The sequence below is a fragment of the Acinetobacter sp. 1000160 genome (genome assembly GCF_000588715.1).
GTDB classification, from domain to species: domain Bacteria; phylum Pseudomonadota; class Gammaproteobacteria; order Pseudomonadales; family Moraxellaceae; genus Acinetobacter; species Acinetobacter courvalinii.
The window spans coordinates 115,343-172,634 of record NZ_JFWP02000005.1 but is presented as its reverse complement, the minus strand read 5'-3'; the positions used below and the strand labels follow the sequence as shown (position 1 = coordinate 172,634).

At 45.2% G+C, this 57,292-nt stretch carries 61 protein-coding genes, 3 tRNA genes and 1 riboswitch (2 of these 65 cut by a window edge); of the genes, 28 read left to right on the top strand and 36 right to left on the bottom strand.

From position 1 onward, the window contains the following. The 5 genes from asd to truA all read left to right on the top strand — a co-directional run. Positions 1–239: the end of an aspartate-semialdehyde dehydrogenase gene (asd, locus tag J699_RS06440; protein ID WP_005226618.1), read on the top strand. It extends 880 nt beyond the left edge of the window; only the last 239 of its 1,119 coding nucleotides appear in the window; the start codon falls outside the window, past its left edge; the stop codon is at positions 237–239. A 141-nt stretch (positions 240–380) separates the two neighbouring features. After that, the gene (locus J699_RS06445) at positions 381–1,856 is read left to right on the top strand and encodes a FimV domain-containing protein (protein WP_032870718.1); all 1,476 of its coding nucleotides are present in this window, start codon (positions 381–383) and stop codon (positions 1,854–1,856) included. 61 nt (positions 1,857–1,917) lie between these two features. After that, on the top strand, positions 1,918–3,159 hold the full coding sequence (locus J699_RS06450; RefSeq protein WP_032870716.1) for a FimV domain-containing protein: 1,242 nt from the start codon (positions 1,918–1,920) through the stop codon (positions 3,157–3,159). A 44-nt stretch (positions 3,160–3,203) separates the two neighbouring features. After that, complete coding sequence (locus J699_RS06455) at positions 3,204–4,172, top strand: asparaginase domain-containing protein (RefSeq protein WP_171070885.1); 969 nt, start codon at positions 3,204–3,206, stop codon at positions 4,170–4,172. A 15-nt stretch (positions 4,173–4,187) separates the two neighbouring features. Further along, a complete protein-coding gene (gene truA / locus J699_RS06460; protein WP_032870710.1) occupies positions 4,188–4,985 on the top strand; it encodes a tRNA pseudouridine(38-40) synthase TruA in 798 nt (265 codons plus the stop codon). A gap of 67 nt (positions 4,986–5,052) precedes the next feature. On the opposite strand, the gene J699_RS06465 is transcribed toward truA, so the two are convergent. After that, complete coding sequence (locus J699_RS06465; RefSeq protein WP_005226611.1) at positions 5,053–6,060, bottom strand: AraC family transcriptional regulator; 1,008 nt, start codon at positions 6,058–6,060, stop codon at positions 5,053–5,055. A gap of 230 nt (positions 6,061–6,290) precedes the next feature. On the opposite strand from J699_RS06465, the gene infA reads away from it, so the two are divergent. Further along, on the top strand, positions 6,291–6,512 hold the full coding sequence (gene infA, locus J699_RS06470) for a translation initiation factor IF-1 (RefSeq protein WP_001284370.1): 222 nt from the start codon (positions 6,291–6,293) through the stop codon (positions 6,510–6,512). Positions 6,513–6,575: 63 nt separating this feature from the next. Here infA and J699_RS06475 read toward each other — a convergent pair whose 3' ends face one another. After that, positions 6,576–6,947: a lysozyme inhibitor LprI family protein gene (locus J699_RS06475; RefSeq protein ID WP_032870787.1), complete on the bottom strand. Its 372-nt coding sequence runs from the start codon at positions 6,945–6,947 to the stop codon at positions 6,576–6,578. Positions 6,948–7,098: 151 nt separating this feature from the next. Here J699_RS06475 and J699_RS06480 point away from each other — a divergent pair, with 151 nt between their 5' ends. Beyond that, a complete protein-coding gene (locus J699_RS06480; RefSeq protein WP_032870708.1) occupies positions 7,099–7,509 on the top strand; it encodes a hypothetical protein in 411 nt (136 codons plus the stop codon). A 52-nt stretch (positions 7,510–7,561) separates the two neighbouring features. Here J699_RS06480 and leuB read toward each other — a convergent pair whose 3' ends face one another. The 4 genes from leuB to leuC form a co-directional block, all read right to left on the bottom strand. Beyond that, complete coding sequence (leuB, locus tag J699_RS06485) at positions 7,562–8,641, bottom strand: 3-isopropylmalate dehydrogenase (RefSeq protein WP_005280680.1); 1,080 nt, start codon at positions 8,639–8,641, stop codon at positions 7,562–7,564. Between the two features lie 46 nt (positions 8,642–8,687). Further along, positions 8,688–9,266, bottom strand: coding sequence for a hypothetical protein (locus J699_RS06490; RefSeq protein WP_005226601.1), 579 nt, complete (start codon positions 9,264–9,266; stop codon positions 8,688–8,690). 135 nt (positions 9,267–9,401) lie between these two features. Continuing rightward, positions 9,402–10,052, bottom strand: a complete 651-nt coding sequence (leuD, locus tag J699_RS06495) for a 3-isopropylmalate dehydratase small subunit (protein WP_032870706.1) — start codon at positions 10,050–10,052, stop codon at positions 9,402–9,404. Positions 10,053–10,064: 12 nt separating this feature from the next. After that, positions 10,065–11,483, bottom strand: a complete 1,419-nt coding sequence (gene leuC / locus J699_RS06500; RefSeq protein WP_009514128.1) for a 3-isopropylmalate dehydratase large subunit — start codon at positions 11,481–11,483, stop codon at positions 10,065–10,067. Between the two features lie 344 nt (positions 11,484–11,827). Between leuC and J699_RS06505 the strand changes: the two genes are divergently transcribed. Both J699_RS06505 and J699_RS06510 read left to right on the top strand, forming a co-directional pair. Beyond that, positions 11,828–12,034, top strand: a complete 207-nt coding sequence (locus J699_RS06505; protein WP_005226599.1) for a DUF2061 domain-containing protein — start codon at positions 11,828–11,830, stop codon at positions 12,032–12,034. Between the two features lie 54 nt (positions 12,035–12,088). Continuing rightward, positions 12,089–12,952 carry a LysR family transcriptional regulator gene (locus tag J699_RS06510; protein ID WP_005226598.1) on the top strand — a complete coding sequence of 288 codons (864 nt, stop codon included), beginning with the start codon at positions 12,089–12,091 and terminating at the stop codon, positions 12,950–12,952. A 100-nt stretch (positions 12,953–13,052) separates the two neighbouring features. On the opposite strand, the gene J699_RS06515 is transcribed toward J699_RS06510, so the two are convergent. Then, a complete protein-coding gene (locus J699_RS06515) occupies positions 13,053–13,703 on the bottom strand; it encodes an HAD family hydrolase (protein WP_032870702.1) in 651 nt (216 codons plus the stop codon). Between the two features lie 183 nt (positions 13,704–13,886). Between J699_RS06515 and J699_RS06520 the strand changes: the two genes are divergently transcribed. Together J699_RS06520 and ptsP are read left to right on the top strand one after the other, a co-directional pair. Continuing rightward, positions 13,887–14,363 (top strand): RNA pyrophosphohydrolase, encoded by a 477-nt coding sequence (locus tag J699_RS06520; RefSeq protein ID WP_004656060.1) that lies wholly within the window; start codon positions 13,887–13,889, stop codon positions 14,361–14,363. Between the two features lie 93 nt (positions 14,364–14,456). Then, entirely contained in the window at positions 14,457–16,751 is a 2,295-nt protein-coding gene (gene ptsP / locus J699_RS06525; protein ID WP_005226596.1) for a phosphoenolpyruvate--protein phosphotransferase, read from the top strand. Positions 16,752–16,824: 73 nt separating this feature from the next. Here the strand turns inward: ptsP and J699_RS06530 are convergent, their stop codons facing one another. Together J699_RS06530 and J699_RS19940 are read right to left on the bottom strand one after the other, a co-directional pair. After that, complete coding sequence (locus J699_RS06530; RefSeq protein ID WP_416202140.1) at positions 16,825–17,214, bottom strand: hypothetical protein; 390 nt, start codon at positions 17,212–17,214, stop codon at positions 16,825–16,827. Next, a complete protein-coding gene (locus J699_RS19940) occupies positions 17,198–17,308 on the bottom strand; it encodes a hypothetical protein (protein WP_416202139.1) in 111 nt (36 codons plus the stop codon). Before J699_RS19940 ends, J699_RS06530 begins: the two co-directional genes overlap by 17 nt. A gap of 566 nt (positions 17,309–17,874) precedes the next feature. Here J699_RS19940 and J699_RS06535 point away from each other — a divergent pair. From J699_RS06535 to J699_RS06545, 3 genes are all read left to right on the top strand, one after another. Continuing rightward, positions 17,875–19,395 (top strand): catalase, encoded by a 1,521-nt coding sequence (locus J699_RS06535; RefSeq protein WP_005280689.1) that lies wholly within the window; start codon positions 17,875–17,877, stop codon positions 19,393–19,395. Positions 19,396–19,488: 93 nt separating this feature from the next. Further along, the gene (locus J699_RS06540; RefSeq protein WP_032870695.1) at positions 19,489–19,929 is read left to right on the top strand and encodes a thiol-disulfide oxidoreductase DCC family protein; all 441 of its coding nucleotides are present in this window, start codon (positions 19,489–19,491) and stop codon (positions 19,927–19,929) included. Beyond that, complete coding sequence (locus J699_RS06545) at positions 19,926–20,372, top strand: DoxX-like family protein (protein WP_032870692.1); 447 nt, start codon at positions 19,926–19,928, stop codon at positions 20,370–20,372. The genes J699_RS06540 and J699_RS06545 overlap by 4 nt, the downstream gene beginning before the upstream one ends. Here the strand turns inward: J699_RS06545 and J699_RS06550 are convergent. From J699_RS06550 to J699_RS06570, 5 genes are all read right to left on the bottom strand, one after another. After that, positions 20,326–21,378 (bottom strand): MBL fold metallo-hydrolase, encoded by a 1,053-nt coding sequence (locus J699_RS06550; protein WP_005226589.1) that lies wholly within the window; start codon positions 21,376–21,378, stop codon positions 20,326–20,328. The genes J699_RS06545 and J699_RS06550 overlap by 47 nt on opposite strands. A 352-nt stretch (positions 21,379–21,730) precedes the next feature. Further along, positions 21,731–22,339: a glutathione S-transferase family protein gene (locus tag J699_RS06555; protein WP_032870690.1), complete on the bottom strand. Its 609-nt coding sequence runs from the start codon at positions 22,337–22,339 to the stop codon at positions 21,731–21,733. Between the two features lie 52 nt (positions 22,340–22,391). Continuing rightward, complete coding sequence (locus J699_RS06560; protein WP_005226584.1) at positions 22,392–23,087, bottom strand: helix-turn-helix transcriptional regulator; 696 nt, start codon at positions 23,085–23,087, stop codon at positions 22,392–22,394. Between the two features lie 73 nt (positions 23,088–23,160). Then, on the bottom strand, positions 23,161–23,835 hold the full coding sequence (locus tag J699_RS06565; protein WP_032870688.1) for an HAD-IA family hydrolase: 675 nt from the start codon (positions 23,833–23,835) through the stop codon (positions 23,161–23,163). After that, a complete protein-coding gene (locus J699_RS06570) occupies positions 23,832–24,764 on the bottom strand; it encodes an RluA family pseudouridine synthase (RefSeq protein WP_032870686.1) in 933 nt (310 codons plus the stop codon). Before J699_RS06570 ends, J699_RS06565 begins: the two co-directional genes overlap by 4 nt. Before the next feature lie 790 nt (positions 24,765–25,554). On the opposite strand from J699_RS06570, the gene J699_RS06575 reads away from it, so the two are divergent. The 5 genes from J699_RS06575 to J699_RS06595 all read left to right on the top strand — a co-directional run bounded on the left by J699_RS06575 (position 25,555) and on the right by J699_RS06595 (position 31,590). Continuing rightward, positions 25,555–28,917 carry an Rne/Rng family ribonuclease gene (locus tag J699_RS06575; RefSeq protein WP_032882860.1) on the top strand — a complete coding sequence of 1,121 codons (3,363 nt, stop codon included), beginning with the start codon at positions 25,555–25,557 and terminating at the stop codon, positions 28,915–28,917. Between the two features lie 190 nt (positions 28,918–29,107). Continuing rightward, positions 29,108–30,949, top strand: a complete 1,842-nt coding sequence (locus tag J699_RS06580) for a long-chain-acyl-CoA synthetase (RefSeq protein ID WP_032870682.1) — start codon at positions 29,108–29,110, stop codon at positions 30,947–30,949. 173 nt (positions 30,950–31,122) lie between these two features. Next, positions 31,123–31,198: transfer RNA gene (locus J699_RS06585), tRNA-Lys, on the top strand. 120 nt (positions 31,199–31,318) lie between these two features. Continuing rightward, positions 31,319–31,394 (top strand) — tRNA-Lys (locus J699_RS06590). A gap of 120 nt (positions 31,395–31,514) precedes the next feature. Continuing rightward, positions 31,515–31,590 (top strand) — tRNA-Lys (locus J699_RS06595). A 125-nt stretch (positions 31,591–31,715) separates the two neighbouring features. Here J699_RS06595 and hemW read toward each other — a convergent pair. Next, positions 31,716–32,870, bottom strand: a complete 1,155-nt coding sequence (hemW, locus tag J699_RS06600; RefSeq protein ID WP_032870680.1) for a radical SAM family heme chaperone HemW — start codon at positions 32,868–32,870, stop codon at positions 31,716–31,718. Between the two features lie 114 nt (positions 32,871–32,984). On the opposite strand from hemW, the gene J699_RS06605 reads away from it, so the two are divergent. The 4 genes from J699_RS06605 (at position 32,985) to J699_RS06620 (ending at position 36,832) form a co-directional block, all read left to right on the top strand. Next, on the top strand, positions 32,985–33,446 hold the full coding sequence (locus J699_RS06605; RefSeq protein WP_032875299.1) for a DMT family transporter: 462 nt from the start codon (positions 32,985–32,987) through the stop codon (positions 33,444–33,446). Positions 33,447–33,476: 30 nt separating this feature from the next. Next, positions 33,477–34,838, top strand: a complete 1,362-nt coding sequence (locus J699_RS06610) for an MATE family efflux transporter (RefSeq protein ID WP_005226576.1) — start codon at positions 33,477–33,479, stop codon at positions 34,836–34,838. 300 nt (positions 34,839–35,138) lie between these two features. Beyond that, positions 35,139–36,431 (top strand): ABC1 kinase family protein, encoded by a 1,293-nt coding sequence (locus J699_RS06615; RefSeq protein WP_032882859.1) that lies wholly within the window; start codon positions 35,139–35,141, stop codon positions 36,429–36,431. A 146-nt stretch (positions 36,432–36,577) separates the two neighbouring features. Then, positions 36,578–36,832, top strand: coding sequence for a type B 50S ribosomal protein L31 (locus tag J699_RS06620; protein ID WP_005226565.1), 255 nt, complete (start codon positions 36,578–36,580; stop codon positions 36,830–36,832). A gap of 97 nt (positions 36,833–36,929) precedes the next feature. Here J699_RS06620 and J699_RS06625 read toward each other — a convergent pair whose 3' ends face one another. The 3 genes from J699_RS06625 to J699_RS06635 all read right to left on the bottom strand — a co-directional run bounded on the left by J699_RS06625 (position 36,930) and on the right by J699_RS06635 (position 38,794). Further along, the gene (locus J699_RS06625; protein WP_032870675.1) at positions 36,930–37,259 is read right to left on the bottom strand and encodes a DUF190 domain-containing protein; all 330 of its coding nucleotides are present in this window, start codon (positions 37,257–37,259) and stop codon (positions 36,930–36,932) included. Between the two features lie 16 nt (positions 37,260–37,275). Further along, a complete protein-coding gene (crcB, locus tag J699_RS06630; protein ID WP_009514114.1) occupies positions 37,276–37,656 on the bottom strand; it encodes a fluoride efflux transporter CrcB in 381 nt (126 codons plus the stop codon). A gap of 133 nt (positions 37,657–37,789) precedes the next feature. After that, positions 37,790–37,856, bottom strand: a riboswitch (Fluoride riboswitch). A gap of 80 nt (positions 37,857–37,936) precedes the next feature. After that, on the bottom strand, positions 37,937–38,794 hold the full coding sequence (locus tag J699_RS06635) for a DUF2071 domain-containing protein (RefSeq protein WP_032870673.1): 858 nt from the start codon (positions 38,792–38,794) through the stop codon (positions 37,937–37,939). A gap of 138 nt (positions 38,795–38,932) precedes the next feature. On the opposite strand from J699_RS06635, the gene J699_RS06640 reads away from it, so the two are divergent. After that, entirely contained in the window at positions 38,933–39,265 is a 333-nt protein-coding gene (locus tag J699_RS06640; RefSeq protein WP_005226559.1) for a HopJ type III effector protein, read from the top strand. A gap of 68 nt (positions 39,266–39,333) precedes the next feature. Here J699_RS06640 and J699_RS06645 read toward each other — a convergent pair whose 3' ends face one another. Continuing rightward, positions 39,334–40,074, bottom strand: coding sequence for an SDR family NAD(P)-dependent oxidoreductase (locus tag J699_RS06645; protein ID WP_032870671.1), 741 nt, complete (start codon positions 40,072–40,074; stop codon positions 39,334–39,336). 205 nt (positions 40,075–40,279) lie between these two features. Here J699_RS06645 and J699_RS06650 point away from each other — a divergent pair, with 205 nt between their 5' ends. Beyond that, positions 40,280–40,909, top strand: a complete 630-nt coding sequence (locus J699_RS06650; protein ID WP_032870669.1) for a TetR/AcrR family transcriptional regulator — start codon at positions 40,280–40,282, stop codon at positions 40,907–40,909. A 53-nt stretch (positions 40,910–40,962) separates the two neighbouring features. On the opposite strand, the gene J699_RS06655 is transcribed toward J699_RS06650, so the two are convergent. The 5 genes from J699_RS06655 to J699_RS06675 all read right to left on the bottom strand — a co-directional run bounded on the left by J699_RS06655 (position 40,963) and on the right by J699_RS06675 (position 44,691). Beyond that, on the bottom strand, positions 40,963–41,601 hold the full coding sequence (locus J699_RS06655; RefSeq protein WP_032870666.1) for a flavin reductase family protein: 639 nt from the start codon (positions 41,599–41,601) through the stop codon (positions 40,963–40,965). 18 nt (positions 41,602–41,619) lie between these two features. After that, a complete protein-coding gene (locus J699_RS06660; protein WP_005226545.1) occupies positions 41,620–42,030 on the bottom strand; it encodes a GFA family protein in 411 nt (136 codons plus the stop codon). 118 nt (positions 42,031–42,148) lie between these two features. Next, complete coding sequence (locus J699_RS06665) at positions 42,149–42,808, bottom strand: hypothetical protein (RefSeq protein WP_032870664.1); 660 nt, start codon at positions 42,806–42,808, stop codon at positions 42,149–42,151. A gap of 55 nt (positions 42,809–42,863) precedes the next feature. Beyond that, on the bottom strand, positions 42,864–44,054 hold the full coding sequence (locus J699_RS06670) for a TIGR03862 family flavoprotein (protein WP_032870663.1): 1,191 nt from the start codon (positions 44,052–44,054) through the stop codon (positions 42,864–42,866). Further along, a complete protein-coding gene (locus tag J699_RS06675) occupies positions 44,047–44,691 on the bottom strand; it encodes an SAM-dependent methyltransferase (protein ID WP_032870662.1) in 645 nt (214 codons plus the stop codon). Before J699_RS06675 ends, J699_RS06670 begins: the two co-directional genes overlap by 8 nt. Positions 44,692–45,047: 356 nt before the next feature. Here J699_RS06675 and J699_RS06680 point away from each other — a divergent pair, with 356 nt between their 5' ends. Next, the gene (locus tag J699_RS06680) at positions 45,048–45,239 is read left to right on the top strand and encodes a DNA gyrase inhibitor YacG (protein WP_032870660.1); all 192 of its coding nucleotides are present in this window, start codon (positions 45,048–45,050) and stop codon (positions 45,237–45,239) included. A gap of 18 nt (positions 45,240–45,257) precedes the next feature. Here J699_RS06680 and J699_RS06685 read toward each other — a convergent pair whose 3' ends face one another. From J699_RS06685 to J699_RS06730, 11 genes are all read right to left on the bottom strand, one after another. Further along, positions 45,258–46,319 carry a dipeptidase gene (locus tag J699_RS06685; RefSeq protein ID WP_032870658.1) on the bottom strand — a complete coding sequence of 354 codons (1,062 nt, stop codon included), beginning with the start codon at positions 46,317–46,319 and terminating at the stop codon, positions 45,258–45,260. Then, on the bottom strand, positions 46,316–47,479 hold the full coding sequence (gene pqqE, locus J699_RS06690; RefSeq protein WP_032870656.1) for a pyrroloquinoline quinone biosynthesis protein PqqE: 1,164 nt from the start codon (positions 47,477–47,479) through the stop codon (positions 46,316–46,318). The genes J699_RS06685 and pqqE overlap by 4 nt, the downstream gene beginning before the upstream one ends. After that, on the bottom strand, positions 47,476–47,760 hold the full coding sequence (gene pqqD, locus J699_RS06695) for a pyrroloquinoline quinone biosynthesis peptide chaperone PqqD (protein WP_032870654.1): 285 nt from the start codon (positions 47,758–47,760) through the stop codon (positions 47,476–47,478). Before pqqD ends, pqqE begins: the two co-directional genes overlap by 4 nt. Then, entirely contained in the window at positions 47,753–48,511 is a 759-nt protein-coding gene (gene pqqC, locus J699_RS06700) for a pyrroloquinoline-quinone synthase PqqC (protein WP_104021903.1), read from the bottom strand. Before pqqC ends, pqqD begins: the two co-directional genes overlap by 8 nt. Before the next feature lie 8 nt (positions 48,512–48,519). After that, on the bottom strand, positions 48,520–49,431 hold the full coding sequence (pqqB, locus tag J699_RS06705; protein ID WP_032870648.1) for a pyrroloquinoline quinone biosynthesis protein PqqB: 912 nt from the start codon (positions 49,429–49,431) through the stop codon (positions 48,520–48,522). A gap of 73 nt (positions 49,432–49,504) precedes the next feature. Beyond that, positions 49,505–49,579: a pyrroloquinoline quinone precursor peptide PqqA gene (gene pqqA, locus J699_RS19205; RefSeq protein WP_009514286.1), complete on the bottom strand. Its 75-nt coding sequence runs from the start codon at positions 49,577–49,579 to the stop codon at positions 49,505–49,507. Between the two features lie 259 nt (positions 49,580–49,838). Further along, entirely contained in the window at positions 49,839–50,483 is a 645-nt protein-coding gene (locus tag J699_RS06710) for an MBL fold metallo-hydrolase (protein ID WP_032870645.1), read from the bottom strand. 29 nt (positions 50,484–50,512) lie between these two features. Then, positions 50,513–51,529, bottom strand: coding sequence for a ferrochelatase (gene hemH / locus J699_RS06715; protein ID WP_009514320.1), 1,017 nt, complete (start codon positions 51,527–51,529; stop codon positions 50,513–50,515). Between the two features lie 70 nt (positions 51,530–51,599). Continuing rightward, positions 51,600–52,628, bottom strand: a complete 1,029-nt coding sequence (locus tag J699_RS06720; protein ID WP_005226528.1) for a DUF4062 domain-containing protein — start codon at positions 52,626–52,628, stop codon at positions 51,600–51,602. A gap of 94 nt (positions 52,629–52,722) precedes the next feature. After that, entirely contained in the window at positions 52,723–53,610 is an 888-nt protein-coding gene (gene murI / locus J699_RS06725; RefSeq protein ID WP_032870642.1) for a glutamate racemase, read from the bottom strand. A gap of 44 nt (positions 53,611–53,654) precedes the next feature. Beyond that, positions 53,655–54,278, bottom strand: coding sequence for a DUF1285 domain-containing protein (locus J699_RS06730; protein ID WP_032870639.1), 624 nt, complete (start codon positions 54,276–54,278; stop codon positions 53,655–53,657). A 187-nt stretch (positions 54,279–54,465) separates the two neighbouring features. Between J699_RS06730 and J699_RS06735 the strand changes: the two genes are divergently transcribed. Further along, positions 54,466–56,178: an electron transfer flavoprotein-ubiquinone oxidoreductase gene (locus J699_RS06735; RefSeq protein ID WP_032870636.1), complete on the top strand. Its 1,713-nt coding sequence runs from the start codon at positions 54,466–54,468 to the stop codon at positions 56,176–56,178. A 74-nt stretch (positions 56,179–56,252) separates the two neighbouring features. Here the strand turns inward: J699_RS06735 and tusA are convergent, their stop codons facing one another. Next, a complete protein-coding gene (gene tusA / locus J699_RS06740) occupies positions 56,253–56,510 on the bottom strand; it encodes a sulfurtransferase TusA (RefSeq protein WP_005226520.1) in 258 nt (85 codons plus the stop codon). 175 nt (positions 56,511–56,685) lie between these two features. Here tusA and J699_RS06745 point away from each other — a divergent pair, with 175 nt between their 5' ends. After that, a protein-coding gene (locus J699_RS06745) for an HlyC/CorC family transporter (protein WP_004774169.1) crosses the window boundary here: on the top strand, positions 56,686–57,292 show its 5' portion. The gene runs 233 nt beyond the window's last position; 607 of the gene's 840 nt are visible here — the first part of the coding sequence; it begins with the start codon at positions 56,686–56,688; its stop codon lies off the right edge, out of view.

The window sequence follows — 57,292 nt, the reverse complement described above, 5'->3', positions numbered from 1 at the left end:
TGATTCGCAACTCGAGCCAATGGGCAAAAGTGGTTCCGAATACTCGTGAAGCGTCCATGACTGATCTTACCCCAGTTGCAGTCACAGGGACTTTAACTGTGCCAGTCGGCCGTTTACGCAAGCTGAATATGGGTAAAGAATATCTCGGTGCATTCACGGTTGGTGACCAGTTACTCTGGGGCGCTGCAGAGCCATTGCGTCGTATGCTTCGTATCCTGGTTGAATACAAGAACGCTTAAGCAAAAATCCCGAAAAATCAAAAGCCGATCACATTTGATCGGCTTTTTTATGCTGATGAAAAATGAAGAATTTACAATTCATTTACATCACGGTAATGTATACTTTTTTCTGACCATCACATCACTTTTTCATGGATCGAGATGACTGTTTATAACAAATTAAAAATTGCCATTTTAACCATAATTTCTTCGCAACATCTTTATGCCATTACACTTGATCCATTGCAAATCCAGTCTGCGCCAGGTGAGTTACTGTATGCGGAAATGAGTTTTCATCAGGCCGATCTCAACTCGAAATTTGATGTCAGTCTGGCGACACCAGAAGACTTATTGATGATTGGCGCAGCGCATCAGCCGCCTTCAAATCTGAACTTTTTTACACGCCGCAATAATCAGGGCGAAGGTGTCATTGTCATCACCTCTTCCCGCCCAATGACCGATGCTGAACTGAACATTATTATCAAGATACAGGAAGGTGGCGCTTCTCATTTAAAACATATACGCCAGTCCATGCGTCAGGCAGCCAAAGCACCACAGCTCAGCGCAAAAAGTAATAATGAAAAATCACTGACACCCAAATTTATCGTCAGTGAAAAAGATATAGCCTTAAACCTGCCTGAAAGTACCCGTTTCAATGTTGCAGACAGTACGGCAAAACCCGTGGCTAAACAGGAAACCCTGTTAAATGCACCCTTTGCCTTACCGCCTGCATTAAAAAAACAATCTTCTTCTGAACTGGACAATGCAGCCGTCATATCAGTTGCCACGCCTGTCAATGCAGATCCCTCTGTAGCAGCACCACTTCAGCAAACAGCATCGAATATAGAGTCCAAAGCAGAGAAATTAGAAAAAGCAGCCGAAGTGACTACTCTTAAACAGGACAAGGTTCAAACAGCCCAAAGCTCTCCAGTCGCAACATCAACTGTTCAGCCGGAAAATGAGTTCAAAAATACGGCATTAAAGTCGGTTGAAGATGCAGAGAAAACCAAGGCCCAGTATCAGGCCAAAGAACGTTCCACACCGGTCAAGCAAAAAGCACCTGTGCAGAATACGCCAATGCCATCTACGGAGACTGCACAACAACATGTGGTACAACGCAATGAATCGCTATGGAGCATTGCACAACGTATTGCCGGGCAGACCCAACAGCCTGTTGCTCAGGTGATGCATCAAATCAAGGCGCAGAATGAACATGCCTTTATTGGCGGCAATGCAAACCGGCTTAGACAAGGCTCACATTTGAATTTTAATGTCAGTGCCACTGCCACTCAGCTGCCTAAAAATATCAATCAGATTGCAGCCCAAACGCAGCGCCCTGCCGCGGCTAAAGCCAAATATCGCTTACAGCAGGCAGAAATGTCCTTAGTTGCTGAAAGTCATCAAGATTCAAGTACGGGAAGTGCCAAAAAAGACACATTACAACAAAAAACCAGTGCAGACTTGTCATTAAAAGTTATGACAGCACGAGAAAAAACCGTTACATTACAAAGAAACGTTACCCAGTTAGAACTGGCACTGCATCAAAAGGAACAACGTATTCAGCTGTTAAATGCCCGGCTTGCCGAATTACAGGATCAGTTGAAAGCGCAGCAGGAAACTAAAAAGCCAACACGCTAGGTAACGAGAAGATTCTCATAAATTTGCATAAAAGCGGCGCTATCTTTAAGGGGTAAAGATCATGTCAAATATCATCATTGTACTACTGGTCATTGTGCTGGTGGTCGCGATCTTTTTAAAAAAACGTGAAAGTAATCAGGCCAATGCTGCACCAAAGAAAGGTACAGCCAAAACACCGAAAAAAGCTGCCACCAAAACCGCTTCACGTACAACACTCGTTCGGGAAGAACAGGAACTTGCCCCTCAAGTTAGCACTGCAATTTCTGAAAGCCTGCGCCAACAGCTTGAAAGAAATATTCAAAGTGGTAATTTTCAAGCTGCTGAGGCACAAATCAATCAGTCTTTGAAACAAGATAACTCTCAACATGAGCTGTATCTGTTTTTGCTGGAGATTCATCTCAAACAGAAAGATGATTTTGCAATTGATCAACTGATCAAACATCTGCATGCACTAAAACTTGAAGATATTGTGCAAGCCGCTGAAATCAAACATCGCGAATATCTACAAAATAAACAGCCCGATTCAATCGAATTTAACTCAACCAGTTTTCATCAGACACCGACAGCAGTTGAACCCGTCGCTCAAAATAATAGCGCAGATTTTGATGCTTTGGTGCAAACACCGGCTGCCCAGTCTTTTGATGATTTACAATCTGAATATAACGCGCCTGCAGAAGAAGCCAAAGCTGTAGAACCAGCGCCTGAAGTACAGCCCCTAGATTTCAACTTTTCGTTTGAACAAAAGCAAACGGTTGAACCTACCCCTGCACCTGTTGAAACACCTGAAGCAAAACAGCAGCAGCCGCTTGAGTTTTCTTTTGACCTGGATTCCACCCCAGCGCAGACTGAACAAGCCAAAGTTGAAGACACTAAACCTGAATTAGACTTTAACTTTGCGGATTTAGAAGTTGTTCCCAATCAGCCTGAAGCTAAACCGCAAAGTACAGAAACAGCACCAAGCCTTGATTTCAGTTTTGAACCGTCTCAGGAGCAAGTTGAAGAAAAAGCCCCGATTGAAAAGACTGAATTTTCATTTGACGCTGTAGCACCCGCACCTGTTGTCGAGCCTAAAGTTGAATTTACGCCAGCACCGGCTCAAGCTTCAGCAAGTCATGATCCATTGATGCAATCCTTCCCGGATTTGCAACAACTGGATGAAGTACAGTTAAATCTGGAACTGGCTGAACAGTATATTGAACTGGGCGCTTACCAATCTGCCCGTGAACTGTTAAAAAACACGTCAACATTGAATGCAGAGCAACAACAACGTTCAGAAATTTTACTGAATAAAATAGCTTCCTGAATTTGATCAGTCTAATATAAGCAGTCTCTAAGACTGCTTTTTTTATGATGAAAAAAATCGCTTTAATCTATATGGGTGGGACTTTTGGCTGTATTGGCGAACCGTTAATGCCAATGCCGGAACAGGACTTTTTACCGCTACTCGGCAAGGTGATCCCACCGCATTTACAGGTCGAATGCTTCGCTGCACCTAGTATTAAAGATAGCAGCGCCTGCACAGCATCCGACTGGCTGCAACTGGTCCAACAAATCCAGCAACTCCAACTGAATAGCTTCCAGCATTTCGTGATTATTCACGGAACCGATACGCTCAGTTATGCGGCAGCCACACTGGCACGCTTCTTAGGCTATTCTTGCCATGCCATTATTACCGGCAGTCAATATCCATTACTGAATATTGAAGGCAATGATACCCGTGAATTTACCGATGCAATCGGTAACTTATACCTGGCCCTAGAGCAGGTATTGAGTTTACCAAGCGGTGTTTATCTGGCCTTTCATCAACAAGTCTTCCATGCCCAAACCACGCTAAAAGCCCATACCACCGAGCTGGATGCTTTTGTCGGGATCAAGGCAGAGCAAAGTTGCCAGACCACCGCCGATGCTTTTGTGATCCACAATCAACATATCGAAAAAGCAGCGCAACTGAACATACTCAACCTGATGTTACAGCCGATCGCCAAAGAACAACTGGTCACGCAGTTAAAAAATCTTGCGCTTGCGCCACCCAACTTTCTGGTTTTACAAGGTTTCGGAACAGGCAATATTGCCGTCAATGATGAAATCCTTGGGTTATTCGAAACACTTTATCAGCAGCAATGTCTGCCGATTATTAGTACACAGGTCACCTTCGGGCAGCTGGATCAGCGTTATGCCGTCAGTTCATGGATTCAATCTGCCAAAGTTTTGGTCAATGATTGCCATAGCCATGCCGATTTATATGCAAAAGCCCTGCAAATGTATTTAAAATACCCGACCCACGAACAATGGTTCGAACACTGGCAGCAACACTAATATCGAGGTGAGAACATGCAACGTTATGCAATAGGTATTGAATTTTGCGGTACTCAATACCGTGGTTGGCAAACCCAACAAGCTGGCGTTGTCACTGTGCAGGAAACCATTGAAAAAGTGCTGAGTCGTATTGCCAATCAACCGATCGTGTTGCATGGCGCGGGCCGTACCGATGCCGGTGTGCATGCAACCAATATGGTGGCGCATTTTGATACCGAAGCGATCCGTCCGGAACAAGGCTGGATTCGTGGGGCCAACAGTCAACTACCCAAAGATATTTCGATTCAGTGGATTAAATGCATGGATGAAAATTTCCATGCGCGTTTTAAGGCGGTGGCACGTCGTTATCGTTATGTGGTGTATAACGCCCCGACTCGCCCGGCGTTGCTGTACAAGCAAGTTACGCATCTCTATCAAACGCTTGATGTCCAGAAAATGATTACGGCTGCATCCAAGTTTGAAGGCACCCATAATTTCGAAACCTTCCGTGCGGCAGCCTGTCAGTCAAATCAACCGGTACGTCACGTCAAGCATTGCCGCCTGTTTGAGCATGGCCGTTATCTGGTACTCGACATTCAGGCAGATGGTTTTTTACATCATATGGTACGCAACATCATGGGCTGCCTGCTTGAAATCGGTCAAGGCATGTATGACATCAACCATATCGATACCATGTTTGCTGCAGAAGATCGTACTGCTGCCGGAATTACCGCTCCTTCCGATGGTCTTTATTTTATTCAGGCCTATTATCCAGATGAGTTTGAATTACCGAACATGCCTTTAGGCCCGCAGTGGCTCAATTTACCTGATTGATACCAAATCCATGAACCAATAAAAAAGCCTGATCGATTTTGACCAGGCTTTTTTTATCTGAACAAGATTAACGCTGTTTACGCTTACGATATTCAACAGGTGTTTCATTGGTCCAGCGCTTAAACGCCCGATAAAACGTACTAGGCTCAGAAAAACCGGTTAAATATACAATACGTTCCACACTTTCACTGGTATTTGCCAAAAGTTTTTTAGCCAGACGACAGCGATAGTCTGAAAGAATTTGCTGGAAGCTGGTATTGGCTTCACTCAATTGCGTTCTTAAGCGACGCGGTGTGATATTCAATTGTGCAGCAACCGTTTCCAGTGTCGTTTCACCACTTTCCAAGGTTGAGCCAATGGCACGGCGCACTTCACCGACCAGATCGTATCGCGCCAGTTCCTGTAATTTTTCAATCGCCAGTTGCTCATGCAATTGCAATAATTCTGGCTCAGCTTGCCACAATGGATAGTCCAATACTGCAGCATCAAAATAAAGACGTGTTTCTTTTTGTCCTAAGCTGACTGGGCAACCATAGACCCTGAAATATTCATCATCAGCAGCACCTTCACTGAAATTAAAATCAATGTAGATTGGCTCAAACTGCCCTTCGGTAATAAATTTAAAGAAACGTAAAATGCCGGACATGGCACATTCGGAAAAATGGCGATTGACCAAATTATCTGGCCAGAACTGTTCGCCATTGGTCAAATAGCAGCGGCCATCTTCAATAATCAGCTTGGCATCAAAGGCATCACTAATCAGACGCTGGTAGGCTAAAGCGCGCTTTAATCCTTCGCCAAAAGTTTCACTACTGATAAAAAGGTGTTCAATCACCTGACCACGGTACAAAGGCAAATGCTCACCAAGGTGCAATCCGATATCCGGATCCTTGCTCACGTCCTGTGCCGCAATCCAGAAGGCATTTTGTGCACTTAGGGGCGTTCTCGCATTGGTATCAACCTGATTTAGCGCCACGCCGGCTTTTGTTAAAATCTCTTCGGTTGGTAATCCTGCTTTACGAATTGCCTGATAACCAAAGCGCAATACAACTGATGCATCTGTTAGCTGACCCACGCAGTGCCCTTCCCTGTAGATACGTTATTATGACAATGAACAACAATTTTAGATTAACGTTGATTGACCAAACTGACAACAATATTCTGCTTATTTTGTTAAAAAAAATCCTAAATTGTCCGACAGTTTCTTTCGGTTAATATGTGACAGCCTTACCGCGACTTGATCTTGTAAATTTTAAATAAATTGACTATAATTTGCGCCTTCCCAATTTGATCATCAGGTAGGCTATGGCCAATAAAGAGGAACTCATTGAGTTCGAAGGCGTTGTCACCGAAACGCTTCCTAATACGATGTTCCGTGTACGTTTAGAAAACGGTCACGAAGTTATTGCTCACATTTCTGGTAAAATGCGTAAACACTATATTCGTATTTTGACAGGTGACAGTGTAAAAGTTGAAATGACACCTTATGATTTAACCAAGGGTCGTATCACTTATCGTGCACGCTAAGTCAGATTAGTGAATGCAAAAAAGCCACATTTGATGTGGCTTTTTTTATATCCGGGGATTTGTTTACTCACTCAAACGCGTGGTCTTACATGCGCCCGCTTCACATTCACGCAGGCGCTCTTGTAGCCAGTTGTTGCGCTCTTGGGTCATGCTTAAACGACATTGAATATTCGCCGCGCTCTGCAGGTCCTCACTACACTCGACATCGCGATAACGGATCCATGCCAGCTGGGATTTCTTCAAAATTTTTTGTTGGGTTTCATTCAGGTATTTGCGTAATAGCTGATAGTTTTTATTTAAGTCCGTATCTGCACTCAGATAGACTTTATTGGTACAGAAAACATCATCATAACCATCACGTGTTTTATCACAATTATCCGCATAACTTAGTGTCGCCATCACACTACCTATCAATCCGAATATCAACCTGTGCATGAAACTTTCCACATCTTTTAACTTTCGGGCCCATCTAAGCATATTTTGACGCTGTTTAATATTACCCAAAAGTAGACAAGTTTGTACATTTTTGTCTTTATCCACGCTATGATGAGCACAGAAAGGATGCCGAATCATTCAGGAAAATAACATGGCAAATTATAAACTCTATCTGACCGCTTTCATGCTGGGCTTATCAGGATGTGCAACCTCAGGATGGCAATCCGTGCAACTGCAAGACTATTTACAGCCCTATGTGGGCCAATCCGCCGACCAGATCCAGCAGAACCTGAACTTGCGAAGTTTAGGCTTCCAGACCTTAAAACAACCCCAACGAAGCAAAGAAAGTTTGGTTTTTACTGTACTTCGTCCGATTAATATTCCCGTTCCGATTGCACAGGCTTATGGAGATCCGAGCTCACCGACCAGTGGCTCAGTACGATTAGGATCGATCTCAACCAGTCAGCAATCTTATGACGTGAATTTCTATTGTCATATTATTTTCGAGCTGGATCCGCAGCAAATCGCCCGTGCTATCCGTTATGAAGGTAAGGCCTGCTAATTTCCACCATAAAAAAACGCAGCCATTGCTGCGTTTTTACTTGCAATACCACTTAGTTCAGCGCTGAAACAACCGCTGCACCCATCGCATCCGTACCCACTTTGGTCATGCCTTCAGACATAATATCAGCGGTACGTAAACCTTGATCCAGCACCTGACCGACCGCATCTTCAATCGCTTTTGCAGCGGCTTCTTCACGGAAGGTATAACGCAACATCATCGCAACGGACAGTACCGTCGCCAATGGATTGGCAATGTTCTGTCCTGCGATATCAGGTGCAGAGCCATGGCACGGTTCATACATGCCTTTGCCATTTTCATCTAGAGAAGCCGAAGGCAACATGCCGATTGATCCCGTCAACATCGCTGCTTCGTCAGACAAAATATCACCGAATAGGTTACCGGTGACGATGACATCAAATTGCTTTGGTGCACGCACCAGCTGCATCGCGGCATTATCCACATACATGTGCGATAACTGGATATTTGAATAGTGGGCTTGCTGTAAATCAGTCACCGTTTGCTTCCACAACTCAGTCACTTCAAGTACGTTGGCTTTATCGACCGAACATACTTTGCCGCCGCGTAATCCTGCCAGTTCGAAAGCAACCTTAGCAATACGCTTGATTTCGCTTTCTGAGTAAACGTCAGTGTTATAACCCTGTTTCTCACCATTTTCCAGTTCACGAATACCACGCGGCTGACCAAAATAAATCCCGCCAGTTAATTCACGAACGATGAGAATATCCAGACCCGCTACAATTTCTGGCTTCAAACTCGAAGCATCGGCCAATTGCGGATATAGAATGGCTGGACGTAGGTTGGCGAATAAATTTAATTCACTACGGATTTTCAATAAACCACGTTCAGGACGGATTGCGCGCTCGATCGTGTCCCATTTAGGTCCACCCACCGCCCCCAGTAGAATGGCATCGGCTTGTTTTGCCTGTTCACTGGTCACAGCCGGATACGGCTCGCCATGTGCATCAATGGCTGAGCCGCCCAGTAAACCATGTTCCCATGTCAAACCTAGATTAAATTTATCATTGACCTTGGTTAAAACCTGTTCTGCTGCAGCTACGATTTCAGGACCAATGCCATCACCCGCTAAAATTAAAATATGTTTAGACATCTACTTTTCCAGTTTTCATATAAGCAGTGTTGCCACTGCGAGCCGATTAAACCTTTTTCTCAACAAACTCGCCCAGACCTGTACTCACGTCAAAAGGACGACAGAAACGGCGAATGGTATGTTGCTCTTGCTGTAAATCTACACATAGCGGATCAGGTACAGAAACGTTGAGTAAACTGCCCGATGAGCGATGTGTTCTGTCTCGATACATTTTAAAGGTATAGCGCACATGCGGTTTGAACGCATGAATGACATGGAAAGTTTCTGCGCGATCTGGAGAAATAGGATAGAAACGAATAACCACTTCATATTGCTTGGCAGGTACACTTAAATACACCTGCTGTTTTCGGCTGAATACCGAACCATGCAATCGTACAATCCCCCGTCCCATCGCCTGCTGGCTGATCCGGTGAGTCTTTGCATCGATCACGGCAATATCTCCGATTCGTTCAAACTCACAATTCTCAACGCCCGAACAATATAAAGTTGTGTTGTCCGCCTTACTTTCCAGCATGTTCTGTGCAATACGAACCTGATCGACCACGTTCGGTGCATTTTGACACGCGGTTAAGGTCGTACCAACACATAGACACAGTAAAATACTGCGAGCGAGTCTTCTTCTCATTATTCAAGCCCAGTCCTCATGCCTTGTTAACATGGAAGCAAAAAATTAGTCGCTAGCATGTTAACAAGAGTTCAATGTCTGCGCTATGGCTATGTTAAAAATGTCCAAGACGAAGTGTAATTTCATCCACTCAACTTAAGCCTGAATGTCCTGAAACACCCAAGGACGCGCCTGTTTGGCTTTCGCTTCATAGGCACGAATATCCTCTGCAACCTGTAAGGTTAAGCCGATATCATCCAGACCATTCAATAAACAATGTTTACGGAATGGATCAACTTCAAATTTAAATGCCTGACTTGATGGCGTACGAACTTCCTGTGCATCCAAATCAATGGTTAACTGATAACCTTCGGTTTCAGCACATTCCTTAAATAACTGATCCACAATCTGTTCAGACAAGATTACAGGCAACATGCCATTTTTAAAGCAGTTATTAAAGAAAATATCGGCAAAGCTTGGCGCAATCACGGTACGGAAGCCATATTCACTCAAAGCCCACGGCGCATGCTCACGACTTGAGCCACAACCGAAATTGGTCCGTGCCAATAAGATGCTCGAACCTTGATAACGCGGCTTGTTTAACACGAAATCAGGATTTTTTGGACGCTTGCTAATGTCCTGTCCCAAATAGCCTTCATCCAGATAGCGCAATTCATCAAATAAATTGTCACCAAAACCTGTCCGTTTGATTGATTTCAAAAACTGTTTTGGAATAATCAAGTCGGTATCGACATTGGCACGATCTAAAGGTGCAACAATACCTTGCTCTACAGTATATTTTTTCATGATTCTGCTCCCTTAGAATGAACGAACATCAACAAAATGGCCTGCAATTGCTGCCGCAGCCGCCATCGCCGGACTGACCAAATGGGTACGTCCACCATTGCCTTGACGGCCTTCAAAGTTACGGTTTGAAGTCGAGGCACAATGCTCACCCGGTTGCAATTTATCAGCATTCATCGCCAAGCACATTGAACAACCTGGTTCACGCCATTCAAAGCCCGCTTCCAAGAAAATCTGATCCAACCCTTCCTGTTCCGCCTGCTGTTTCACCAAGCCAGAACCCGGAACGATCATGGCCTGCTTGATACTCGCCGCCACTTTACGACCTTTTACCACGTCGGCAGCAGCACGGATATCTTCAATCCGCGAATTGGTACACGAACCGATAAAGACGCGATCCAACTGGATATCAGCCAAGGCTTGTCCAGCGGTTAAACCCATATATTGATAAGCACGGGTCCAGTCATTGCGTTGCACCTCATCTTTAGCTTGCTCTAAAGTCGGCACGGCTTGTGTCACCGGGATCACCATCTCCGGTGAGGTGCCCCAAGACACTTGCGGTTCAATCTCGGCACCGTTCAATACCACTACCGCATCAAATACAGCATCTTCGTCTGAATGCAAAGTATTCCAGTACTCAACCGCCTGATCCCACTGTTCGCCTGTTGGGGCATAGTTACGGTCTTTGACATAGGCAATGGTTTTGTCATCAACAGCCACCATGCCTACACGTGCACCCGCTTCAATCGCCATATTACATACCGTCATGCGGCCTTCGATTGACATGTCACGGAATACCTGACCACCAAACTCGATGGCATAACCTGTACCGCCTGCAGTACCAATCTTGCCGATAATCGCCAAGACCACATCTTTAGAGGTCACCCCCTTGCCCAATACGCCATCGACACGTACCAACATGTTTTTTGATTTCTTCTGTACCAAGCATTGTGTTGCCAAGACATGTTCAACTTCTGAAGTCCCGATACCATGTGCCAAGCAACCAAAGGCACCATGCGTTGCGGTATGCGAGTCACCACACACGACGGTCATACCCGGTAAAGTCAAACCCTGCTCTGGGCCAACCACGTGGGCGATGCCTTGGCGAATGTCATTAATACCGAATTCAACGATATTAAATGTTTTACAGTTATCGTCTAACGTCTGAACCTGGATACGCGAGGTATCATCCTCAATGCCGGCAATCCCCTGTTCACGCTCTTTTTTAGAAGTCGGTACGTTATGGTCAGGGGTTGCGACGTTGGCACTTAAACGCCACGGCTGGCGTCCGGCAAGTTGTAAGCCTTCAAATGCCTGAGGACTGGTGACTTCATGCAATAAATGACGATCAATATAAATCAGGCTAGAACCATCATCACGTTGTTTTACTAAATGGTCATCCCACAATTTGTCGTACAAAGTTTTGCCTGCCATGTCGTCGCTCTCCATCGTGCTTGCCATCGGACTGGGTATTTTTTATCTTGAATTGATTATAGCAACTGCTTCACATAAATCTAATTTATCATTTTTATAAATTAAAAAACTTTTTGGAATGATAAATTTCTGCCAAGTTCAAGATTGTGCTTGTTCAATGAAAAGCATGCCAAATCAATCTGATCCGGTCTTATCTTAACGTTAATACTGGTTTTTTTGATCAAATTTAAGTGAATCTTCATTCTATTTATAAAAACAATCGTCATAAATTGAAATTTCTTTTTTACATTTTAAATGATAATGATTATTATTTAATTAAATAGAGATTTATTCGGGTGACGACAATGGCCAATATCCAACAATTTGTACTCAACAATCGGCGGACTTTGAAAAAAACCTTGAGTTATTACATTATGCATATTAGTGTGGCGATGATGGTTGCCTATGTCATTACAGGGAATCTGATGATGGCAGCAACGTTGAGTTTAATCGAACCGACCGTACAAGCCTTCGCTTTTTTCTTTCATGAGAAAGTCTGGAATTATTTCTAATTCAAAAAAATTGCACATAAAACCAATTTAAAATCTCCCTCTGGATAGGCGTGTATGAACCTCGCAGCTTTTGAAGCATTTGTAAAAGTGATGGAAACCGGTTCCATTTCTATTGCAGCAGAACAATTATTTATTACCCAGCCTGCAGTCACCAAACGGATTCATAGTCTTGAAGACTACTTTGGCGTCAAGCTCTTTGAATCCGCAGGCCGGGGCATTCAACCGACCCATGCGGCACACTCACTTTTGCCCAAAGTTCAAAGCTGGCTGAATAATCTGGGAGAGATTCACCATACCTTGAGCCATGAGCAGGCGCAGGTACAAGGTCGTCTCAAGATTGGCACCAGTCACCATATCGGTTTACATCATCTGGCCGAGCCACTTAAAAACTTTGTGCAGCATTTTCCCCAAGTCACTCTCGATGTGCATTTTGTCGATTCTGAACAGGCGCATGAACAGGTGCTGGCAGGTGAACTGGAACTGGCCTTTTTAACCCTACCTCCAGTTGGGGATGATCGACTCAACTATGTCACCATCTGGAATGATCCGTTGGTATTTGTGGCCGCCCCCTTCCATCCCTTGGCACAGCAAACCCAGCTCAAGCTCGAAGACCTGATTGCTTACCCGAGCTTATTACCAGCCGCACAAACCTATACCAGCCAGATTACCTTGGCAGAATTTGAAAAGAATAATCTCAAGCCCAAAATCACCATGAGCAACAATCCGTTAGAGTCCATCCGCATGTTGGTTTCAATCGGTTTAGGCTGGTCCGTTTTGCCCAAGACACTGGTCAATCAGGATTTAAAACAACTGGATTTACAGCTAGATATGCAACGTCAGTTGGGTATGGTCTGGCATCCAGCCCGTATCCAGTCTAAGGCGGCTGAGGAGCTGATTCGGATGATGCAGGTAGGATAAGTAATCCATCCTTTGCTGTAGAAACATTCGTAATATAAAAAAACCTCCACAGCTAGGAGGTTTTTTTATTGTCTGCAAAACAGACACAGATAAGGAGGTTTTAGATTGACCAGTCCTGAATGTCCCAAGCCTGCGCTTGCGCCAGTTTTTCTAAACGCTCATCTGGATTGACTGCAATCGCATGGGTCGCGTATTCCAGCAAGAAACGGTCATTGATCGAATCTGAATAAGCCCAAGACTCATCCACCGTACGTCCAGCCAGCCATTGATCCAGACGGGCCAGCTTGCCTTGTTGATAACATGGGATTCCAGTGACCTTGCCTGTGTATTTACCATCAACAACTTCAGCACTGGTGGCAATAATTTCGGTAATACCAAATTCCCGGAAAATCGGCGCGGTAATAAAATCACTGGTCGCGGTAATCCCCACAATGGCATGGCCTAGATCCTGATGCTTTTTAATCGCCTCAAATCCTTTTGGACGCATCTGTGGACGAATGATTTTTTGCATAAACAACTGATGTAATTCAGTTAAATAATTATTGTCATGTTGGGTAAGAAATTCAAACACAAATTCATTATAGGCAATCGGATCCAGTTGCCCGGCTTTATAGTCTTCATAAAACTTGTCATTCATTTGACGATGATGGACTGGATCAACCAACGCTTCACTGACCAGAAATTCACCCCAGGAATGGTCAGAATCGGTATTTAATAGGGTATGATCTAAATCAAACAAAGCCAATTTCATATAAATGCTCATTTAAATGCAAATTAAAGAAAAAAAACGTAAATCTATTTCCGTAAGTCACTAAAAATTCGTTAAGATCATAGCAATTTAAACATTTTACTTTGACCTTTTTCGAGTTGGACATGGAAGATAGTCTGTCCCCGAGATCAAAGTCAACGATATAGATAAAATTTAGGTAGCCAAATGATCGACTCAGAAGGTTTCCGACCCAACGTCGGGATCATTTTGGCAAACGATGATGGACAGGTTTTATGGGCAAAACGCATTGGTCACAATGCTTGGCAATTTCCACAAGGAGGGATCCAATTTGGTGAAACCCCTGAACAGGCACTTTTTCGTGAACTGAGAGAAGAAGTCGGTTTATTGCCCGAACACGTCCAGATTATAGCGCAAACAAAAGGTTGGCTGCGTTATCGTTTGCCACATCGGTACATTCGGTCAGATTCAGATCCGGTATGTATTGGACAAAAGCAAAAATGGTTTTTACTGAAGTTAACGGCCTCGCCTCATCATATTCAGTTAAACCTGTCAGACCCACCCGAGTTCGATGAATGGCAATGGGTGAGTTACTGGTACCCATTGGGTCAAGTGGTCAACTTCAAACGTGATGTTTACCGTAAAGCCATGATGGAATTATGTTTACAACTACCTCAGCGTTAATTGTCATAAAATCATCATTTTAAGCAATGATTTTTGACAAGAGAGCTGTTATAACTAGGCCTATAACGATTCAATAAACTGGAGTAAACATCCATGTCAAACATGCAGCTCGACACCCTTAGACGCATTGTGCAAGAAATCAATGCGTCCGTCAGTTTGCATGATTCTTTGGACATTATGGTCAATCATGTGGCCGAAGCCATGCATGTGGATGTCTGCTCGATTTATTTGCTGGATGAACGCAATCGTCGCTATGTGCTGATGGCATCCAAAGGCCTCAAACCAGAAGCCGTCGGCAATGTTTCCCTGAATATTGGTGAAGGTCTGGTTGGTCTGGTCGGGCAACGCGAAGAGATCGTGAACCTCGATAATGCGCCAAAGCATGACCGTTTCGCCTATTTACCAGAAACTGGCGAAGAACTGTTTAACTCATTCCTTGGCGTTCCGGTGATGTATCGCCGTAAGGTAATGGGCGTACTGGTGGTTCAGAATAAGGAATCCCAGGACTTTAGCGAAGCTGCCGAATCCTTTTTAGTAACGCTATGTGCACAGCTTTCTGGTGTGATCGCCCATGCCCATGCGGTCGGCAATATTGATGTATTCCGCAAGCCAAGCACTGGTTCAACCTATAAGACCTTTCAGGGCGTTTCAGGGGCCGGTGGTATTGCACTAGGTCGTGCCATCGTGCTCTACCCGCCTGCCGATCTGGCTGCCATTCCAGATCGTGAAGCAGAAGATATCAGCGAAGAACTGGATTTGCTGGATCAGGCCATTGCCTCGGTGCGTCAAGAAATCCAGTCTTTAGATGAAAAAATGCAAGACTCCCTCATGTCCGAAGAACGCGCGTTATTTAGTGTGTTCTTACGCATGCTGGATGAAAATGCCTTACCCAATGAAATAAAAGACCATATTCGTGCTGGAAGCTGGGCCCAGGGCGCAGTACGTAAAGTCATTGATAAGCATGTGGCGCTATTTGCGCAAATGGAAGATGACTACCTGCGTGAACGGGTTTCCGATCTCAAAGATCTGGGCCGTCGCATTCTTGCCTGCTTGCAGGAAGCGGATTCCAGCCATCGTGAACTCAGTCCTGACAGCATCCTGATTGGTGAAGAAATCAGTACCGCCGCGTTGGTAGAATTACCAGTAGATAATATTGCGGCGATTGTCACTTCTGAAGGCGCTGCCAATTCGCATATGGTGATTGTGGCACGTGCCTTGGGCATTCCAACTGTAGTCGGTGTAACCGAGTTACCAATCACCACACTGGATGACATTGAAATGATTGTCGACGCCTATCAAGGTCGCGTCTTTGTCAATCCACCGCGTCGTTTACGCCAACGTTATAAAGAAGTCCAAAAAGAAGAAGAACAGATCGCCAAAGATCTAAAGCAATATGAAACCAAAGATGCGATCACGCCTGATGGCATCTCTATCCCGTTATTCGTCAATACCGGTTTAATGATTGATGTGGTGCGTGGCGTTCAGCGCGGTGCCAAAGGTGTAGGCTTATACCGTAGCGAGATTCCCTTCATGCTACGTGAGCGCTTCCCCGGCGAAGAAGAACAACGTGCCATCTATCGTCAGCAGCTCAGCCACTTTGCCAATAAACCGGTGATTATGCGTACCCTGGATATTGGTGCGGATAAAGACTTGCCGTATTTCAGTATTGAAGAAGAAAACTCGGCGCTGGGCTGGCGTGGACTGCGTTTTACACTGGATCATCCTGAGATTTTCTCTGCGCAAATCCGTGCCATGCTCAAAGCCAGTATTGGCCTGAATAACCTGCATATCCTGCTGCCGATGGTGACCAGTGTCAGTGAAGTGGAAGAGGTGCTGTATCTGCTTGAGCGTGACTGGGTAGCGGTACAGGAAGAAGAACAGGTCAAGATCACCAAGCCGAAAATCGGGATCATGGTCGAAGTTCCAAGCGTGTTACTGCAAATTGATGAGTTTGCCGAACTGGTCGATTTCTTCTCGGTGGGTTCGAATGATTTGACCCAGTACTTACTGGCGGTGGATCGTAATAATCCACATGTTGCCAACGTCTATTCACACTTCCACCCATCGATACTACGTGCCTTGAAACGTCTGGCTGAAGACTGCCATACCCACCAAAAGCCGGTCAGTGTCTGTGGTGAAATGGCGGGTGATCCATTGTCTGCGATTTTATTGATGGCTATGGGCTTCAACACGCTCTCGATGAGTTCCAGCAATATTTTGCGTGTCCGCAAAGCCATTTGCCATGTGCCGATGAGTGATGCCAAAAAACTGCTGGAAGATGTGCTGAAAATGAACAATCCGCTGGTGATTAAAAGCTGGCTGGAACACTATTTCAGAACCCATGGTCTTGCCGATATGGTGAAATCGAATCGTCTGGTCAGTGTGTAAACAGTGCATACACTGCCTATAAAAAAGAGCGACCTTCTGGCAAGCGTCGCTCTTTTTTTATGGATAAGTCAGCTTATTTTAAATAAACCTGTTGCTTTCCTTGCCCCAGACTCACCTTCGGAAATTGACGGTCATAATCAATCGCAATCGCATCTTTACCCGTTAAATTCTTGCTGTCTGATTGCCAGGTCACATAATAGCTCACTTCGGCATCATCACGGACCTGTGGCTGAATACGCTGACGATGGTCTGCTGGAATGATAAATTCAACCCGGAAAGGGACTTGAGAGACTTGCACTGTCTTTTTCTCAATCAATGTCGCAGGCACATCGGCCATACGACTTTCCACAGCATATAAGCTGATTGTGCCCTGTTGCGGCTGCACCGCATGGTTGCCTGCTCCCACAAACTCAACAGTCAAGGGTATGGCTTGATTGGCTTTAAGTTCAGTATCCTGCGGCATGGCCGTACAACCTGTCAGTACAGTTAAAGATAAACCAAGACCAGTGACTATTTTTTTCATTGTTTTTTATCTCATCAAGAAAGAACTCAAACATAGCATGCCCTGCATTAAAATCATGTTCACTTACATATTTTCAACCCAATCGCCTGATTCAGTTCTCTCAATCCGAAAATTCGCTTAAGCATGAGCACGCAAGTCTTGATGAGTATGCAGTTTTTTTGCAGCTCAATGCTATATTACATAACTGCAACAGGCCATTGCTCCAATTCCTGTCTCAACTATCGCCATTTTTCATTTCTTGTTTCGAGGCCGTGCATTCATTGAAATACCAACAATAAATTATAATAAAACTTATATTTTTCATAAGCTTTCTTGTTTTTTTAACAATTTTTATATCTACAAACACTCAGCTCAAGCTTAAGCTATAAACAGCTTCAATCGAATAAAGCATTTATGACATCAACTTTAATCCATTGGAAAAAAAGCTTTCATCAACCTAGAGTAAAAATACAAAGGCTGAACTGATTCATTGCAAATCTTACTTAGGCATCTGAAATTTTGATACCCAATTTGTATATGTCCCAGCGAAGCATTCATATCTTTGAACGGTCAAATGATTGAGATGACCTCACTTACAGGTCCTCTTGATGGAGATAGAACATGAGCCAAGACGAAAAAAAATGTCCTTATAGCCACCTCACCACTGATTTTGGTGCGCCAGTTGTCGATAACCAGAACAGTATGACCGCGGGTGCGCGAGGACCATTATTAGCCCAGGACTTATGGCTAAACGAAAAACTTGCCAACTTTGTCCGTGAAGTGATTCCTGAGCGCCGCATGCATGCCAAAGGTTCTGGTGCATTTGGTACTTTCACCGTTACCCATGATATTACCCAATATACCCGCGCTAAAATCTTTAGCGAAATCGGCAAAAAAACTGAAATGTTTGCCCGTTTTACCACCGTTGCCGGTGAACGTGGTGCAGCAGATGCAGAACGTGACATTCGTGGTTTTGCCCTGAAATTCTATACCGAAGAAGGTAACTGGGATATGGTCGGGAATAACACCCCGGTCTTCTTCTTGCGTGATCCACGTAAATTCCCGGATTTAAACAAAGCAGTCAAACGTGACCCGAAAACTAACCTGCGTAGTGCCACCAATAACTGGGATTTCTGGACGTTATTGCCAGAAGCATTACACCAGGTCACCATCGTCATGTCAGACCGCGGTATCCCTTCAAGCTACCGTCATATGCATGGTTTTAGTAGCCATACTTATAGCTTCATTAATGCCGCCAATGAGCGTTTCTGGGTGAAATTCCACTTCAGAACCCAACAAGGTATTCAAAATCTGACGGATGCAGAAGCAGGCGAGCTGGTGGGTCAGGATCGTGAAAGCCATCAACGTGATTTATTCGATGCCATTGAACGTAAAGACTATCCAAAATGGACCCTTTTTGTTCAGGTTATGCCAGAACAAGATGCTGAAAAAGTCCCATATCATCCGTTTGATTTAACCAAAGTATGGCCACACGGCGATTATCCGTTAATTGAAGTGGGTGAGTTTGAACTGAACCGTAATCCTGAAAACTTCTTCCTTGATGTAGAGCAATCTGCTTTTGCACCAAGCAATCTGGTGCCAGGCATCAGTGCTTCACCCGACCGTATGTTGCAGGCACGTTTATTCAACTATGCCGATGCACAACGCTACCGTTTAGGTGTGAACTACCAGCAAATTCCAGTCAATGCGGCACGCTGCCCTGTACATAGTAATCACCGCGACGGTCAAGGCCGTATCGATGCCAACTATGGGGGTTTACCGCACTACGAGCCAAACAGCTTCGGTCAGTGGCAAGAGCAAGCTCAGTATAAAGAGCCACCATTGAAAATTAATGGTGATGCCGATTTCTGGGATTACCGTGAAGATGACAATGATTACTTCAGTCAGCCACGTGCCTTGTTCGAACTGATGACACCAGAGCAACAAGATGCATTATTTGGCAATACAGCACGTGCCATGGGCGATGCTTTGGACTTTATCAAGTATCGTCATATCCGTAATTGCTACGCTTGCCACCCGGCCTACGGTGAAGGGGTTGCGAAAGCATTGGGCATGACCGTTGCTGATGCACAAGCTGCACGTGAAACTGATCCGGCGCGTCATTTACCAAGCTTTCTCTAAGCCAGCAAATACTTAATAAAAAAGCCATCTTCGGATGGCTTTTTTAATGCCTTTGAGGGACAATTTATTCAACACTGGATAAGAAGAATAAATATGTTAAAACCTTTACAACACCTGATTCAAAACCATAACATCATCCTGTTCGATGCGGTATGTGTACTCTGTTCAGCCTGGGCAGATTTTATGATCAAACATGATCGACGCTGTCAATTCAAACTGGTGTCGGTACAATCCAGTCTTGGTCAGCAATTGTTAAAGTATTACCACTTCCCGACCGATCATTTTGAAACCATGCTATTGCTGGAAAAAGGTCAATGTTATACAGAATCGACGGCCTTTTTGCGTATTATTCAGCGACTGGATTTTCCTTATAGCAGCTTAAAATATGCCCGCCTTGTTCCTAAAACCCTCCGTGATTTTGCTTATCGGCGCATTGCATTAAATCGCTATGATCTGTTTGGTAAAACTGAACAATGTTATGTGGTGACTGCGGATATTCAGCAACATTTCCTTCAGGATGATGTCTTGAGATGAAGCAGCGTCACCCGACCATCCACAGGATTTTAAAATTTTGTCAGTCGATGATTGCCTTGCTTTGGATCTATCAAGGCCTAATTCCTAAACTGATTTTTCAGTCACCGACTGAACAAGCCATTTGGCAACAATTACCGATAGCTCATTTCTATATAGGATGGCTGGTCATGCTATCCGGAATCAGTGAAGTCATTTTTGGTGTTCTGTTTCTGTTCATCAAACATCCCTGTTTACACTGGCTCAGTATCGTGAGTTTGACCGGGTTATTTATTTTTATTCTATTCATTGACCCGAATCAGCTTTACCAAGCGTTTAATCCTGTGGTCATGAATATTGCGCTAGCCAGTCTTTCCCTGATTGCAATCTGGTGTCTGAATGCCGATGCTGATGCTGATGCTAAGCCCTTAAAAAGTGCCCTTCGCGAATGCAATAGAAAGGATTGACCAGTTTCGAAGAAGATTTCATGGCATGCTGCAATTCATGTTCAGGCGAATCGCGCTCTTCATCTGTCAACTGGAAGGTACGGTAATGAATCGCCAGTGAGCGATGCGCATGCAAGTCTAAATGTGCCTGAAAGGCATCTTGTGGATTCATATGCACATAACGCATCAACATCCGCGGTTCATAAGCCCCGATCGGTAATAAGGCAATTCTGGCATCGCCATAGCGCTCATGGATTTGCTTGAAATGCCCTGAATAACCGGTATCCCCTGCAAAAAAACAGTGACCAGTCTTGGCAAGCACAGAAAAACCGCCCCACAAGGCACGATTCTGATCGCGCACGCCTCGTCCGGAAGTATGTTGTGCAGGCGTATAGGCAATCTTTAACTCATCATGAAACGGAATTTCCTGCCACCAATCCATTTCAATCACATGCAGATGTTTCGGCAGATAATAGCCATTGCCTAAACCGGTATAAATCGGCATTTCAAATTTCTGATGTAACCAATCCAGCGTCGCCAGATCCATATGGTCATAATGATTATGACTGAGCAAGACCCCGTGAATGGTCGGAAGATGTTCCAGTGCAATACCTGCTGGACAGACACGGCGTGGTCCATTGCCCTGTTTCGGGCTGGCATATTCAGACCAGACCGGATCGGTGAGGAAATTATAAGGGCCGATTTGAATTAAAATTGTGGCGTGTCCCACAAACCAGATTTGCCAGTCATTTAAGTCGGCATGTGGTCGGTTTTGGGGCAATTCCAGCATTTGGTTGCGTAAATTGGACTCATGAACACGATCAACATTCCAGGTATAGGACTGACGGGTCGCCAGCCACTTTAATAGCCCTTTACGATCAAACGGGGTTAACGGTTTCTGCAAATTATAGAACCGGTCTATGCCGCAATGATCAGAAGCCTCATGTGGAAACGGCGGTTTCACCCAAGTATGACTCAAGCAAGATTGTGTCGGCAATTGATAGGTTAATGTCGGCTTATCTTTCATGTACTTCTTCTGTGGTGGAATCTAATCGCATGAGGTCCATTATGTTATATCCCTGAGATTACGGCGTGTTTTCAATGTTATCGCGTTTTAAATCATCATGATTTTTTGACTAGAGCGAGCACATTTCATTACAGCATAATCGGACCTTGATCCTAACATAAGGTATTCAGTTATGCTGATTTTCTAGAGCTGAGTCAACACAATTTTACTGAACTAATAAGGCTCAGTGACAATTGTAGTGAAAGGTTAAACCAGACGTTTTTGCAACACGTTTTTCTGTCTTGGATTGAAGATTCATCGGGATGACAAAATAAAAAAGCCGAACAAGTCGGCTTTTTATAGTGATGAAATCTTAAACATTGCTAAAAAAGGCAGCAAACTTTTGATAGCTCGAACGCTGCTTAATATTGTCCAGATAGCGTTCAATCGCAGGATGAGACTCAACTTCTCCCATCTTGAGCTGCCAGAACAGCATGGCAGCAACGGTCACATCCGCAGCAGTGAACTGTTTGCCACATAAATACGGATCGGCTTCACTCAGGCCCTGCACAAAGGCATTGTAGGCATCCTGATAGTCTCCATATCCGACAGATCCTTTCTGGTCTGGCTTGACCTCCACACCTAGCATTTTATTGGTTGAAGCCGCTTCCCAAGGCCCTGAAACAAAGAACAGCCAGCGATAATAAAGACCGCGTTTCGGATCATTGAGTGCAGGCGCCAGACCTTTGTCTGCGAACTTATCGGCCAGATAGGCACAGATCGCATCCAGCTCATAGACCACAATATCATCGTCCACCAGCACAGGGACCTTACCGAAGGGATTGATTTTTAAATATTCAGGCGCTTTCATTTCAGTTTCAAAGGCTACTTCGATGCGCTCACATTGCACGCCCAGTTCAATCAGCAACCAGTCCACTACAACGCCACGTGAGAAATTATTGGTATAAAGTTTAAGTGCCATGTTGATATGTCCTTAGTGAGTTATTCTTATTTCAATGTAATTGTTTGGATTGTCAGTTTCTGTCAGTAGTCGAACATACCTCTTGCCTCCACCATTGTTGAAATAGTTGCTGCTTGAATTGCGGATAAAGCTCCTGACTCAGGCTGAGCTGCCGGATACGGTCAATCCGGAAGTGCCGAAAACTCTGTCGCAACTCGCACCATGCGGCCAGTACAATCCGATCATTAAAATAACCTAAAGCAAAAGGCCACACGGTACGGGAACTGATACGCTGCTGCTCATCAGCATAATCCACCACAATTTTGACTTGCTGGCGGATGGCCAGACGTACCTGCTCCACCAGTTGTGCATCTACAGGAAGCCAGGCATTGATAGAGCGTAAAGTAGTGTGTTGAAGTAAATGTCGGCAATGTTCAGGCAATACCGCATTGAGCTTGGCCAGAACCGATGTGGAAGCTGATTTTAAAGCCAGATCAGGAATTTCACTCAACCAGTTTAAGGCCAGAAAGATGGCCTCGATCTCGGTTTCATTCAAGCTCATTGGGGGTAACAGGAAATCTTCTTTGAGCTGAAACCCCAGCCCTGCTGCCGCATCAATACTCACACCTTGGGCGCGTAATGTCTCAATGTCCCGATAGACACTACGCTGACTAATCTGCAGTCGCTCCGCCAATACCTGTGCAGTGACCGGATAGCGATATTCTCGGAGTAGTTGTAATAGATTGAGCAAACGGATCGAGCGGCTCATATAGTTCCTATTGTTATTATGGATGACGGGAAAGCGAACTCTCCCCTCATTTTGTCATTTGATCTTCAGTGGATTAACTTTCGGTTACATCAGCAACCTTGAGCAAGCTTTGTAAATAATGATGCAAGTCCTGCACACGATGGGCAATGGTTAATGGCTGATATTGCTGTAACGTTTCAATACTGTGCACCCCATAACTGACCCCGATACGCGGCATATTCAGATTTTGCGCCATTTCCAGATCGTAACTGGTATCCCCAACCATAATCGCACGTTCAGCTGCCACATCCATCTCGGCCAGAATTTCCTGCAACATCAGTGGATCTGGCTTGGACTTGGTTTCACTCGCGGCACGGGTAATATCGAACAGTGCATGACTATTGGTTTGCGCCAATACACGATCCAGCCCCTTACGGCTTTTACCGGTTGCGACCGCAAGCTTGAGACCTTGCTGCTTTAAATCCATCAATAGCTCAGCGACCCCATTAAACCAGACATCGCCTTTCGAGTTTGCCACATAATGATCGGCATAACATTGCAAAAGATCCTGATGCAAATGCGGGACTTGCGGAAACAGGATCTGCATCACTTCAGGCAAACCCAGACCAATAATGCTTTTCGCGGCTTCATCCGTCAGTGGCTGTTCGAATTGCTGCGCTGCATATTGCAAACTCGCCACAATTTGGCCCACCGAGTCGAACAGGGTACCATCCCAATCGAAAATGACGAGTTCAATCTTCTGCTTCATTTCTGCTTTCTCAATTCGTCAATCACCTGCTGCATATCTTCAGGCATCGGAGCTTCAATCACTGGATAATTCGGAATTTCCAGACGCATGGCATGCAGGCACAAACGGCGTGCTGCCGGACCGTTATACACCGTATTGTGTCCGTATTTATCGTCGCCCACCAAAGGATGACCAATACTTAAACCATGTACCCGGATTTGATGGGTACGACCTGATAATGGTGATGCATAAACCAGAGTGGCTGTTTTAAAGCGCTCAACCACTTTCCAGTCGGTCTTACTTGGCTTACCTTCAGAAGTCACACGGACACGACGCTCGCCATTGGCCAGTTCATAACGCAATAAAGGCGCATCAATCATTTGGCGATCCAGACTGACCTGACCTTTAACAATAGCGGCATAGGTTTTCTGGATCTTATGTTCGCGTAGCAGGTCCTGTAGCAATTTTAAGGTACTGCGCTTTTTACTGACCATCACCAGACCGGAGGTATCACGGTCAATCCGGTGAATCAGTTCCAGATATTTTTTGCCTGTCGCCGCACGTAATGCTTCAATCAGGCCATAGGCCACACCACTGCCGCCATGCACGGCAATTCCCGAAGGCTTATTGATTACCAGCAAGCCTTCATCTTCATACACCACTCGGCTCAACAGGCTTTGCGCGACGGTATCGCTGACAGGTGCAGCCGTTTCATCCTTCTGTTCATAACGGATTGGTGCGACACGAATCTGGTCGCCAATGTTCAAACGTGTTTCTGCTTTTATTCTTTTTTTGTTTACGCGTACTTGTCCTTCACGAATCAAACGGTAGATGCGACTTTTTGGAACACCTTTTAATCGGGTAAATAAAAAATTATCTATTCGCTGCCCGTCTTGATGCTCATCCACGTCAAACCAAGTAACACTTTGCCATTGTTGTGTAGAATTCATACGCTCGATTAATCCAAGATTTGCTAAATATGATTAAAAAATGATCATTTAGCTAAGTTATTTCACAAGAAACCTAAACTTAGCCCATAGGCAGATGCTGCAAGGTTTGGTATATTCAGCGCACGGATACCACCGTAAGTGAGCATCAAATCAGAAATTTTATTTAGATAAAATTTTAAATCGATGAGATATTCACCAATAACTCGGATAGGTCCTAAAGAATTATGCCGACGCCGAAGGCTTATTATATCGGCAAAATGGCAAACTGTTGCGTTTAATTGTGCATCAGCACATACAGTTTGTTCAGAAAAAATATGTCGCCAGCAATTTGCTGGTTATTAAACGTAAACTGATCCACATCAGACAATTTGCTCCCTGATGTCGCATTCAGGCTAAAGCGTTGATGCATTGGAACTGCCAAGCAGAGATACGATGATCATTCCGTATCAAGACTTCCAGATGGATCGACTTCAATGCTTAATGACAGTGAAAGTCACCATCCAATGCACCGCTCACCCGCCAGTGAAGCGTACAGGAAACTTTGATTATGTCGGATCTAGTGATATTTCACAGATGTCAGACATGCCATGAAATATCAACGGATTCAAGATTGAAGCAGTATTGCTAACATCGAAATAACCGGATCAAAGCCTCCAGCTGGATACTTACAGCCAGTGGTTTCAGAGCTTCCTACACAACGTTGCTTCTGAGTCTTGATCGTGCCAATGAGATGTTTGCTCAAAAATATTGGGCTTATTGTTTGTGTGCATCACTATTAGGTGTCACACCCATGAAACGTATGTTGATTAATGCAACCCACGCCGAAGAAGTTCGCGTTGCACTTATCACTGGTAATCGTCTTTACGATTTCGACTTAGAGAATCGTACTCGCGAACAAAAAAAATCAAATATTTATAAAGGTCATGTCACTCGCGTTGAGCCCTCTTTAGAGGCGGTTTTCGTTGAGTACGGCGCACAGCGTCAAGGCTTTTTATCTATGCGGGAAATTGCAAACTCGTATTTCAAAGCTGATCCTCGTCAAACTTCAAACATTCGTGAACTGATCACTGAAGGCACTGAATTACTGGTTCAGGTTGAAAAAGAAGAGCGTGGCAACAAAGGTGCTGCCCTATCGACTTTCATTTCGCTTGCAGGCCGTTATTTAGTGCTTATGCCGAACAACCCGAAAGGTGGCGGTATCAGCCGTCAGATTTCAGGTTCTGTCCGTGAAGAACTAAAAGAAATTTTAGCCTCTTTAAATGTGCCGCGTGGCATGAGCGTGATCGTTCGTACTGCCGGAATTGGCCGTACCCAGGAAGAGCTGCAACTTGACTTGCAACACTTACTTGACCTGTGGGCACAAATCCAGGGTTCGGCAAGTTCAGGTCCATCACCAATGCTGGTTCATCAGGAAGCAGGCGTGGTAACACGTGCCATTCGTGATTATTTACGTGATGATGTTGCTGAAATCCTGATTGATAGTGAGCAAGCCTATAACGAAGCCTATAACTTCGTAAAAGCAGTGATGCCACGTCAGCTCGACAAATTAAAAACCTACACCATGAATGAGCCTTTATTTGCTCACTTCGGAATTGAAAGCCAGATCCAGACTGCCTATGAGCGTGAAGTCAAACTTCCTTCTGGCGGTTCAATCGTGATTGATCAGACCGAAGCTTTGGTATCGATTGATATTAACTCGGCGAAATCAACCCGCGGTCATGATGTTGAAGAAACAGCACTCAACACCAACCTTGAAGCAGCCGAAGAAATCGCACGTCAACTGCGTTTACGCGATATCGGTGGTTTAGTGGTCATCGATTTCATCGACATGACCAAAGACCGTAACCAGCGTATGGTCGAAGCCAAATTACGTGAAGCAACGCAAAGCGATCGCGCACGTATCCAGTTCGGTCAACTGTCTCGTTTTGGCCTGATGGAAATGAGCCGTCAACGTTTACGCCCTTCTTTAGAAGAAGCGACAGGTTACGTGTGCCCACGCTGTCATGGTACCGGTATGGTGCGTGACTTACGTTCATTGTCACTTTCGATCATGCGTAAGGTTGAAGAAATTGCATTACGCGAACGTCAAGGTGAAGTTCAAGTTGAAGTGCCTGTTGAAATCGCAGCATTCTTATTGAATGAAAAGCGTCACAGCCTGGTATATTTGGAACAAACCTCAAATGTTCGTGTAACGGTATTACCGCATCCGCACTTGGAAACACCACATTATCAAATCCAGTTCAATCCGGATGGTTTTGCACCGTCTAGTTATGAACGTACTGAAGCGACCCGTTCAAGTGAAAAAGAACTCGGTTACGAGTCTTCTGACTGGCATCTGGAAGATGCAGAGCATCACCATGCGCCTGCACAAAATCAAGCAGCTGCGCCACAGAAGAAAGCTGCTCAGCAACAGGCTGCGCAAGCAAAACAAACTCAACAGGCTGTTGCGCAAAAGTCAGCAAGTCCTTGTGCATGGTTAGAAAACCTGTTTGTTCAAAAACAGGCACAGACCACAGATCAATCCCGTTCGGCACAAAATGCGGCAGCTGCGATTGAGCAAATGGTCAACAATGGCGCAGTAAGCCGTGGCCAGTTTGGTCAGGTCAATGCACCTGTTGCATCTGTTGCCACTGAAACTGCTGCACCAGCGGCAAACAATGCCTATATTTCACAGAATCCTGTGAAACAGGAACCGCGTGAAACGTTTGAGAAAGACGAAAAACCACATCGTCCAAATCAAAACCAGAAGAAACGCAAGCACAAAGAGCAACGTGAACAGCACTCGCATGCACATGAACAACAAAATCAGGTGCACGAAGAAGTCGTTCAACTGTCACGTCAGGAACAGCGCCAAGAACAACGCGAACTGAAACGTCAACAAAAACGTCAGCAGTCACAAGAGCCTCAAAACCAGCAGCAACATCATGAGGCTGCGCAAGCAAATGACAATGCGCCATTACCACGTCGTGACCGTAACCAGCAACGTCCGAACCGACCAAACCGTCATCGTGACCAAAGCGTGTTGAATGACGCACCTGCTGCAACTGCAGCGCCTGCGAACCCGCAACAGGTTAAAGTTGATGTGGTGGATGCACCACGTTCAGAGCCAATGAACACAGCATTGATCGTGAACATTGATCAAGGTCAAAGTGAGATCGTGGCACTAAATCCACAACAAGCGACTGCCCCTGCCGCAAAAGCAGAAGTTGCGCCCGCTGTTGTAGAAAAAACCGAGAGCAACCCTGCCGCTCCAGTAGAACCAGTGGTTGCGAAAGAAGCACCTGCTGCAACTGCAGAAGAAGCAGCCCAAGCGCCGGTAAAACGTGCCAGCAATGACCCACGTTCGCGTCGTCGTCAACGTGGTGCTCAAGCACCGCAGAAAGCAGCGGCACCAAAAATTGCACCATCGCAGATTCCAGCGCTGGGTCAATACACGGTCGGTAGCCTGATTCGCCATGTTTATGGTGAAGACTGCACTATCCTGATTGAGCAATTTGGTTTAATCACCACGTTTAACCGTGCCCTGCAAAAGTTTGCCGAGCAATATGCCAGCACGCTAGTGGTAGACACCGTGGTTGAAGAAGAAAAGCGTCCGGTAACACGTGATGCCGAACTTCCAAGCAAAAAAGTAACGGAAGAAGCTGAACCAGCGCCAGTGTTAGCATTAACACCACCTGAAGCTGCTACTGTTCGAGTTGCAAATGACCCGCGTGAACGTCGTCGTTTAGCCAAACTTGCTGCAGAGCAAGCCAAAGAAGCGCATATTGCTTCAAACGCGACGCCTGCTCCTGTTGAAAATACTGAATCGAAAGAAGAAGTGAAAACAGAAGAAGTCGCTAAGCCAGCAGAAGAAACTGTGGTTGCAGCGCCAGAGCAACAACCTTTAGAACTTGCTCAAGAAGCAGTGGCTGCTCCGGCAGAAGTAGCACCGGTTGAAGCGGTGAAAGCACCAGCGGCTAAAGCTGAGGCCAAGCCTGAAGCTGCGAGCAAAGCTACTGAGAAAGCTCAAGCTGCTGAAAAAGCAGAACAGGCAACAGTTGCAACTGAAGCAGAATCAGAAGATGAAGCTGCAAAAGCAGAGAAAGAAAAATCAAGCCGCCCGCGCCGTCCACGTGGACGTCCACCGAAAAAGGCTGCAGCTAGCAATGAATAATTTGCTAAATTGCACTCAATAAGGCTAAGCCTAGTCATTTCGGTGACTAGGCTTTTTTGTTATTTTGTCAAATTAGGTTGATTGCTCTAGGAACTTACCATTACAAAACAGCATCAACGACAATGGTGTGAATGGTTGTGTTCTTACGGATAGCCATTTTTGGATTGATCGAAAAATAAACAGGATTGATATGAGCCAAACTACGCAGACCGATATTATTACCCTTGGTGATGTCGCTACTCGACTTCCAAACTTCATCACTAAAGTACCTCATATCCTTAATGGTCTTAAACAGGCATATTTACGAACGCCATCTTCTCCTGCTGGTTTAGGTATTGCCTTTGAAAAAGCAGTCAAGCGTAACCCTCAAGGCATCGCTCTGTTATTTGAAGATCAAAGCTACAGCTATCAGGCTTTAAATGAGTGGGCCAACCAGATTGCCCATTACTATTTATCTCTGGGTGCAAAAAAAGGTGATGTGATTGCAGTGATGGTTGAGAACCGTCCTGAATTGATTGCCAGCATTGTGGCTTTAGCCAAGATTGGGGTCACCATTGCACTGGTCAATACCTCTCAGGTGGGTAAGGTACTCGCGCATAGCATTAATCTGGTCAATCCGATTGCAGTGATTGCCGGTGAAGAAGTCCGTGCTGCAATCGAAGAAGCACGTCAGGATTTAAAAGTTGCAGAAGACCGTTTCCACTGGTTTGCTGATCAGGAAACCCGTAAAAATGCGGGCACAGCACCAGAAGGCTACGTCAATCTTGCCCTGCAAATTGACCAGTTCCCGAAATTTAACCCGTCCACCACACGTACCGTGGCGGGTAAAGATGGCCTGTTCTATATCTATACCTCAGGCACCACTGGTTTGCCAAAAGCGGTGATTTTTACCCATAGCCGCTGGACACTGGCATACGGTACCTATGGTCACATTCTCAATCTTGGTAAAGATGATGTGATGTATGTCACCCTACCGCTTTACCATGCCACAGGTGTGGTGGTGTGCTGGTGTGGTGTGATTGCAGGCAGTGCGACACTGGCCGTACGTCGTAAATATTCAACCAGTGCCTTCTGGAAAGATGTACAGAAATTCAATGCTTCTGCGATCGGTTATGTCGGTGAACTATGCCGTTACCTGATTGATGCACCAGCAACTGAACTGGACCGTGCGCATCGCGTGACTAAAATGATTGGCAATGGCATGCGCCCAAATATCTGGGGCAAGTTTAAAGAGCGTTTCGGGGTTGAAGAAGTGCTTGAACTGTATGCGTCAAGCGAAGGTAATGTCGGTTTCAGCAATATCTTTAACTTTGACAATACCGTCGGCTTCTCTCCTACGCCTTATGCCATCGTTGAGTTCGATAAAGAAAAGAACGAACTGGTCCGCGACAAAAAAGGCTATTGCAAGAAAGTCAAAACCGGTGAAGTTGGCCTGTTAATTGGCAAGATCACCAGCCGCTCACCTTTTGATGGTTATACCGACCCTGAAAAGAACAAGTCTGTGATCATGAAAGATGTGTTCACTCAAGGCGACTCATACTTCAATACCGGTGACCTGGTCCGTGATATCGGCTTCCGTCATGCCCAGTTTGTGGACCGCCTCGGCGACACCTTCCGCTGGAAAGGTGAAAACGTATCGACCACTGAAGTTGAAAACATGGTCTGTGAGTATGAAAAAATCGCAGAAGCCGTGGTTTATGGCGTAGAAATTCCAAATACCAATGGCCGTGCTGGTATGGCAGCCATCACCTTGGTGGATGGTGCAGCGCTGAATGATGCAGATTTAAGCGAAATGGTGAATGTATTTAAAAAATGTTTACCTTCCTATGCCATTCCGGTGTTCTTGCGCGTTCAGGAAAAGGTTGAAACCACCGGTACATTCAAATACCAGAAAAATAAACTGAAAGAAGATTCGTTCGATCCGAGCAAAACCTCTGAACGTTTACTGGTGTTATTGCCTGGTGCAAGCAGCTATTGTGATGTAAATACTGAGATCTTTGACAATATTCAAAGCTATAAATACCGTTTCTAGTTTATTTTTTAGCTAAATAAGAGGAAATCGTGCTTTTTATAAACAATCATGCACATGTTTTTAAATTTCCTCTTGTGTTAGCTGAATAACTTGCTAGAATACGCAACATCAAAACGAAGACGCATTTAGAACTCATTAGTTTTTCTTGCGAAGCCAGTTGAAATACTTGCTTAGGGTCGTTAGCTCAGTTGGTAGAGCAGCGGACTTTTAATCCGTTGGTCCCGCGTTCGAGTCGCGGACGACCCACCATCTAATGTTTTGAGAGTTTGTGAAATGTATTTTACAAACGCCTGTAAGAGGTTAAGCTACAGAAAATCATAGATTTTCTCTTACGCTCAGGTAAAACGTTGTTTTACTTCTCCTCGCTCAGGGTCGTTAGCTCAGTTGGTAGAGCAGCGGACTTTTAATCCGTTGGTCCCGCGTTCGAGTCGCGGACGACCCACCATCTAATGTTTTGAGAGTTTGTGAAATGTATTTTACAAACGCCTGTAAGAGGTTAAGCTACAGAAAATCATAGATTTTCTCTTACGCTCAGGTAAAACGTTGTTTTACTTCTCCTCGCTCAGGGTCGTTAGCTCAGTTGGTAGAGCAGCGGACTTTTAATCCGTTGGTCCCGCGTTCGAGTCGCGGACGACCCACCAGATTCGAAAAAGCCTCATCATTTGATGAGGCTTTTTTATTTTGTCATCGATATCTTTCCAAACGATGACAAAAACCAAAACTAGTGCTTTAAGCCTCCCTGCTCAAAGCACACATAATTTTTAAATTATAAAAATCTTTCCAGCACCGAATTTAAAAAGATATGTCCCTGCTCGGTACAGGCAATTCTGTTCTGATCAGCAATGAGAAGTTTTTTCTCACGCAAGTCATGCAATGTCTCATTCAAATCTTGCAACGCAAGTCCTGTGCGCTGGGTATACGACTCGGTCGCTACACCTTCATTTAAACGCAATGCGTTCATCATAAATTCAAAAGGCAATTCATCTGCTTCAATGCGTTTCATTTGCACATGTTCAGCAGGGACTTTGGCTAAATAATCTTTAGGTAAACGGGTTTTCTGGAAACGGTAAATCCCGTCAGGACGCGTGACCTTGCCATGCGCACCGGCTCCAATCGCCAGATAATCACCAAATTGCCAATAATTCAGATTATGTGCCGATGGCTTTTCCTTACGCCAGGCCGAAACTTCATAATTGACATAACCATTGGCTTTTAAATACGCCTCACCTTTCTCCTGAATCTGCTCTAGGACCTCATCTTGCGGCAATACCGGCTGGGTACGGAAGAACACCGTGTTGGGCTCAATGGTCAGCTGATACCAGCTAATATGCGTTGCACCATGCTCTACCGCCAATTGAAGATCGGTTAAGGCCTGTTGTTCTGTTTGCTGAGGTAAACCATGCATCAAGTCCACATTTACACGCTCAAAGCCGGCCTGGCGTGCCTGCTGAATCGCATCCAGTGCATTATTGGCGGTATGAATCCGTCCTAAACGCTGTAAATGCTCGGGATCAAAACTTTGTACGCCTAAGGATAAACGATTAATCCCTACCGCCAGATAATCCGCAAATGGATCATGCTCCACGGTCCCCGGATTGGCTTCCAAGGTAATTTCACAATCTTCTTCAAATGCCAAACGCGCTTTCAGTTGTTCAAATAGCCATTGATAGCCCGATGCAGAAATCAGCGAAGGGGTTCCACCACCAATAAAGACACTGTGAATCGATCGGCCTTGCGCCATTTCAATCTGAGTTTCAAAATCTGCCACCAATGCAGCCAGATATTGCTGTTCCAGTTCCAAGGACAACTGACCATCAGGCACCGCATGGGAGTTAAAGTCACAATAAGGACATTTACGTACACACCACGGCATATGGATATACAGGGAAAGTGGAATATTTGCAGGGTTTAAATGACTCAAAATCGCAGCTCAATGACAGACCCCCGCCATTTTAACATGACTCGCCCGTTCGGCTTATCATCATCTACGTATTCAGTTAGACTGGGGACAACCAACAACAATTAGACCGATAATATGATGAAAATTTCTAGCCAGTTACTGTTTATTCTTCCCCTGACTCTAGGCATTGGTATCGCCATGGCCTTTCAAACCGCAATCAATACACAACTTCGAGAGTATCTGAATTCTCCCCTGCAAGCGGCGCTATTGTCTTTTTTCATTGGCACCATTGTGCTGGCGCTGCTGGTGTGTTTTCAAAGTGCCAGTAAACCCAGTTTAAGTGAAATTTCACAAATTCCCTGGTTTCTATGGCTCGGCGGCTTTCTTGGGGGTTATGCGATTAGTTTGAGCATTTATACTGCTCCCAAACTCGGATTATTAACGTTTTCAGGTTTAGTGATTTTCGGGCAACTGGTGATCTCGATGTTTATTGATCACTTTGGCTGGTTAGGTACAGAAAAAACACCGATTAACTGGCAACGCCTGCTCGGCAGTATTGTGATTTTTATTGGGGTGTTATTGACCCTGCAACGCTGATTCTTCCTCATTTTAATAAGAGTATTTTTTGTGTCCCACGTCACAACCAAGCGGTTTGAACTCAAACAGCTATTTCATTTGATGTTTCCGATCCTGATCACCCAGTTTGCCCAGGCAGGATTAGGTTTGATTGATACCATTATGGCCGGGCATCTTTCGGCAACAGATCTGGCGGCGATTGCAGTAGGCGTTGGCCTATGGATTCCCATTATGCTGTTATTTGCAGGCATCATGCTGGCAACCACGCCCTTGGTCGCTGAAGCACGCGGCGCAAAAACACCAGAGAAAATACCGACCATTGCCCGTCAGTCGTTATGGGTCGCCGTGATTCTGGGCATTGTGGCGATGTTGATCCTGCAGTGCATGCCCCAGTTTTTGCCGTTATTTGGTGTACCTGAAAGCTTATTACCCAAAGCCAGCCTGTTTTTACATGCCATCGGCTTTGGTATGCCAGCAGTGATGATGTATGCCGCATTACGCAGTTACTCTGAAGCCTTGGGCCATCCACGCCCTGTCACTGCTATCAGCCTGATCGCCCTGCTGGTTCTGATTCCGCTCAACTTTATTTTTATGTATGGCTTCGGGCCAATTCCGGCACTCGGCAGTGCAGGTTGCGGTTTTGCAACAGCTATCTTGCAATGGCTGATGTTTATTACACTGGCCATCTATGTCTCCAAAGCCAAAGCCTATAAGCAGGCGCCTATTTTTACAAAATGGGAAAAACTTGATCCGGTCTGGATCAAACGTATTTTAAAACTGGGCTTACCCATTGGTCTGGCGGTGTTCTTTGAAGTCAGTATCTTTAGTACAGGCGCAATTGTACTCAGCCCATTGGGTGAAAATGCCATTGCAGCGCATCAGATTGCGATTTCAGTGACTTCACAATTATTTATGATTCCGCTGTCTTTGGCGATTGCCTTAACCATTCGTGTCGGCATGTATTACGGCGAACAGAACTGGCACGCCATGCGTCAGGTTCAAACCGTAGGGCTGATTAGCGCCACCATTTTTGCAGCTTTGACAATGACGCTGATTGCTCTGGCACGCCCTTATATCGTGGCAATCTACACTACCGACGTGGATGTAATTCCTGTGGCCATGTATCTGCTCTGGTTTGCCATGGCTTATCAGCTGATGGATGCGTGGCAAGTCAGTGCGGCAGGTTGCCTACGCGGCATGCAGGACACGCAAGCGCCAATGTGGATTACCTTAATGGCATATTGGGTGATTGCCTTCCCGATTGGTTTATATCTTGCCCGCTACACCTCTTGGGGCGTGGCGGGAGTCTGGCTTGGCCTGATTATCGGGTTAAGCATTGCCTGTGTCTTACTGATCAGCCGTTTATACCTCAATAATAAACGTTTGGCCAAGATGTCCCTTCCCGTTTCCTAGCGAATCGTCTTCATCCAATCAAGCAATGCTTTGGGGGCATGGATGCCCCCCGAATTTGACTTGGCCTGTCCTGATTTTAAATATTTTTTTATTCATAGGCAGAATACGGCAAGTAGATATGCAGGTGACAACCTGATAAAACGCTTTGCTTAGCCCCTATCACCTTCACCCAGTAAAGTATGGATAACAGCTCGCTTATACATGCTTACATCACTTAACATTTTGTTATAGGCAATTTAAGTTTTGTCACCTATGATCAAGGCATCACTTTAAAACTAGATCGTATGAGGTCAAGTCCTGATGGCAAAACATGCAAGCTCTCCCAGTAAGCGTTTTCTCAAACTGGCTGGTATGACCGCAAGTATTGCCAGCAAAAGCGTAGCGAATTCGATCCGCAATTTTACCGCCGATGAAGAACAGAAAAATGCAGCGCGTAGCCAGCTGTTTCAGGACATCGGTCTACAGATTGCCGATACCCTAGGAGAAATGAAAGGCGCGGTGATGAAAGTCGGACAAATCGCCTCGCAATATAAGGATATTTTCCCACCAGAAGTCGCTAAGGCCATTGCCAAGCTGCAACGCCAGGCCCCTGCAATGCCTTTTTCCGCGATTCAGCAACAGGTTGAAAAAGAACTCGGCAAACCGTTAAAGCAGATTTTTAGCTCTTTTGAAACAGAACCTTTTGCTGCCGCGTCAATCGGACAAGTGCATCGTGCAGTATTGCCAAACGGCAAAGCCGTTGTAGTCAAGGTGCAGTATCCGGGTGTCGATCAGGCCTGTGAAAGCGACTTAAAACAAGTGCGTCTGGCTTTGCGGTTGATGGGCGTCTTAAAAATCGACAAGAAGCTGCAAGATCAACTGTTTCAGGAAATTCAGGACAGTCTTTCAGCCGAACTGAATTATGAAATCGAGGCACAAAATCTGGAAGTCTTTAAAACCTTCCATGAAAAGCTTGATTCTCAAGTGATTATTCCAGCCGTTTATAAAGACTATTCCTCTCGTCGCGTCCTAACCCTGAGTCTGGAACAGGGTGAATCCATCGAAACCGCAAGTACATGGTCAGTCGAGACTCGCAATCAGATTGGACGCCGCCTGATCCGTGCCTTGGGACAGGAAATGTTTTTCTTAAAACGCTTCCACTGTGACCCACATCCGGGCAATTTTGCTTTTCGTGAAGATGGCAGTGTGATTATTTACGACTACGGCAGCGTCAAAACCTTATCGCCTGAAATCGTTCAGCACTTTAAGGCGCTGGTGAATGCGGCGCGTCAAGAAAATATTTCCCAAGTTGAAGACTTACTGGCAGAACTGCATTCCATTGCCGAAAAACACAAGTTCCCGACCGAGCTGTACACCCAATGGATTGAAATTTTATTGCGTCCACTAACCACCAATTATGATTTTGCCGAAAATTCATCGCATCATGACGGCATGTTACTGGTGAAAAAATCGCTGAAATACTGGGATGTATTTAAACCTTCACCAGATACGCTCATGGTCAACCGAACCATTTCCGGACATTACTGGAACCTGATTCATCTCAAAGTACATGACAATCTCAATGATTTATTTGAAGAATTAGTGCCAAATTAATCTGTCTGTTACCTTCTGATTTGTTGCAACAAGTCAGAAGGCTATCTACTTTAATCAATTTATATACAACTGACTTGAAAAGACATGAATTGACTTCATATATTGTTATGTTATAACATTTCTATTAACAATAGGAGTCATTCAACATGCGTAAAGATATCCATCCTGCTTATCAACAAGTCTTATTCCACGATACCAATGCCGATGCCTACTTTTTAATTGGCAGTACCCTGCAAACCAAACAGACCAAGGAATATCAAGGCAAAGTTTATCCCTACGTGACGCTTGATATTTCAAGTGCATCCCATCCGTTTTATACCGGTGAGCAACGTCAGGCCAGCAATGAAGGTCGTGTTGCAAGCTTTAATAAACGCTTTGCACGTTTTAACCGCAAAGCTTAATTTTAATTTAAGTTTCACCCATTAAGCTGAAAGCATTAGAAGTCTAAGGTTAACTCTCCTCCACTTAGACTTCTTTTTTTATGTCTTGATTCCAGCTTTAGGAGTCTGTGTTTTGCTGTCCCACCACCCCGAACTCAATCGGTGTTTTCACATAGAACAGTGAAATCTCTTTGCTATTGAGATAGCTCAATAACTCGGTCGCCTGCTCTTCTGTAACCGCAAATTGAATCTGTACCGGTCGATCCGCCAGTTCAAAGAAACTGGCAGAATGAAATAGGCCTTGATGATCAACGCCTTGCAGACCCGCCAAGACCGTTGCGCCACGTAAATTCATCTGTTTTGCCACAGTCAGCAACCACTCGCTGATCGGCTGTCCCTGATAGGAACGATTTTGCGCGGTATAAAAGCTCATTAAAAATCCATGCATTACGATGACTCCCTCACTATGCAGCACTGAGCCATTGATGCAGGCTCATACCTAAAATCGTAAACAATAGCGATCCAAGCACATGAATCATGATCGCGGCACAGGCATAGCCCAATTTACCACTTTGCAATAAGGCAATGATCTCGGCAGAAAAAGTCGAAAATGTCGTAAGCGCGCCACAAAAACCTGTAATTACAAACAGCTTGTAATTGGGACTGAGTGAACTTTGAGAAAAATATGAAATGGCAAAACCAATAATAAAGCCACCGACAAAATTAACGGTCACTGTTCCCAAAGGAATATTCGGGAATATAGGATTGAGTTTTAAGCCCAAAAACCAGCGTAACCAAGCACCTAATACCGAGCCTAAAGCGATTGAAAGTAATGGATAGTACATGATTTACCCCAAGAACAAGGTTGGAGCGAAAAAATGATAAGACATGGATTTGTAAAGATTATTCTGAAGATGTTTCATGGGCGAACTCCAAAAATGGGAACAGAGCACGCACGAACCTACGCCCCCTGTTCAGGGTAACGTAGGCATCATTAGCCATTCTGGCGGTTTGTAATAGGAGGAATGCCATCTCCTTTGCTCTAAAATAACATATTTTTTAGGCAACTCAACCGCTGTTTTTAAGCAGAATCGCACTGTGTATAAACATCGAGTTATCCACAGTTTAGCCAGTGCCAGTTAAAACTTTTTCCCCAACCACATAGAAATCTAAGTCAGGAACCACCACAGCAAAGGCTTCTGTATCTGCGCTTAAACCCCATTGCTGCAATATTCGCGGAACTTGTAATGAACGAATCTTGGCGGCCTCAATCTGCTGAAACTGAAATGGCATCCGGATCTTCCCTTGTGAGATTCGGGCTGGTTGATCGGCCCATTCTGCCCATGCATGGTCTTGATCAACCAAAAATCGAACAGCTTCATCCCATGAAGGAAATAACGTTTGCCATGCGGCCGGTAACTGCTTTTCCTTGGTGAGCTGCACATCACTGATCAGGGAATAATCCTCATCAACCTTAATTTCGGTGTAAATACGCTGCTGTCGCTCATCCATTTGATGTTGAAACAGTGAAGCATATTGTGCTGGCATCACATCACTGGCAAGACGTCCACCCATCACATACAGTGCCTGATCAACGATCACCTGCTCAAAAATCACGGTCTTGGGATAGGATTCATCCAGATAAAAACGCCAGTTACTTTGTCGAGGTGAAGGCATTAATGTCCGTAAAGGGCCAAGAAAAGCAAAGCCAAAATGATGATGCTGATAGGTCAAAATGGTAAAAATGGTTTTTCCATGTTTTTCCCATAGGGGTACATATTTCGGATAGCGCTGACGTACTTGTTCAACATCCACCAGCCATGACAAATACACAATATTGCTGACTCGACTCTGCAAACGCATAAACGGCAATATCCGCATCATCAAACGGCGCAGCTGCAATAGGAAACGGCAACTTAAAATTGGAGCAAGAAAGCGTAATAATGGCTTATGCAGGGGCAATTTAAACTGGTGTTTATGCATTATTATTCAACAGATTAATGACTGCTTTGAGCATAAACTGCGAATACCGCAACGTCCAGTTCAGAGTTCGATCATCTTCTCTTCTGCATTTTCAATGTTATGATGCGGTTATTGATTCAATCAACATGGAATTTTGAAATGGCTCAAAGCTTATTGGCACAACTGAAAGATGGCTCGGCAAAGTTTGCGGATGTATTGGCATTTATCGAAGCTCGTTATCAGCATACCCCGACTGCATTCCAGAACGGCGCGCAATCCAATGCTGCAACTGAAAACCAAGGCAGTGCCAAAGTCCTTAGTTTTGCACAAATTGAAGGCCTAAATCAGGCCGACACACTCAGTTTATTCGCAGAACATTATGCCTCTGTGTTGGCAACGCCTGAAGCCACTGACCACCAGAATATCCGTCAGTTTATGCAACATGGCTGGGATGGGGTCAAGTTCGAAGGTAAGGCTTTAACTGCCAAATAATAAAAAGGAGGTGTTCAACCTCCTTTTTTTTGCCTGTACTCAATCACGATCTTTTTCTGATAATATTTTCAAGCGTTATATCCGCCATCTACTGCGATCTCTGCGCCTGTAATATATCGCCCTCCTTCACCAGCTAAATGCAGCACAGTGGCAGCAATATCCTCAGGACGACCATAATCGGCTATTGCCAAGCTCGCCCGTGTCGCATCGGCACGTGGACCATCTGCAGGATTCATATCCGTATCTGTCGGGCCGGGATGAATCAGGTTGACCGTAATATTGCGCTTGCCAAGATCTCGTGCAACTCCCTTGGTTAAGCCAACTAAGGCAGCTTTACTGGCGGCATATAAACTGATGCCACTTCGTCCTGCTCTTGGAGCCAGGCAACTCCCAATCGAAATAATACGCCCACCCTCAGGCATATATTTGCTCGCTTGCATGGTCGCTGCAAACACCGCTCGCAAGTTAACCGACATGGTGCGGTCATAATCCTCAAGTGTGAGCTGGTCAATTTCTCCGACCAAGAAGTTACCTGCATTGTTGACTAAAATATCTAGGCGACCAAACTGTTCCACCGTAAGATCCACCGCAGCAATGACCTGTGCTGCATCAGCGGCATCGGCCACAATCATTTCAGCACGCTGGCCTAAGGTCTGAATCTGCTTGGCAACTGCCTGTGCCTGATCTTTTGCACGATGATAAGTGATTGCCACATCTGCACCTTGTGCGGCTAAGCTTCGGGCAATCGCAGCGCCAATACCCCGACTCCCTCCCGTAACCAAAGCAACTTTACCTGTAAGTATCTTCATAATGAAATTCCTGTTTTAGGCTTAACACGGAGATTCAGCGGTCGATAAGCACATGAATAGCTATTCACAATGATCTAAACCTATTAAGTGTCGATTCTAAATCCCAATATATGTACCGATCGATACAAATGTAAGTCGGCCTTTCAAGCTTGTCAATGACTTTTGTATCGACTAGTATAGATCTCATGAATAAGAGGAGTTCTTAATGGCGCAAATGGGCCGGCCACGTACCTTTGATCGTAATCAGGCGATTGAACAAGCGATGCTTTTATTTTGGGAATATGGCTATGATTCGACTTCACTCTCTTTATTGAAATCCAACATTGCTGGTGGAATTAAGGCACCAAGTTTCTATGCAGCCTTTGGCTCAAAAGAAGCGTTGTTTCGAGAAGTAATTGAGCATTACATCGCAACACATGGTCAGGTGACTCAAAGCCTCTGCGATGAAAATCTTGCACCCAGAGAAGCGATTGAACGCACTTTACGCCAGTCGGCAAAAATGCAAACTGAGTCCAGTCATCCCAAAGGCTGCTTATTGGTCCTTTCAACCGCGACCTGTTCTCCCGAAAATATCCATATTCAACAATATTTAACCCAGCATCGCCTGAAAACTCGCGAAAGATTTATACAATGTGTTCAACGTGCTGTAGATGCAGGTGAATTAGCAGTCGATACGGATGTCTGTGCTTACGCAACTAGTTTGTATTGTTTTTTACTCGGCCTATCCGTACAAGCACGGGACGGGGTATCAGGCACTGTACTGAACCATGCCGTAACCGAAATTATGCGTGGCTGGGATGCCCGTACCAATATGAAAAATAAGGATTCAAAATAACAAAAATATCTAAACCTGGAAAATCAGGTTTTATCTGCAAAAAAAGGCGGTCATTAACCGCCTTTTTTTGGCTCATCTACTGGTGTGACAACAGGTCGGGCAAGTTTTCGTAAATCGGTGCTTAAACTATAAAAGTCTCCCCCCATTTTCCCGACACTATCCAGTTGTTGCTGGTCGATCATTTGACCATCCCAGAGTCGGTCATCGACATAGATTGCTTTCACATCCAGCAAAGCCACCGTACCACCCGATGGTAGCGTACTCAGTTGCAACACTTCCCTTAACTGACATTCATACCGAATCGGTGCATGTTTGACAGATAATGCGGCAACTGAATGGCTTGGTTCAGACTCAATCTCGGCAAACTCAAATTCACTTTGTGCTGCTGGCAATAAAGCACAGGATAAATTCATCTGTTCCAGCAATTGTGAATTCACAATGTGCACCACGCACTCTCGGGTCTCCATCAGATTACGAATCGTGTCTTTATCTTGCCCATTTCTGGGATTGACCTGTGAATACCATAAAATAGGCGGATTACAGCTGGCCACATTAAAAAATGAATAAGGTGCAATATTGGCTACGCCATCCGCCGACAGGGTGCTAATCCAGGCGATCGGCCGAGGTGAAATTCCACCGACCAAGAGTCGGTAGATGTCATTGGGCTCTAAATCTGAGGTTTCAAAAATCATTGCAACATTACATCCAGTTTAAGGACGTTCAGCATATTGCGGTAAATCATCCGCGATACAGTCCCACTCTGCTTTCGATGCAGCAAAAATATGCATGCTTGGTTTTTGCTGTAATGGCGTATCCAGCGTCCCGATTCTTAAGCGATACAGCTCAGGCTGTGCATCCCGTGAACTGATCAGTGGAGAGCCACATTCGCCACAGAACCAGCGGTACACGCCAGAGGCAGCAAACTTTTTAACCAGCGCTTCACCTTGTACAATTTTAAACGCTGCACTGCTAATTGGCGCATTGGTGGCATAGGCCGTACCATTGGCCTTACGGCAACGCTGGCAGTGGCACTGTATGATCTCGCCAATGTCGCCATGAATCTCATAATGAATTCCGTCACATAAACAACTGCCGCGATACACCGGTGAAGCTTGAGACATTTCCCTATTCCTGATGAACTTTTACTCAAAACTAGCATTTTTAAATGCCGGATCACAAGGCAAATCTGCTCAGGAAATACGACGGGATTTTAGTGGAAATCAGACAACCCTTTTAAAATCAACTGATGAGCGCCGTAAATGCACCAATGATTAAAATATAGAACAGAATCGGCAGGCCTAAGAACCACAGTTTTGCCCAGCTATTGGTTTTAAATACCTCGGTTGCCCCGCGATAACTGACCCAACAAGACCAGAATAAAAATGGCACCGGAATAAGACCTAACACGGTAGAGTAATGGTAGGCCTCTAAATAATTTGGATATAAAAACGTTTGAATGACAGTAGTAAGCACAATCGGCAGTACAAAGACTAAAGATTGTAATACAAACACATGTCGGGCAAGTTGTGGATCCGCTTCCTTGGCGCCTGAAAACTGCAGTCTTTTCTTATACCACCAGCCTTGAATCAGCCATGCAAATGCAGCAGAAATAATCCCCATACCTAATACCCATAACCAGTAACCTGACCAAGTGTCGGCAGCTGAACTCAAAAACCCAGTTCTATTAGAGGTCTCGGCCCGTAAAAGATGCTGATCGATTCGATCCATTACACTGACCATACCAATCAGATAGGCAATCACGATAATGCTTTGATGATGATAGCTTTTAGACTGAGAAAAAAACCTTTTCGGTTGAAAAAACAAGCTGAATATTTGCTTGGGCTGAAATGGTTTGATGATCTCGTTATTTTGTGTTTCCACTGTTGGTTGAATATTCATATACCCTCTTAACAATTTGATTGAGTTTGTTTTTATTTAAGTCATATCGCTTATTTTACTCGTGGATCAATGCATTGACCCCTGCGGCTGCTGCTCTTCCTGTCGCAAAACAGGCCGTGAGCAAATAGCCCCCCGTCGGTGCATCCCAATTCAGCATTTCGCCACAGCAAAATACATAAGGGTTAGATTGCAATTGCAGTTGTGGAGATAACACCTCTTGCTTCACCCCACCTGCACAGCTAATCGCCTCTTCAATCGGGCGAAAGCCTGCCAAAGGAATACTGAGCTGTTTGATCTGCTGTGCCATTTGCCTGGCATCTGACCACAAGCTTTTTTCAACGATTTCCCGCAACAGATTAATTTTAACATTGTCCAATCCTGCTTTACGCCAAAGATTGGTCAAGGACTGCTTTTTATTGCCCTGTAGCTTCTTTGCTAATTGATCAATACTGACATCGGGCAATAAGTCCAGATGCAATTGTAAATGCTGCTGTTGAGCAAGCTGTGCTCTGAGCTCACGTCCCAGTTTATAAATCACACCACTCTCAAAACCATAGTGGGTAATGATGATATCGCCATGGGTTTGCTGATCAGGGGTTACCCAGGCATTGACGCGTTTTAATGGCTGACCAAAGCAATCCTGCATAAACGGCGACCAGGTTCTCAAAACACCGGCATTACTGGCCTGAAAAGGCTCGATCTCATTTTTTGCGAGCCATTGTTGCCATGCACCATCACTGCCCAATTGCGACCATGACACCGCACCACAGGCCAATACAATCGCATCATAAGTGGCATGAAAACGTTGCGTCTGGTTTTCCAGCGTGAGTTGATTACTGGATAAATCCACACAACGATGGCGATAGTGAAACTTCACGCCATTAGTCATTAAACGTTTCAGCCAGGCACGCAATAACGGTGCAGCTTTCATTTCTACGGGAAAGACACGTCCTGAGCTGCCGACATAGGACTCAATGCCCAGACCTTGCATCCAGCTCTGAATCCATTGAGCATCGCATTGCCTGACCCATGGGCCTAACCATTCAGGTTGATCATAACGCTGGATAAACTGCTCGACTGGCTCAGCATGAGAGATATTTAATCCGGTTTTACCTGCCATTAGAAACTTGCGTGCTGCCGAAGGTTTCTGCTCAAACACGTCAATTTCATAATCATACTGACTCAGCACCTCGGCAGCCATCAAACCTGCTGGGCCTGCACCAATAATGGCAACCCGCTTAGGCATCGCGGTTCTCTTGGGCATTTTGACCTTGCAACGGTGCAAAATCATCAAAACGGGTTGCGTAACCTTCTGGCTTGCGGATGATCAATTGCTGGCACAGTTCACCACGTTCCAGATACTTGATTTCAAAATGAGTTCGGGCCGAGTCCGCTGCAATTTTTTGTTTTTCATAAGGTAATTTCCATACTTCAAGCAGCTGTTGCTCTGCTTCATCAATATATTCGGGAATATTACTGGCTAAGGTAATGGTTCCATTCGGTTGCAGGCGTGAAAGCAGGAATTCGAAAAATGGCATATTGAGCCAGCGCTGCGCCGGGTTATGCGGTTCTGGATTCGGATAGAGAATAAAAAATTGTTGTACCTGGGCCGGAAACAAGGCGTGCACCACCCAAGGCAAAGCATCGGCATGAACCGGGTTTAAATATTCCCGCGGTTCCAGTTGATGCTGCTTTTGCATCGCCAAAAATTTTTCTTTGGTTCGCTCAATTGCATACAACGTGGTCTGCGGGTTTTGTCCCGTAAATAACAAGGCATGTTTACCTTTGCCTGCGCCAATTTCCACGCAAACTGGTGTGTGAGGAATGGCCTTAAAATCACGAGGGGCTTGCATACGTTGTGCTTGAAATTGACGAATCGACATAATCTCATCAAACTATCTAGAAATCGGCATAAGTCTAACAAGTCACCTTACTTTTGCCTAATCTATTTAGGGTTTGTTAACATTTCACAAATGCTTGCGACAGAGAGCATTTTTTAGCTGATACAAGGCATGACTTATGAAGTTTAGCTATTCTAAATGAATAAGGCATAACACAGTAGCAGCAAAAAATGCTCCTGTCCCATAGGGTTATGGCTAAAACCTCCCTAAACTTCGTTATGAAACTTGACAAGGGAATCGCCATTGTCTACGTTTCATGCCTTGTTTATGTCGTTTTAGCTAATAACGCAATGCATGGTTGAAATGTCAACAAACCCTCTTTGTTTTAGGAATTTTCTATGCCACGTACATTCCCCTGCCCGCGTTGTGGAGAAACCAGCATTTGGGAAGGTAATGCATTTCGTCCATTCTGCTCAGAACGTTGCAAGATGATTGATCTCGGTGCCTGGGCCAGTGATGAATATAAATTACCGACGCAAGATGCACCGCAAGCAGACCTGAAACGCCATGAAGATGATTATGAAGATTAATCATCTTCTGCTTTGCCGCTAAGCCCAGATTCGGTGCATGACCTTGAGCCAGTTGTTCCAGCAAATTTTCTCAATCAGCTCAGCAGAATAATGACGCTGTTGCATGGCGGCAATGAGCAGGGGCAAACCCGTCACATCCTGCAGTTCGGTACTGATCAAGGCACCATCAAAATCTGAACCCAGACCGATATGGTCTTCCCCAAGACGTTCCATCATATATTCCAGATGATCGAGAATGAGTGTAAGTGGTGTGTCCGCATTGCGCTGTCCATCGGCGCGTAAAAAGGCCACATCAAAATTGACCCCGACCATGCCCCCACTCTCAGCAATTGCCTGAAGTTGCGAATCAGTCAGATTACGCGCTTGGGGACATAAAGCGTGTGCATTGGAATGGGTGGCGACAATCGGTTGCTGCAAAATTTCCGCCGTGTCCCAAAATGCCCGTTCGTTCATATGCGATACATCCACCAGCATTTTCTTGTCAGCACAGCGTTTAACCAACGCTTTGCCTTGAGGGGTCAGGCCTGCACCTGTGTCAGGCGAATGCGGGAAACGGGCATTTAAGCCATGGCCAAATCGACTGATCCTGTTCCAGAGAGGCCCCACACTCCGCAGGCCAGCCTGATAAAAAATATCGAGTAAGTCTGGATTATCCTGTAGGGCTTCTGCCCCTTCCATATGCAGCACTACCGCTAGCTGACCTTGAGCCCGACAATCCTGTATCTGTTGCACCGAGGTACATAGTCGAATCTGCTCGGAAGCTTGCACCATCTGCTGTGCCAGCTCGAGTTGCGCCAGACAAATCTGCTCAATTTGCAGTTGGGTAAAATCATCCGCATGATGATCAAATAATTTATCGGGATGATGCTGTTTCACATAGGCAAATGGCGGAAGAAAAATCGCAAACATGCCACCTGCAAAGCCAGCTTGCTGGCAGCGCTTTAAATCCAGTTGTCCAGACAACTGTTCATGGATAAAAGCCTGTACAGAGTCCGCCTGATCGCTGAGCCACAAACGTGTCAGCAGATCATTATGTCCATCGAAAACTGCAACATTGTGATGATTCAGGCCAAGCGTCATGAGGAAGATTCACCCGTAATGCTTTGTACAGGAATTTTTTGCTGAAGCGCCAAACGTTTCGAATTTTTGCTATTGCGAAATACCAGTTGTTCAAGAGATGCAGCCTGCTCACTCTCGCTACGCGCCTGTTCAATCAGATGGTGATACTCAGATTTACCACACACCGGATCGGCATTGGCCGCATCACCGGTGATCATATAAGCCTGACAACGGCAGCCGCCAAAGTCACGCTGTTTGTCTGGGCAGCTTCGGCAACTTTCCGGCATCCATGCATCGCCACGAAAATGGTTAAAACCCGTGGATGTGTACCAGATCTCCGATAAAGATTTCTCACGCACGTTGGGAAACGCAATCGGGAGCTGACGTGCTGCATGACATGGCAATGCGGTGCCATCAGGGGTTACGGTAAAGAAAATTTTACCCCAGCCATTCATGCAGGCTTTTGGTCGCTCCTCATAATAATCAGGAACCACAAAGATCAACTTACACGGATGATTCTGCTGACGCAGTTTTTCTCGATAGGCATTGGTTACCTGTTCGGCACGGGTCAACTGTTCCTGAGTCGGTAATAAGCCTTGACGGTTTAAAAAAGCCCAACCATAAAACTGACAGATCGCCAGTTCAACCGTATCAGCATTCAGCTCCAGACACAGCTCAATAATCTGTTCAATCTGGTCGATATTATGTCGATGAATCACGAAATTCAGCACCATCGGATAGTCATATTGCTTGACCAGACGGCACATTTCATATTTCTGTTCAAAGGCATGTTTTGAGCCAGCCAAGGCATCATTCACCACAGGATCACTGGCCTGAAAACTGATCTGGATATGATCCAGTCCAGCCTGTTTGAGTTGGGCAATACGCTGCTCGTTCAGGCCCATGCCCGAGGTAATTAAATTGGTATAAAAACCTTGCTGATGTGCATGCGCAACCAGTTGTTCCAGATCTTGCCGCACCAGCGGTTCACCGCCAGAAAAACCCAGTTGCACCGCGCCCATCTGCCGTGCCTGATCAAACACATCACACCATTGTTGCGTGCTCAGTTCATTTTTATGCTGTGCATAATCCAGCGGATTCGAACAATACGGGCATTGCAAGGGACAACGGTAGGTCAACTCCGCTAAAAGCCAGAGCGGTAAACCAACGCCTGCGGTCATCGCAAATCAATCCAGTATTGTTGCTGTGCAACCTGCATATAATCGACCACATCCTGCTCGATTTCTGCAATGTCACCAAACTGCTGTTTCAGCAGCCCCACAATGGCAGCCACACTCTGTTGTCCGTCGATGTGCTGTCCAATTGCTCCTGCACTGTCATTCAGCTTGATCATGCCTTCTGGATATAAGATCACGAAGGCATTTTGTGCAGGCTCAAACTGAAAGCGGTAACCTTGTCGCCAAGTCGGAATCAGGTTTAAATCAAATGCTGTATTACTCACGGAATAACCCCTTATGCCAGACTGGTTGTGTGGTCACGGTATGATACGGCGCCTGCTGATGCACATAGGCCAGAGTCAGTGCATCCAGAATACTCCATAGAATATCCAGCTTGAACTGCAGGATTTCCAGCATGCGCTGCTGCTGTTCATAGGTGGTAAACGAGTCCAGCGTAATACTCAGACCATGCTCCACATCACGACGTGCCTGACTTAAGCGCGAACGGAAATAGTCATAGCCCTGATCATCGATCCACGGATAATGCTGTGGCCATGAGTCAAGACGGGACTGGTGAATCTGTGGCGCAAACAGTTCGGTCAGGGAACTACTGGCAGCTTCACGCCATGTGCCACGGCGGGCAAAATTGACATAGGCATCTACGGCAAAACGCACGCCAGGCAGCACCAGTTCTTCTGAAATCACCTGTTCACGGGTCAGGCCAACCGCTTCGGCCAAACGTAACCATGCTTCGCGTCCACCGCCATCAGGATATTCGCCATCCTGATCCAGCATGCGTTGAATCCATTCCTGACGCACGCGCTGGTCTGGACAGTTGGCCATGATCGCGGCATCTTTCAGCGGAATATTGATTTGGTAATAATAACGGTTGGCCACCCAGGCCTGAATTTGCTGCTGGGTGGCTTTACCTTCATACATCATCACATGAAAAGGATGATAAATATGATAGTACTGTCCTTTATCCAGAATGGCCTGCTTAAACTGTTCAACACTTAATACATCAGTGGGCATCATCATTCACCTCAAAGTTCAATCTGCATGCCATCAAAAGCCACTTCCACACCGTGAGCCTTGAGTTCAGCACACTGAGCCGAGTTTTCATCTAAAATCGGGTTGGTATTGTTGATATGAATCAGCACTTTTTTAGGACGGCTGAGCTGATTCAGATAAGACAATGAACCACCCTCGCCACTAATATATAAATGTCCCATCTCACGTCCGGTTTTGCTGCCAACACCCGTCTGCTGCATTTCATCATCTGTCCACAGCGTACCATCAATCATGACACAATCTGAATCGCGCATGATCTGCATGACCTGCTCATCAATCTTTCCAAGACCCGGTGCATAGAACAACTGTTTTTGCGTTTGATGATCGCGAATGATCAGAGCAATATTGTCACCCTCATGCGGATCATGACGATGCGGAGAATACGGGGGTGCCGCACTCTGAATAATCAGAGGCATAAATTCCAGATGTTCAAAACCAGCAATCTTAAAGGCCTGTTTCGGATTGATTTCCTGATACTGCAGACCGCCGTTCCAGTGCTTCAACATATTAAATACCGGGAAACCTGTGGTCAGATCCTGATAGACCATCTCGGTACACCAGACCTTGATTGGACAGCCTTCACGTAACGTCAGCAGTCCGGTGGTATGATCCAGCTGACTGTCCATCAGGATCACATCACGAATACCGGTATCACGCAACTTACGCGCAGGCTGAGCCGCCTTGAAATCAAATAATTGCTGACGGATATCGGGCGAGGCATTCAGTAGTACCCAATCGATGCCATTCTCGGAAACCGCGATTGAGGATTGGGTCCGCGCCTTGGCCTGAATGGTACCGTTACGCACGCCATGACAGTTTGGACAATTACAATTCCACTGCGGAAATCCCCCACCCGCAGCCGAACCTAGAACATGAATATACATAAGTTAATTTCTTGTTAGAAAAAGATAAGCCCTAGACATAACTAGGGCTTATCTTGAATTTGAATCGGAATGATTAACGTACTTCGAAGTACATGGTCACTTCAAAACCAATACGTACATCAGTAAAAGCAGGTTTAGTCCATTGCATGAAATCGTCTCCAATTGGTTTTCATCAGGTGAAATTAAGCAATTAATTCAACATCAATAAAGCGTTTCACATTTGATTCTAAATAAAAATAATCGCTTTGTAGACCTATCCCAACCAAGATATTGTTCGATAATTGTGAGTTTTGACTAAATTTCGGTAATGAACATTCTATTTATACCCACCTCAAAGGGGCAGTCATGATGACACCCAGTATAAAAGCTGGTGTACAAGCCCTCGTATACACCAGCGAAACATCCGATTAGCCTGCTTTACTGGCCACAAAAGGATTAAATTGCTTTTCATAACCAATGGTACTGATGGGGCCATGACCTGAAATAAACTGGGTCTCATCCGGCAAGCTAAAGCATTCGCGCTGAATCGAATCCAGCAACTGCTGGTGATTGCCTTTTGGAAAATCGGTCCGGCCAATCGAGCCTTTGAACAGTACGTCACCTGTCCACAACAAACCATGTTTGGCGTTATAGAACATCACATGACCGGGGGTATGCCCAGGAGCAAAACGCACCTCGAACTCATCATCACCCAGCTTTAAGACTTCACCGCCTTCCAACCATTGATCGACCTTGACTGGCTGTGGAATTGGAAAGCCATAACGGGCCGAGACCTCCTGAATCATGTCCAGCCAGAACTGGTCTTCCTTATGCGGGCCAATCACCGGAATCTGCCATGTTTCAGCCAGTTCGCCAACTGCACCGGCATGATCAAGATGCCCATGCGTCAACCACAATGCTTTCACATTTAAGCCCAAAGCTTCCACTTCTTTTTTCAGTACCGCCGCATCACCGCCCGCATCAATCAAAATCGCTTCTTTACTTTCACTGTCCCACAAGATTGAGCAGTTTTGGGCAAATGCAGTAACGGGGACAATTTTGACTTGGAGCATAGCAACCTCTGGCGAAATAAAGCGTCGATTTAACGATGGGCTAAGGTATGGGTAAGTGCATCAAGATTAGCCTGAACCAGACCGGCAAGCAAATCTATATGGGCCTGATCCGCATTCAAGGCTGGAATATAGGCATAGTCGCCACCACCCGCATGCTGGAAAATTTCCTTGTTCTGCATGGCCAGCTCTTCCAGTGTTTCCAGACAATCTGCTGAAAAGGCTGGACTAATCACCTGTACCGATTGGACTTTTTGCTCACCCCATTGCTGTAACAACTGATCAGTATAAGGCTTGACCCATTCCTGCTTGCCGAAACGTGACTGGAAGCTGATCGCCCATTCATCTTCTTTCAAATGTAATGCTTCTGCCACCAGACGTGCTGTGATTCGGCAGCGGTCAGCATAGGGATCACCTTTATCGGCATACGGTTGGGGAATCCCGTGAAAGGACATCAACAGTTTTTCAGCTTTGCCATGTTGTCCCTGATAGTGCAGCACACTATCTGCCAGTGCCTGAATAAATAAAGGATGTTGATAATAATCCTTGATCATGGTCAGGCCGGGTAAATGACGTTGCTGTGGAATCCATCTGGCAAAAGCATCATAGAGTGGCGCTGTCGAGGTCGCTGAATATTGCGGGAACAATGGCAATAAAATCACATGTTCTTGTGGGTCCTTTGCCAGCTGCGCCAGCACATCATGAATACTCGGCTGACCATAGGTCATGGCTGGCACAACCGTCAGGTCAAACTGGTGATTTTCTTCTTGCAGGCGTTGTTTAACCAGCAGGGTTTGTTCCAATACAATTTCACGCATCGGTGAATCATTGGACCAGACCGAAGCATAAGCTTCAGCCACACGTTTTGGACGGAAGGTCAAAACAAAGAGGTGCAGAATGATCCACCATAATAATTTGGGGATCTCAATCACACGGCTATCAGATAAAAACTGTTTCAGGAAACGTCGTACTGCTGGCACAGTGGCTGCATCGGGCGTGCCTAAATTGGCCAGAATCACAGTCACTTTTGGTTTTTGTGTCGCTAACATAGACCGCATCCGCTTTTCATTGAGTTCATACAATTACTTTAGCAGTTTTAGTCACGTTTTATAAATTGGATTAGTGCATGGTTTTAAATTGGAAAACCCGATTGCTATCCAGCATATTACTTTCCAGTAGTTTTTGTCCTTTTGCAGTGAGCTGCCACAACATGCGCTGTCGATCATCTCGCCCTGTTGGCATAATCCATTCATTTTGACGCATTTGTAATTTGATTTCATGCAAGGCACGAATATTGACCTGAGCACGAGATACCGCATGCGCCCTTGGCATTTCCTGACGTGCGTCGTCCAGACCGGTTTCATTCAGGTATTCATTGATGCGCTTGGAAAAATATTCTTCCGGAGTCGGAATCACAAAGGCTGAGCCGAGCACATTCAGCAATTGCGCCCAGGTCATCTTGCGATGGGGTTTGACTTCCTTGAAGTTACCGTCCTGATAAGCATGCATACGGTATTCAAATGAATAGAGTTCATGCATGGAAACTTTAGGCACATTGGTCAGCGGGTCCGCTTCACGATTGCCCAGTTCAGTTTCCAGCTGTTTCACCTTGGCACGTAATGCGTCAATTTCATCACGCAGTACCTGTGTGTTTTGTGGACGTACCCAACCCACCACCGGGTAACGCTCGAGCATCTGCGGCATACTGGAACGTACCGCCAGCTCCAGATCTCTTAAAGTACGATAACAAAACACCTGATCCACTTCGTGTTGGAGCTGTTTTCTAAATTCTTTGAATTTTTCTTTCAGTTCTGGCTTGTGATCATGCAATTTAACATCACGCGACTCGGGGTCTTCATGCATAAATACAATCACAGGCTTCTGTTTGGTCATGGCATAAATATATTCCAGATGCATATAGCCCACACCTGAAACCGATTGCTCGCCATATTGGCTCCCCAGCAAAATCACCACATAATCACAATCATCAATTTGCCGACGGGCAATCGAGGTACTGAGCGGGGTGCGCTGTTCCAGCCCCCATGACAGGAATCCCATTCCAACTAATGTTTGTGCCAGAACCGCTCGCTCTGGCTGCATTTCATTGCCAGAGGTAGAAATAAAGACTTGATAACGAGTATCTTGCATAGGCCAGGCCCCAATTCATTGATCAATAATATCAAGTATTTGTCTTGATTTTTATTAACAACTAACCCCAATAAATATATCAATATGGCTCGATTTAGTGATTTCCTATCTCAATCTCGGCCAGATTTTGAATCTTCCATGTTAATTGTTCTGGTATAAGGTGCTGAAGAACCGGTTGCAGTTCTCGCGCATTGTTACCACTGACATAACATTGAATACGGGTAATGTTATGACGCAATTTGTCACATAATAACCCATTTTTAATTAAAAGATAGGCAGTTTGTCGCGCAACTGCTTGTCCAGAATCAATTAATTTTAATTTTTCAGCAAAAACCTGACGAATCGCATCTTTCAGGAAAGGATAATGAGTACAGCCCAAGACCAGAAAGTCAGCCCCCTGTTCCACTACAGGTTGCAAAATCTGTTTTAGTACGTCGAGACAAGCTGGACTCATCTGCTGTCCAGCCTCAACAAATGGCACCAGTTCCAGACTGGTCACGGTCAACACTTTGACGCCCGCAGGCTGGGCAAAGTTTGCCATCACATCTTTAATTAGCTGTCCACGGAAGGTTGCAGGTGTCGCCAGCACAGCCACCACTTTGGATTGTGTTTGAATGACGGCGGGCTTCAATGCAGGCACCAGTCCCACGATCGGAAAGCGCTCTCCATAGTGATCACGTAAATAATCCAGACTAAAAGCAGAGGCAGTATTGCATGCCACCACGGCAATTTTACAGCCCTGACGATAAAGCCATTCGATTGCCTGAGCTGTCAGTTGACGGATTTCCTGATCTGAACGTGCGCCATAGGGCACATGCGCCGTATCGGCATAGTACAGAATGCGTTCATTGGGCAAATGTCTTGCAATCTCCTGAGCAACCGATAGTCCGCCAATGCCTGAGTCAAAAACCCCAATGGGTGCATCAGCAGATGCATGTGGCATGGGATCAAGTAAAAGAGGCATGGATTGAACGGCTGTCATATTGCACATGGACACTGGTTTATTTACTCGTTTAAGCTTAAACCTCAGGTGCTCAAATGCAAGACCAAATCACCACTTTTTAGCGTTAAAACCGTTTCGCCCTGTGCATTTTCAGACAAAGTCCCATAGTTGACGAGATGATAAAAACTCTGCCGCTGGATCAAGGCATTCATGCCAAAACGCACATGCACATACGGCCGTAACTCCCCTGCATATTCACGCATAAAAATCGGATGCTGCTCATCCACGATCACCACGTCCTGATTAGGTGTTATCAATTGCAGGTAAGTCTTGCCTTCAATTTCGACCTGATCCACCTGATTGATCAGTAATGGTTCGTCTTCAACTTCGATTTCAATCTGTTCCACCGGGGTTTTGAGGTAGAATTTGCCGTCTTCTTTCCACAATACCCTACTGAACAGATCCAGCAGAGCCTGACGTTTGATCAATTGACCTTCGTGCCACCATTCTCCATTGGCTTTTATGCATAAATCTATTTTGCCACAATGCTTTGGATGCCACTGCTCTAAAGGCGGAATTGACCTTTTGTGACTTTGCTGTACATCATTTAAGTATTGTGCAATGTTCATTAAGTTTTTATCATCAGAAAACATGACTTTTCCCTGATTTTCTAGAGAGTTTTGTGGAGAATCATTTTCATTTATCATAGTTTATGCCTTGCTGACGAGAAAATATGACCGCTCAGCCAATTGGCGAGATCAAGGTTTAAAACTATACTATCCCAAACGTTTGCAAGCACAATAGTATCATTTGTGTTTGGCAATTAAGAACACTCATGGCAGCGCCGAATCGCAATATTACGGTTGCCACCCTTAAAAATATGAGGAGTCCTACATGGAACACATCGAACGTGAAGCGATGGAGTTTGACGTAGTGATCGTAGGCGCAGGACCTGCTGGTTTATCTGCTGCGATTAAAATTCGTCAATTAGCGATTGAAAACAACCTACCTGACCTTTCTGTATGTGTTGTTGAAAAAGGCTCCGAAGTTGGTGCGCATATCCTTTCAGGTGCTGTACTTGAACCACGTGCCATCAATGAACTATTTCCAAACTGGAAAGAAGAAGGTGCGCCACTCAATGTTCCTGTAACGGGTGATGAAACCTACTTCTTATTGTCCGATACCAAAGCACAAAAAATGCCGTATTGGATGGTTCCAAAATCAATGCACAACGAAGGAAACTATGTGATTTCCCTCGGTAATGTCGTGCGCTGGTTAGGCCAGAAAGCAGAAGAGCTGGAAGTTTCAATTTTCCCGGGCTTTGCTGCATCCGAGATTCTGTACCATGAAGACGGTACCGTAAAAGGCATTCAAACAGGTGATATGGGCATTGGCAAAAATGGTGAGCCAACACATAATTTCACGCCTGGCTATGAACTTCATGCCAAATACACCTTATTCGCTGAAGGCTGCCGTGGACATCTCGGTAAACGCCTGATTGCAAAATATAACCTTGATAAAGATGCTGATCCGCAACACTACGGTATCGGGATTAAAGAACTTTGGGAAATCGATCCGGCTAAACATAAGCCAGGCTTGGTTATGCACGGTGCGGGCTGGCCATTGTCTGAAACCGGTTCATCGGGTGGCTGGTGGTTATATCACGCTGAAAACAACCAGGTCACTCTGGGCATGATCGTGGATTTATCCTATGAAAATCCGCACATGTATCCATTCATGGAAATGCAACGCTGGAAAACCCACCCAACCATCAAGCAATTCCTTGAAGGCGGTAAACGTATTTCTTACGGCGCACGTGCTGTTGTGAAAGGTGGCTTTAATGCATTACCTAAACTCACTTTCCCAGGCGGTTGCTTGATTGGTGATGATGCCGGTTTCTTGAACTTCTCAAAAATCAAAGGTTCACACACTGCAATGAAGTCAGGTATGTTGTGTGGTGAAGCAGTATTCGAAGCAATTGCTGCGGGTGTTGCCAAAGGTGGCGATCTGGCGATTGCACGTGTGCTTGAAGGTGAGGATTATTTCGACAAAGAGCTCACCTCTTATACCGATAAATATAACAATTCTTGGTTAAAAGAAGAGTTATATAACTCACGCAACTTTGGCCCTGCCATGCACAAGTTTGGTCAGTGGATTGGTGGCGCGTTTAACTTTATCGATCAAAACATCCTTAAAGTGCCATTCACCTTGCATGATCTTAAACAAGACTTTGCTGCACTGAAAACGGTAGATGCATCAACATTTAAGCCAAACTATCCAAAACCGGATGGCAAGCTTACCTTTGACCGTTTATCTTCAGTATTCGTCTCCAATACGGTACATGAAGAAAATCAGCCAGCTCATTTGAAATTGACTGATCCTTCAATTCCAGTGAACGTTAACCTACCAAAATGGGATGAGCCAGCGCAACGCTACTGCCCTGCGGGTGTTTACGAAATCATGGAAAATGATGACGGTTCTAAACGCTTCCAGATCAATGCAGCCAACTGTGTTCACTGTAAGACCTGTGATATTAAAGACCCATCACAGAACATTACTTGGGTAACGCCGGAAGGCGGCGGTGGTCCGAACTATCCGAACATGTAATTCAAAAACAAAAAATCCGAGTTTAGACTCGGATTTTTTTATGTGCTATGCAATTTAAAAGTCAAAAATTAAACTTAGCCTTTCTGCACCAGATAGCGGTATTCAGTATTGCTGTTTTCATCCAGGTTTTCTTCTTTGAGCAATAACTCATGTCCAAGATGCATACAGAATTTTGGAATATCCCATGAGGTTGACGGGTCTGTGGCAAGCACTTCAACCACATCACCTGACTTGGCTTTGCGAATGGCTTGATGCAACATCATCACAGGTTCAGGGCAACGTAAACCTCGCGTATTGATTTGAACAGCGGGAAGTTTTGGTTGTTCAGACATCATAAAACTCAAATATTCGAATTTTCACATTTTAGCATAAACTGCTCATATAAAAATCATCCGGCCTGTTTTGGAAAACTGTACGTTTTTTACATAGTATTGTTGATGCATATCCGCTTTATCTTCGGTATGATGAAAATCATCTAATTGATATAGAGAGTCTTTAGGAAAGATCATGGTCGAGGAATCCAGTCCGTCGTGGGGTATGCGTGGCTTAAGAAAATGGTTAGGTACCGCACCTGAAACCCGCGATGAATTACTCAAGTTAGTTCAAGACTCACGTCGCTTTTTAGAGCCAGATACTGTTGCCATGCTTGAGGGTGTTCTTGACCTGCCAGCAACAAAGATTCGAGAAGTCATGACACCGCGTACAGCGATCATCAGCTTGCAGGAAGATGATCAATTACTTGATATCCTGCATGTACTGATCGACTCTGCACATTCGCGCTTCCCGGTATTCTCAGCGGATCAAAGCGATAATGTGGTGGGCATCCTGTTAGCGAAAGACCTGTTACCTTTTTTAACTGAGCGTAATGTCAAAGTTGATATTCGTTCATTGATGCGCCAGCCTGTGTTTGTGCCTGAAAGTGCACGTTCAGATCAGGTGCTGCGTATGTTGAAAAATACGCAAACCCATATTGCCATCGTAATTGATGAATATGGCTCAACCTCTGGTCTCGTCACCCTTGAAGATATTCTTGAGGAGATTGTCGGCGAAATCGAAGATGAACATGATATTGCCGATGAAGAAGCGTTATATATCGTTCCAGATAATGACCCAA

Excerpts from the sequence above, each read along its gene's own strand:
- J699_RS06680 (WP_032870660.1), top strand. The coding sequence starts at position 45,048 with ATGCCACGTACATTCCCCTGCCCGCGTTGTGGAGAAACCAGCATTTGG.
- J699_RS06510 (WP_005226598.1), top strand. The coding sequence starts at position 12,089 with ATGAACCTCGCAGCTTTTGAAGCATTTGTAAAAGTGATGGAAACCGGT.
- J699_RS06640 (WP_005226559.1), top strand. The coding sequence starts at position 38,933 with ATGGCTCAAAGCTTATTGGCACAACTGAAAGATGGCTCGGCAAAGTTT.
- infA (WP_001284370.1), top strand. The coding sequence starts at position 6,291 with ATGGCCAATAAAGAGGAACTCATTGAGTTCGAAGGCGTTGTCACCGAA.
- J699_RS06445 (WP_032870718.1), top strand. The coding sequence starts at position 381 with ATGACTGTTTATAACAAATTAAAAATTGCCATTTTAACCATAATTTCT.
- leuB (WP_005280680.1), bottom strand. The coding sequence starts at position 8,641 with ATGTCTAAACATATTTTAATTTTAGCGGGTGATGGCATTGGTCCTGAA.
- J699_RS06670 (WP_032870663.1), bottom strand. The coding sequence starts at position 44,054 with ATGCCTAAGCGGGTTGCCATTATTGGTGCAGGCCCAGCAGGTTTGATG.
- J699_RS06735 (WP_032870636.1), top strand. The coding sequence starts at position 54,466 with ATGGAACACATCGAACGTGAAGCGATGGAGTTTGACGTAGTGATCGTA.
- J699_RS06660 (WP_005226545.1), bottom strand. The coding sequence starts at position 42,030 with ATGTCTCAAGCTTCACCGGTGTATCGCGGCAGTTGTTTATGTGACGGA.
- J699_RS06620 (WP_005226565.1), top strand. The coding sequence starts at position 36,578 with ATGCGTAAAGATATCCATCCTGCTTATCAACAAGTCTTATTCCACGAT.
- leuD (WP_032870706.1), bottom strand. The coding sequence starts at position 10,052 with ATGAAAAAATATACTGTAGAGCAAGGTATTGTTGCACCTTTAGATCGT.
- J699_RS06450 (WP_032870716.1), top strand. The coding sequence starts at position 1,918 with ATGTCAAATATCATCATTGTACTACTGGTCATTGTGCTGGTGGTCGCG.
- J699_RS06685 (WP_032870658.1), bottom strand. The coding sequence starts at position 46,319 with ATGACGCTTGGCCTGAATCATCACAATGTTGCAGTTTTCGATGGACAT.
- J699_RS06605 (WP_032875299.1), top strand. The coding sequence starts at position 32,985 with ATGATGAAAATTTCTAGCCAGTTACTGTTTATTCTTCCCCTGACTCTA.
- pqqE (WP_032870656.1), bottom strand. The coding sequence starts at position 47,479 with ATGACCGCAGGCGTTGGTTTACCGCTCTGGCTTTTAGCGGAGTTGACC.
- pqqB (WP_032870648.1), bottom strand. The coding sequence starts at position 49,431 with ATGTATATTCATGTTCTAGGTTCGGCTGCGGGTGGGGGATTTCCGCAG.
- J699_RS06540 (WP_032870695.1), top strand. The coding sequence starts at position 19,489 with ATGTTAAAACCTTTACAACACCTGATTCAAAACCATAACATCATCCTG.
- tusA (WP_005226520.1), bottom strand. The coding sequence starts at position 56,510 with ATGTCTGAACAACCAAAACTTCCCGCTGTTCAAATCAATACGCGAGGT.
- J699_RS06475 (WP_032870787.1), bottom strand. The coding sequence starts at position 6,947 with ATGCACAGGTTGATATTCGGATTGATAGGTAGTGTGATGGCGACACTA.
- J699_RS06490 (WP_005226601.1), bottom strand. The coding sequence starts at position 9,266 with ATGAGAAGAAGACTCGCTCGCAGTATTTTACTGTGTCTATGTGTTGGT.
- leuC (WP_009514128.1), bottom strand. The coding sequence starts at position 11,483 with ATGGCAGGCAAAACTTTGTACGACAAATTGTGGGATGACCATTTAGTA.
- crcB (WP_009514114.1), bottom strand. The coding sequence starts at position 37,656 with ATGTACTATCCATTACTTTCAATCGCTTTAGGCTCGGTATTAGGTGCT.
- J699_RS06535 (WP_005280689.1), top strand. The coding sequence starts at position 17,875 with ATGAGCCAAGACGAAAAAAAATGTCCTTATAGCCACCTCACCACTGAT.
- ptsP (WP_005226596.1), top strand. The coding sequence starts at position 14,457 with ATGTCAAACATGCAGCTCGACACCCTTAGACGCATTGTGCAAGAAATC.
- J699_RS06665 (WP_032870664.1), bottom strand. The coding sequence starts at position 42,808 with ATGAATATTCAACCAACAGTGGAAACACAAAATAACGAGATCATCAAA.
- J699_RS06650 (WP_032870669.1), top strand. The coding sequence starts at position 40,280 with ATGGCGCAAATGGGCCGGCCACGTACCTTTGATCGTAATCAGGCGATT.
- J699_RS06505 (WP_005226599.1), top strand. The coding sequence starts at position 11,828 with ATGGCCAATATCCAACAATTTGTACTCAACAATCGGCGGACTTTGAAA.
- J699_RS06555 (WP_032870690.1), bottom strand. The coding sequence starts at position 22,339 with ATGGCACTTAAACTTTATACCAATAATTTCTCACGTGGCGTTGTAGTG.
- J699_RS06655 (WP_032870666.1), bottom strand. The coding sequence starts at position 41,601 with ATGATTTTTGAAACCTCAGATTTAGAGCCCAATGACATCTACCGACTC.
- hemH (WP_009514320.1), bottom strand. The coding sequence starts at position 51,529 with ATGTTAGCGACACAAAAACCAAAAGTGACTGTGATTCTGGCCAATTTA.
- J699_RS06645 (WP_032870671.1), bottom strand. The coding sequence starts at position 40,074 with ATGAAGATACTTACAGGTAAAGTTGCTTTGGTTACGGGAGGGAGTCGG.
- J699_RS06560 (WP_005226584.1), bottom strand. The coding sequence starts at position 23,087 with ATGAGCCGCTCGATCCGTTTGCTCAATCTATTACAACTACTCCGAGAA.
- J699_RS06530 (WP_416202140.1), bottom strand. The coding sequence starts at position 17,214 with ATGCCGCAGGATACTGAACTTAAAGCCAATCAAGCCATACCCTTGACT.
- J699_RS06550 (WP_005226589.1), bottom strand. The coding sequence starts at position 21,378 with ATGAAAGATAAGCCGACATTAACCTATCAATTGCCGACACAATCTTGC.
- J699_RS06675 (WP_032870662.1), bottom strand. The coding sequence starts at position 44,691 with ATGTCGATTCGTCAATTTCAAGCACAACGTATGCAAGCCCCTCGTGAT.
- J699_RS19940 (WP_416202139.1), bottom strand. The coding sequence starts at position 17,308 with ATGTTTGAGTTCTTTCTTGATGAGATAAAAAACAATGAAAAAAATAGT.
- J699_RS06615 (WP_032882859.1), top strand. The coding sequence starts at position 35,139 with ATGGCAAAACATGCAAGCTCTCCCAGTAAGCGTTTTCTCAAACTGGCT.
- J699_RS06455 (WP_171070885.1), top strand. The coding sequence starts at position 3,204 with ATGATGAAAAAAATCGCTTTAATCTATATGGGTGGGACTTTTGGCTGT.
- J699_RS06580 (WP_032870682.1), top strand. The coding sequence starts at position 29,108 with ATGAGCCAAACTACGCAGACCGATATTATTACCCTTGGTGATGTCGCT.
- J699_RS06625 (WP_032870675.1), bottom strand. The coding sequence starts at position 37,259 with ATGCATGGATTTTTAATGAGCTTTTATACCGCGCAAAATCGTTCCTAT.
- J699_RS06565 (WP_032870688.1), bottom strand. The coding sequence starts at position 23,835 with ATGAAGCAGAAGATTGAACTCGTCATTTTCGATTGGGATGGTACCCTG.
- J699_RS06480 (WP_032870708.1), top strand. The coding sequence starts at position 7,099 with ATGGCAAATTATAAACTCTATCTGACCGCTTTCATGCTGGGCTTATCA.
- J699_RS06575 (WP_032882860.1), top strand. The coding sequence starts at position 25,555 with ATGAAACGTATGTTGATTAATGCAACCCACGCCGAAGAAGTTCGCGTT.
- J699_RS06710 (WP_032870645.1), bottom strand. The coding sequence starts at position 50,483 with ATGCTCCAAGTCAAAATTGTCCCCGTTACTGCATTTGCCCAAAACTGC.
- murI (WP_032870642.1), bottom strand. The coding sequence starts at position 53,610 with ATGACAGCCGTTCAATCCATGCCTCTTTTACTTGATCCCATGCCACAT.
- J699_RS06720 (WP_005226528.1), bottom strand. The coding sequence starts at position 52,628 with ATGCAAGATACTCGTTATCAAGTCTTTATTTCTACCTCTGGCAATGAA.
- J699_RS06635 (WP_032870673.1), bottom strand. The coding sequence starts at position 38,794 with ATGCATAAACACCAGTTTAAATTGCCCCTGCATAAGCCATTATTACGC.
- J699_RS06515 (WP_032870702.1), bottom strand. The coding sequence starts at position 13,703 with ATGAAATTGGCTTTGTTTGATTTAGATCATACCCTATTAAATACCGAT.
- J699_RS06570 (WP_032870686.1), bottom strand. The coding sequence starts at position 24,764 with ATGAATTCTACACAACAATGGCAAAGTGTTACTTGGTTTGACGTGGAT.
- J699_RS06520 (WP_004656060.1), top strand. The coding sequence starts at position 13,887 with ATGATCGACTCAGAAGGTTTCCGACCCAACGTCGGGATCATTTTGGCA.
- J699_RS06730 (WP_032870639.1), bottom strand. The coding sequence starts at position 54,278 with ATGATAAATGAAAATGATTCTCCACAAAACTCTCTAGAAAATCAGGGA.
- J699_RS06545 (WP_032870692.1), top strand. The coding sequence starts at position 19,926 with ATGAAGCAGCGTCACCCGACCATCCACAGGATTTTAAAATTTTGTCAG.
- truA (WP_032870710.1), top strand. The coding sequence starts at position 4,188 with ATGCAACGTTATGCAATAGGTATTGAATTTTGCGGTACTCAATACCGT.
- pqqC (WP_104021903.1), bottom strand. The coding sequence starts at position 48,511 with ATGATGCCCACTGATGTATTAAGTGTTGAACAGTTTAAGCAGGCCATT.